General features: G+C 35.8%; 48 protein-coding genes and 2 tRNA genes (1 of these 50 only partly in view). 32 read left to right on the top strand and 18 right to left on the bottom strand.

The window, feature by feature from the left end; all coding sequences use genetic code 11:
• Positions 1-89 precede the first annotated feature (89 nt).
• Positions 90-162 (bottom strand) — tRNA-Phe (locus Q0972_RS00980).
• A gap of 136 nt (positions 163-298) precedes the next feature.
• Here Q0972_RS00980 and Q0972_RS00975 point away from each other — a divergent pair.
• The 7 genes from Q0972_RS00975 to Q0972_RS00945 all read left to right on the top strand — a co-directional run bounded on the left by Q0972_RS00975 (position 299) and on the right by Q0972_RS00945 (position 8,049).
• On the top strand, positions 299-1,027 hold the full coding sequence (locus tag Q0972_RS00975) for a type III pantothenate kinase (RefSeq protein WP_299361436.1): 729 nt from the start codon (positions 299-301) through the stop codon (positions 1,025-1,027).
• Complete coding sequence (locus tag Q0972_RS00970; RefSeq protein ID WP_299361434.1) at positions 1,027-2,343, top strand: hypothetical protein; 1,317 nt, start codon at positions 1,027-1,029, stop codon at positions 2,341-2,343. The genes Q0972_RS00975 and Q0972_RS00970 overlap by 1 nt, the downstream gene beginning before the upstream one ends.
• Positions 2,344-2,359: 16 nt before the next feature.
• Complete coding sequence (locus Q0972_RS00965; protein WP_299361432.1) at positions 2,360-3,724, top strand: hypothetical protein; 1,365 nt, start codon at positions 2,360-2,362, stop codon at positions 3,722-3,724.
• Positions 3,724-4,290, top strand: a complete 567-nt coding sequence (gene lptC / locus Q0972_RS00960) for an LPS export ABC transporter periplasmic protein LptC (RefSeq protein ID WP_299361430.1) — start codon at positions 3,724-3,726, stop codon at positions 4,288-4,290. The genes Q0972_RS00965 and lptC overlap by 1 nt, the downstream gene beginning before the upstream one ends.
• Positions 4,291-4,327: 37 nt before the next feature.
• Positions 4,328-4,519 carry a hypothetical protein gene (locus tag Q0972_RS00955; protein ID WP_299361428.1) on the top strand — a complete coding sequence of 64 codons (192 nt, stop codon included), beginning with the start codon at positions 4,328-4,330 and terminating at the stop codon, positions 4,517-4,519.
• A 3-nt stretch (positions 4,520-4,522) separates the two neighbouring features.
• On the top strand, positions 4,523-5,812 hold the full coding sequence (locus tag Q0972_RS00950; protein ID WP_299361426.1) for a hemolysin family protein: 1,290 nt from the start codon (positions 4,523-4,525) through the stop codon (positions 5,810-5,812).
• A 92-nt stretch (positions 5,813-5,904) separates the two neighbouring features.
• Positions 5,905-8,049: a SurA N-terminal domain-containing protein gene (locus Q0972_RS00945; protein ID WP_299361423.1), complete on the top strand. Its 2,145-nt coding sequence runs from the start codon at positions 5,905-5,907 to the stop codon at positions 8,047-8,049.
• 60 nt (positions 8,050-8,109) lie between these two features.
• On the opposite strand, the gene Q0972_RS00940 is transcribed toward Q0972_RS00945, so the two are convergent.
• Together Q0972_RS00940 and Q0972_RS00935 are read right to left on the bottom strand one after the other, a co-directional pair.
• A complete protein-coding gene (locus tag Q0972_RS00940; RefSeq protein ID WP_299361421.1) occupies positions 8,110-9,099 on the bottom strand; it encodes a GYDIA family GHMP kinase in 990 nt (329 codons plus the stop codon).
• 41 nt (positions 9,100-9,140) lie between these two features.
• Positions 9,141-10,445 (bottom strand): hydroxymethylglutaryl-CoA reductase, degradative, encoded by a 1,305-nt coding sequence (locus Q0972_RS00935; protein ID WP_299361418.1) that lies wholly within the window; start codon positions 10,443-10,445, stop codon positions 9,141-9,143.
• A 155-nt stretch (positions 10,446-10,600) separates the two neighbouring features.
• Between Q0972_RS00935 and Q0972_RS00930 the strand changes: the two genes are divergently transcribed.
• The 3 genes from Q0972_RS00930 to Q0972_RS00920 all read left to right on the top strand — a co-directional run bounded on the left by Q0972_RS00930 (position 10,601) and on the right by Q0972_RS00920 (position 15,044).
• A complete protein-coding gene (locus tag Q0972_RS00930; protein WP_299361657.1) occupies positions 10,601-12,826 on the top strand; it encodes a S9 family peptidase in 2,226 nt (741 codons plus the stop codon).
• 39 nt (positions 12,827-12,865) lie between these two features.
• Positions 12,866-14,356 carry a peptide MFS transporter gene (locus tag Q0972_RS00925; RefSeq protein WP_299361415.1) on the top strand — a complete coding sequence of 497 codons (1,491 nt, stop codon included), beginning with the start codon at positions 12,866-12,868 and terminating at the stop codon, positions 14,354-14,356.
• Positions 14,357-14,474: 118 nt separating this feature from the next.
• On the top strand, positions 14,475-15,044 hold the full coding sequence (locus tag Q0972_RS00920) for a thioredoxin fold domain-containing protein (protein ID WP_299361413.1): 570 nt from the start codon (positions 14,475-14,477) through the stop codon (positions 15,042-15,044).
• Positions 15,045-15,049: 5 nt separating this feature from the next.
• On the opposite strand, the gene Q0972_RS00915 is transcribed toward Q0972_RS00920, so the two are convergent.
• From Q0972_RS00915 to surE, 5 genes are all read right to left on the bottom strand, one after another.
• Positions 15,050-17,080 carry a ComEC/Rec2 family competence protein gene (locus tag Q0972_RS00915; protein WP_299361410.1) on the bottom strand — a complete coding sequence of 677 codons (2,031 nt, stop codon included), beginning with the start codon at positions 17,078-17,080 and terminating at the stop codon, positions 15,050-15,052.
• A gap of 49 nt (positions 17,081-17,129) precedes the next feature.
• Complete coding sequence (locus Q0972_RS00910) at positions 17,130-17,639, bottom strand: C40 family peptidase (protein WP_299361408.1); 510 nt, start codon at positions 17,637-17,639, stop codon at positions 17,130-17,132.
• Positions 17,640-17,659: 20 nt separating this feature from the next.
• The gene (gene lpxB, locus Q0972_RS00905; protein WP_299361406.1) at positions 17,660-18,781 is read right to left on the bottom strand and encodes a lipid-A-disaccharide synthase; all 1,122 of its coding nucleotides are present in this window, start codon (positions 18,779-18,781) and stop codon (positions 17,660-17,662) included.
• Between the two features lie 92 nt (positions 18,782-18,873).
• A complete protein-coding gene (locus tag Q0972_RS00900) occupies positions 18,874-19,173 on the bottom strand; it encodes a hypothetical protein (RefSeq protein ID WP_299361404.1) in 300 nt (99 codons plus the stop codon).
• A 10-nt stretch (positions 19,174-19,183) separates the two neighbouring features.
• Complete coding sequence (surE, locus tag Q0972_RS00895; RefSeq protein ID WP_299361403.1) at positions 19,184-19,954, bottom strand: 5'/3'-nucleotidase SurE; 771 nt, start codon at positions 19,952-19,954, stop codon at positions 19,184-19,186.
• 255 nt (positions 19,955-20,209) lie between these two features.
• On the opposite strand from surE, the gene Q0972_RS00890 reads away from it, so the two are divergent.
• Positions 20,210-22,384 (top strand): carboxy terminal-processing peptidase, encoded by a 2,175-nt coding sequence (locus Q0972_RS00890; RefSeq protein WP_299361401.1) that lies wholly within the window; start codon positions 20,210-20,212, stop codon positions 22,382-22,384.
• A 56-nt stretch (positions 22,385-22,440) separates the two neighbouring features.
• Positions 22,441-23,532: an ABC transporter permease gene (locus Q0972_RS00885; protein WP_299361398.1), complete on the top strand. Its 1,092-nt coding sequence runs from the start codon at positions 22,441-22,443 to the stop codon at positions 23,530-23,532.
• 12 nt (positions 23,533-23,544) lie between these two features.
• Here Q0972_RS00885 and Q0972_RS00880 read toward each other — a convergent pair whose 3' ends face one another.
• A complete protein-coding gene (locus Q0972_RS00880) occupies positions 23,545-23,808 on the bottom strand; it encodes a helix-turn-helix transcriptional regulator (RefSeq protein WP_299361395.1) in 264 nt (87 codons plus the stop codon).
• Between the two features lie 165 nt (positions 23,809-23,973).
• Between Q0972_RS00880 and Q0972_RS00875 the strand changes: the two genes are divergently transcribed.
• Positions 23,974-24,189, top strand: coding sequence for a hypothetical protein (locus tag Q0972_RS00875; protein WP_299361392.1), 216 nt, complete (start codon positions 23,974-23,976; stop codon positions 24,187-24,189).
• A gap of 124 nt (positions 24,190-24,313) precedes the next feature.
• Positions 24,314-24,673, top strand: coding sequence for a hypothetical protein (locus Q0972_RS00870; protein ID WP_299361390.1), 360 nt, complete (start codon positions 24,314-24,316; stop codon positions 24,671-24,673).
• A 202-nt stretch (positions 24,674-24,875) separates the two neighbouring features.
• On the opposite strand, the gene yihA is transcribed toward Q0972_RS00870, so the two are convergent.
• The gene (yihA, locus tag Q0972_RS00865) at positions 24,876-25,490 is read right to left on the bottom strand and encodes a ribosome biogenesis GTP-binding protein YihA/YsxC (protein WP_299361388.1); all 615 of its coding nucleotides are present in this window, start codon (positions 25,488-25,490) and stop codon (positions 24,876-24,878) included.
• A 44-nt stretch (positions 25,491-25,534) separates the two neighbouring features.
• The gene (locus tag Q0972_RS00860; protein ID WP_299361386.1) at positions 25,535-26,299 is read right to left on the bottom strand and encodes an alpha/beta hydrolase; all 765 of its coding nucleotides are present in this window, start codon (positions 26,297-26,299) and stop codon (positions 25,535-25,537) included.
• Positions 26,300-26,581: 282 nt separating this feature from the next.
• Here Q0972_RS00860 and mraZ point away from each other — a divergent pair, with 282 nt between their 5' ends.
• The 18 genes from mraZ to Q0972_RS00770 all read left to right on the top strand — a co-directional run bounded on the left by mraZ (position 26,582) and on the right by Q0972_RS00770 (position 45,436).
• A complete protein-coding gene (gene mraZ / locus Q0972_RS00855) occupies positions 26,582-27,052 on the top strand; it encodes a division/cell wall cluster transcriptional repressor MraZ (RefSeq protein ID WP_299361383.1) in 471 nt (156 codons plus the stop codon).
• Entirely contained in the window at positions 27,039-27,935 is an 897-nt protein-coding gene (gene rsmH, locus Q0972_RS00850; protein WP_299361377.1) for a 16S rRNA (cytosine(1402)-N(4))-methyltransferase RsmH, read from the top strand. The genes mraZ and rsmH overlap by 14 nt, the downstream gene beginning before the upstream one ends.
• A complete protein-coding gene (locus Q0972_RS00845) occupies positions 27,932-28,252 on the top strand; it encodes an FtsL-like putative cell division protein (protein ID WP_299361375.1) in 321 nt (106 codons plus the stop codon). The genes rsmH and Q0972_RS00845 overlap by 4 nt, the downstream gene beginning before the upstream one ends.
• Before the next feature lie 143 nt (positions 28,253-28,395).
• Positions 28,396-30,357 carry a penicillin-binding protein gene (locus tag Q0972_RS00840; RefSeq protein ID WP_299361655.1) on the top strand — a complete coding sequence of 654 codons (1,962 nt, stop codon included), beginning with the start codon at positions 28,396-28,398 and terminating at the stop codon, positions 30,355-30,357.
• Entirely contained in the window at positions 30,354-31,817 is a 1,464-nt protein-coding gene (locus Q0972_RS00835; protein WP_299361373.1) for a UDP-N-acetylmuramoyl-L-alanyl-D-glutamate--2,6-diaminopimelate ligase, read from the top strand. The genes Q0972_RS00840 and Q0972_RS00835 overlap by 4 nt, the downstream gene beginning before the upstream one ends.
• Entirely contained in the window at positions 31,818-33,059 is a 1,242-nt protein-coding gene (gene mraY / locus Q0972_RS00830; RefSeq protein ID WP_299361372.1) for a phospho-N-acetylmuramoyl-pentapeptide-transferase, read from the top strand.
• Positions 33,060-33,099: 40 nt separating this feature from the next.
• Positions 33,100-33,459, top strand: coding sequence for a four helix bundle protein (locus tag Q0972_RS00825; protein ID WP_299361370.1), 360 nt, complete (start codon positions 33,100-33,102; stop codon positions 33,457-33,459).
• Positions 33,460-33,473: 14 nt separating this feature from the next.
• Positions 33,474-34,805 (top strand): UDP-N-acetylmuramoyl-L-alanine--D-glutamate ligase, encoded by a 1,332-nt coding sequence (gene murD, locus Q0972_RS00820; RefSeq protein WP_299361368.1) that lies wholly within the window; start codon positions 33,474-33,476, stop codon positions 34,803-34,805.
• A 36-nt stretch (positions 34,806-34,841) separates the two neighbouring features.
• Positions 34,842-36,041, top strand: coding sequence for an FtsW/RodA/SpoVE family cell cycle protein (locus Q0972_RS00815; RefSeq protein WP_299361366.1), 1,200 nt, complete (start codon positions 34,842-34,844; stop codon positions 36,039-36,041).
• 146 nt (positions 36,042-36,187) lie between these two features.
• Positions 36,188-37,291 carry an undecaprenyldiphospho-muramoylpentapeptide beta-N-acetylglucosaminyltransferase gene (murG, locus tag Q0972_RS00810; RefSeq protein ID WP_299361364.1) on the top strand — a complete coding sequence of 368 codons (1,104 nt, stop codon included), beginning with the start codon at positions 36,188-36,190 and terminating at the stop codon, positions 37,289-37,291.
• Positions 37,292-38,644 carry a UDP-N-acetylmuramate--L-alanine ligase gene (gene murC / locus Q0972_RS00805; RefSeq protein WP_299361362.1) on the top strand — a complete coding sequence of 451 codons (1,353 nt, stop codon included), beginning with the start codon at positions 37,292-37,294 and terminating at the stop codon, positions 38,642-38,644.
• The gene (locus Q0972_RS00800; protein ID WP_299361360.1) at positions 38,634-39,353 is read left to right on the top strand and encodes a cell division protein FtsQ/DivIB; all 720 of its coding nucleotides are present in this window, start codon (positions 38,634-38,636) and stop codon (positions 39,351-39,353) included. The genes murC and Q0972_RS00800 overlap by 11 nt, the downstream gene beginning before the upstream one ends.
• Positions 39,354-39,356: 3 nt before the next feature.
• Entirely contained in the window at positions 39,357-40,688 is a 1,332-nt protein-coding gene (gene ftsA, locus Q0972_RS00795; protein ID WP_299361358.1) for a cell division protein FtsA, read from the top strand.
• Between the two features lie 121 nt (positions 40,689-40,809).
• Entirely contained in the window at positions 40,810-42,738 is a 1,929-nt protein-coding gene (gene ftsZ, locus Q0972_RS00790) for a cell division protein FtsZ (protein ID WP_299361356.1), read from the top strand.
• A gap of 151 nt (positions 42,739-42,889) precedes the next feature.
• A complete protein-coding gene (locus Q0972_RS00785; RefSeq protein WP_299361352.1) occupies positions 42,890-43,342 on the top strand; it encodes a GatB/YqeY domain-containing protein in 453 nt (150 codons plus the stop codon).
• Between the two features lie 11 nt (positions 43,343-43,353).
• Positions 43,354-43,427, top strand: a tRNA-Arg gene (locus Q0972_RS00780).
• Positions 43,428-43,583: 156 nt separating this feature from the next.
• Positions 43,584-44,444: a zinc-dependent peptidase gene (locus Q0972_RS00775; RefSeq protein ID WP_299361349.1), complete on the top strand. Its 861-nt coding sequence runs from the start codon at positions 43,584-43,586 to the stop codon at positions 44,442-44,444.
• A gap of 47 nt (positions 44,445-44,491) precedes the next feature.
• The gene (locus Q0972_RS00770; protein ID WP_299361348.1) at positions 44,492-45,436 is read left to right on the top strand and encodes a UDP-glucuronic acid decarboxylase family protein; all 945 of its coding nucleotides are present in this window, start codon (positions 44,492-44,494) and stop codon (positions 45,434-45,436) included.
• A 73-nt stretch (positions 45,437-45,509) separates the two neighbouring features.
• On the opposite strand, the gene Q0972_RS00765 is transcribed toward Q0972_RS00770, so the two are convergent.
• The 7 genes from Q0972_RS00765 to Q0972_RS00735 form a co-directional block, all read right to left on the bottom strand.
• Positions 45,510-46,082 (bottom strand): hypothetical protein, encoded by a 573-nt coding sequence (locus Q0972_RS00765; RefSeq protein WP_299361346.1) that lies wholly within the window; start codon positions 46,080-46,082, stop codon positions 45,510-45,512.
• A gap of 92 nt (positions 46,083-46,174) precedes the next feature.
• Positions 46,175-47,233, bottom strand: a complete 1,059-nt coding sequence (locus Q0972_RS00760) for a nucleotidyltransferase family protein (RefSeq protein ID WP_299361344.1) — start codon at positions 47,231-47,233, stop codon at positions 46,175-46,177.
• A gap of 40 nt (positions 47,234-47,273) precedes the next feature.
• Positions 47,274-48,404: a hypothetical protein gene (locus Q0972_RS00755; RefSeq protein WP_299361342.1), complete on the bottom strand. Its 1,131-nt coding sequence runs from the start codon at positions 48,402-48,404 to the stop codon at positions 47,274-47,276.
• Between the two features lie 13 nt (positions 48,405-48,417).
• Entirely contained in the window at positions 48,418-48,579 is a 162-nt protein-coding gene (locus Q0972_RS00750) for a hypothetical protein (protein WP_299361340.1), read from the bottom strand.
• Between the two features lie 178 nt (positions 48,580-48,757).
• Positions 48,758-50,986, bottom strand: coding sequence for a T9SS type A sorting domain-containing protein (locus Q0972_RS00745; protein WP_299361337.1), 2,229 nt, complete (start codon positions 50,984-50,986; stop codon positions 48,758-48,760).
• Between the two features lie 192 nt (positions 50,987-51,178).
• A complete protein-coding gene (locus tag Q0972_RS00740; protein ID WP_299361334.1) occupies positions 51,179-55,369 on the bottom strand; it encodes a Calx-beta domain-containing protein in 4,191 nt (1,396 codons plus the stop codon).
• Between the two features lie 220 nt (positions 55,370-55,589).
• Positions 55,590-57,671, bottom strand: the 3' portion of a protein-coding gene (locus tag Q0972_RS00735; RefSeq protein WP_299361332.1) for a choice-of-anchor J domain-containing protein. Its footprint extends 1,377 nt past the window's final position; the window shows 2,082 of its 3,459 coding nt (coding positions 1,378-3,459); its start codon lies beyond the right edge, outside the window; it ends in the stop codon at positions 55,590-55,592.

Raw genomic sequence — 57,671 nt, 5'->3', positions numbered from 1 at the left:
CTTGAAACTATGGCTTGTTGATGTTGTCCCTTATTGTACCTTTAAAAACTAAAAAACCTTGTAAATCTAATGTCTACAAGGTTTTAAAGTGGTGCCTCCAGGAATCGAACCAGGGACACAAGGATTTTCAGTCCTTTGCTCTACCAACTGAGCTAAGGCACCAGCTGCTTAATTAAGCAAATTTTCTGCCAACAGCAATACTATTGCAAAGGCGGATGCAAATATAAATTCATTTTTAGTATTACCAAAAAGAAATTTGTAAAATTTGATTTTATAAATTTGCCCAATAGAACAACTTATGAACCTTATTGTAGACGTTGGAAATACCTTTGTAAAGTTTGCTGTTTTTAAGGATAATGAACTTATACATAAAGCCAGTTTTGAACTCAAGGCGTTTAAAAAGCATTACAAAATACTACGACGGGATTTTCCAAAATTAAAGGCCTCGATTATCTCTTCGGTTGGGTATTTGTCTGAGAAGCAAATTGAACTTATTGATGATGATCTAGAAGTACTAGAACTAAATCATAATACAAAGCTCCCATTTAAAAATCTATATAAAACACCAGAGACTTTAGGGGTTGACCGTATGGCGCTTGCCAGTGCTTCGGTGAGTCAATTCCCAGATAACAATGTATTGATTATAGATGCTGGTACTTGTGTTACATACGACTTTGTAACATATAAAAATGAGTATCTAGGAGGTGCTATTTCACCAGGAATACGATTAAGATATGAAGCGCTCCATAATTTAACGGCAAACCTTCCGTTATTAGAGAAAGACCAGCCAAAGACAATTATTGGTGACTCTACAGAATCGTCCATCCATTCTGGTGTCGTTATAGGAGTTGTTAAAGAAATTGATGGCGTTATTGACCATTATAAACAGAAACACCAAGATTTAACAGTTATTTTAACAGGTGGTGATGCCAATTTTTTGTCAAACCAATTAAAAAATAGCATATTTGCGAACTCAAATTTTCTATTAGAAGGTTTGAATTTCATTCTAGATTTTAATTCAAAATAATGATAAAGAGACTCATTGTAGTTTTTATTGCAATAATAAGTTCTAACGTTTTTGCACAACAAGGTACAGCTTCACCATATTCTTTTTATGGAATAGGGAGTCTTAAATTTAGAGGCACCGTAGAAAACCGTAGTATGGGAGGCATGGGTGTTTATCTAGACAGTATACATATCAATTTAAGAAATCCGGCAGCTTATGTTGGTAAAAATATTGAGGCCATGCCATTTGATAATGAGAGTAGGCCAGTTAAGTTTGCCGTAGCAGGCACTATGTCTAATGCCACACTTAACGGAAATTCTGGTGAAGCCGAAACCAATAGTACAACATTCGATTATATTGCCTTATCGGTTCCAGTTGGTAAATTTGGTTTTGGTTTTGGCTTGCTGCCATATACTTCTGTAGGCTACAGATTAGACGATATTAATGACGATCAGGATATTATTAACCGTTTTAGAGGTGAGGGAGGTGTAAACAGAGTGTTTGCAGGTTTCGGATATCAGATTACTGATAGGCTTAGTGCTGGTGTAGATATTAATTATAACTTTGGAAATATACAGAATTCTGCCATTGCGTTTCAATATAATGAAGGCGAACTCGTAGAATTTCAAACGAGGGAAGATAATCGATCAGACCTAAGTGGCTTAAGTTTAAATTTTGGTCTAGCCTATAAAATGATGATTTCCGAAAGTTTAGAGCTCTCGGCAACTGCAACGTATGCACCAGAAAGTGAATTGTCTTCAGATAATATACGCTCGTTTTCTACAATAGTGATTAATACTATAACTGATGTTGAGGCGACGGTAAATACATTCGATGCTGACCTTGAGGGTCAAAATTTAAAAAATACCAAATTAACATTGCCATCGCGATTTTCGTTTGGTGCTGGAGTAGGAAAACCCATGTCTTGGTTTGTCGGAGCTGAATATACTTTGCAAAACACAAGCAATTTTTCTAATCCACTTTATACAAATGCAGTTACAACATATGAAAATTCGTCCCAGTTTTCTTTAGGAGGGTTTTATATCCCTAGTTATAATGCCTTTTCTGGTTATTTTAAACGAGTGGTTTATAGAGCAGGATTTAACTTTTCAAACACAGGTTTGGTAATAAAAGATGAGCCTATTAATGAGTTTGGCATATCTTTTGGATTAGGTTTACCAGTTGGGAATCGAAGCTTATTTTCAAACGCCAATATAGGAATAGAATATGGGCAACGAGGAACAACTAACGAAAACTTAATTAAAGAGAGTTTTATAAACCTTAACTTAAGCTTATCTTTGAGCTCTAGATGGTTTAGACAAAAGAAGTACAACTAACAATAATTATAACAAAATGAAGACGAAAATAACAATATTTTTAGCAGCTCTTTTTGTAGGATTCAACATTAGTTTTGCACAGCAAGATGAAGAATGTATGAATAATCTATCAATTTTTGATAGTTACGTAAAGAGTAAAAAATATGATGATGCATACGAGCCATGGAAAATTGTGCGCAACAAATGCCCAAGGTTTAATAGAGCTATTTATGCCCATGGAGAAAAAATACTAACACATAAGATCGAGAATTCTACCGGTGCAGAACAAGTAGCACATATTAATGACCTAATGTTGCTGCATGATCAAAGTAGAGAAAATTTCAAATCTAAATATGATCTTGGTGAGGTATTAGAAGATAAAGCCAACTTGGCCTACAAATACAAAAAGGAATTAGGAAAAGATGATCAACAGCTTTATAGTATGTTTGACGAAGCATATACTAAGGATGCTAAAAACTTTACAAACCCAAAAGCACTTTACACGTATTTTTCGTTAGCTGTAGATTTATTTGATGGAGGTAAGATGCCAGCACAACAGATGTTCGATAAGTACGATGACGTTATTGAAATTATCGAAGGGATTATTGAGAGCAATACTGTAAAGCTTAACAAATATGCCGCAAAAGAAGAAGCTGGGGGAACTTTAAGCAAAAAAGATGCTAAGCGTAAAAGCAGTTATGAGTCTTACATTGATGCTTTTGAAACTAAGATTATTCCAAGTATGGATAAAAAATTAGGAGATAGAGCTACCTGTGAAGTTTTAGTGCCATTATATCAAAAGAGTTTTGAGGATAAGAAAAATGATGGTATTTGGTTACAGAGAGCAATGAACCGTATGTACGCTAAAGGATGTAAGGAAGATCCATTATTCTTGAAGTTAGTAGAGCAAAAAAATAATATAGAACCAACGGCAGATACATCTTATTATTTATACCTATTAACAGGAGAGCAAAAATATTTCGATCAATCTTTAGAATTGCAACCAGATCCTTTAAAGAAGGCCAAGTTATACAAAAAATTGGCTCAGGATTTAAAAAGCAAGGGAAGTTATGGTAAAGCCAGACAATATTATATGGAGTCTGTAAAGCTGAATCCTTCGGATGGGTCACCATATTTATCGATTGCAGCTATGTATAAGAGTAGTGCAAATAACTGCGGTAAAGATAACTTTGACAAAAGAGCTGTATTTTGGTTAGCAGCTAGTACAGCAGAAAAGGCAGGTAGAGTAGATGGTCGCTTAAGATCTATAGCAAATAAAACTGCAGCTAGCTACAGAGCTAGTGCGCCATCTAAATCAGATATTTTTACAAAAGGAAATGCAGGGCAGTCACTTAAAATTGGGTGCTGGATACAACGCACTATTACAGTGCCAAATATTTAATGGTAATTAAACATTTGCATATAACAAGGAACATAGTCACAGCATTTGCTGTGACTATGTTTTTTTCATGTGAAAACAATTTTAGTGATGTTCAAAAAATAGGCGTTCTACAAAATCAACCTATAGGTGAAGCAGAGCAAATAGATTTAAGATACACGGAGCTTATTGAGGATTCGGTTCATTTAAAAGCTAATCTCATTAGTCCCAAAATGCTAGACTATTCTAACAGGGATTTTTCTTTTTCAGAATTTCCAAAAGGTATACTACTAAAAGTGTACGATGAAGAAGGTAAAATGACGACTATTACATCGCGCTATGCCATATTTTATAGAGATACAGATATAATAGATTTAAGAGATAAGGTAACCATAACAACGCATAGTGGAGAGGTTTTATCGACAAGTCAGTTGTATTATAATGAAAAGTTAGAATGGGTATTTACTAACCAACCTTGGGTATTTAAAAGAGCGGCAGGGCCACTCCACGGTGTTGGTTTTGATTCTGATAAGGACTTCAAGAATTTCCAGATGTTGGAAATGGGTGGGGACTTCGAACTCGATAATTAACTATCTTTGTACCATTAATACATTCATTAACTAACGGATGAAAATCTTAAAATTCTTTCAGTACGCATATATCGTCTTCGCGGTTTTATTTCTTTGGGATGCTATATCCAATTGGTCTGTAGACAGAAGCAGATCCTACATGTCTTTATTCTTTGTAGCACTTGCCTTATTTATGTTCTTTTTTAGAAAGCGATTCGCCAAAAAATTTCAGGACAGAAATAAAGAATAGTCTATGGCTGTTGATATAGTCATTATTATTGTCACACTTATCCTTTCAGCTTTTTTTTCAGGGATGGAAATCGCCTATGTGTCTTCTAACAAGATTCATATAGAACTAGAAAAAAAGCAAGAAGGCTTTTTGGGTAGAATACTGACAAAGTTAACGGCAAAGCCCTCCAAATATATAGCCACTATGCTTATTGGCAATAATATTGCCTTAGTCATTTATGGGCTTAAAATGGGTGATGTTCTGGTAACGTGGTTTCAGTCTATGTTGCCTTCTGATAATGCAACATTAACCTATTTGCTTACGGATTTTCAATTGTTGACTAAAACAGTCATTTCTACGTTGGTGATACTTATTACAGCCGAGTTTTTGCCTAAGGTATTTTTTCAAATTTATGCCAATACCTTGCTCAAAATATTAGCACTGCCTACTTACATATTTTATCTGGTATTCACTTGGATTTCGGATTTTGTACTTTGGATTTCGGATACGGTTTTAAAATACGTCTTTAAAGCTAAAGGTGAAGATGTGGCGCTAGCCATGACAAAGGTTGAACTTGGTAATTATATCAGTGAGCAAATGGAGTCTTTTGAAGATCATGAGGAAGTGGATAGTGAAATTCAAATATTTCAGAATGCACTTGAATTTTCCGACGTTAAGGCAAGGGAAGTTATGGTGCCTAGAACCGAAATTACCGCTGTAGATATCTCAGAGTCCATAGAAAATCTAAGGCAATTGTTTATCGAAACCGGACGAACCAAAATTCTGGTCTATAAGGATACTATCGATGATATTTTGGGTTATGTACATTCATTCGAACTTTTTAAAAAACCAAAAAATATCAAGTCGGTAATAATTCCTGTGAGTTTTGTCCCAGAGACGATACTCATTAAGGATGTGCTTAATATCCTGACCAAAAAACGCCAAAGTATTGCTGTAGTTATAGATGAATATGGTGGTACCTCAGGGATTATGTCTGTTGAAGATATTATAGAAGAACTCTTTGGTGAAATTGAGGATGAGCACGACACGCTAGAAATGACAGAAGAACAAATAGACGAAAACACCTATAGATTCTCTGCAAGATTAGAAGTAGATTATATTAATGAGACTTATAAATTAAACCTTCCGGAAAGTGAAACCTATGAAACTTTAGGCGGTTTAATTGTAAACAAAACCGAAGGAATTCCTGAAGAAAATGAAGCTATTCTTATAGAAAATTTTAAGTTCACGGTAGAAGAAGTATCATCTACAAAAATAGATATTGTACAACTAAAAATACTAGAGCTGGATTAATACCCAAATAGCTTGTAAAAACTAGATTTCCGCTTTTATAATTTAGTAGAAAACACTATTTTCGCGAACTTATTTACATCAAATGATAGACTATGGCAATTTTAAATAAGATTAGACAACGTTCACTCATCCTAATATTGGTTATTGCATTGGCATTATTTGCTTTTGTAATTCAAGGTGTAATTGATAATCCCAATGCGTTTTCAGATACTCAGGGTGTAGTCGCTACTGTTAATGGAAAGGACATTGAAAGAAATGATTTTCAACAAAAAGTAAAAAATTATCAAGATAGAGCAGGAGGGAGAATTTCATCTACTCAGGCCATGAATGCGATCTACAACCAAGAGCTTCGTAAAATAATCATGGAAGATGAATACAAAACTTTAGGGCTATCCGTTGAGAAAGACGAAATGCGCGACCTCCTTAAAAATAGCTTTCAGTCGTATCCAGAGTTCCAAGATGAAAATGGCAACTTTGATGTAAACCGTCTAAATGCATTTATAGCTAACTTAAAAGATCTCGACGGCGAGGCAGCACCTCTTGGAAATTTCTTGGTTAATTATGATAGTTGGGCCAATAACGAGCAAACTATTGCTTCTAATGCCATTCAACAATCCTATTACAACTTAATAAAAGCAGGTGTTGGTACTACAATAGCCGAGGCAAAAAATGAGTACTATTCAGACGCTAAAAATGTAGATATTCGTTTTGTACAGATACCTTATACCACTATCGCAGATAGTATAATAGAAGTAACTAAGTCTGATGTTAAGGCCTACATGAAAGATCATGAAGATAAGTTTAAGGCTGATGCTAACAGAGAAGTGGTTTACGTAGAGTTTAAAGAAGAAGCTTCAGTTGCGGATGAAGATGCTATAAAAGCAGAGCTTTTAGATTTAAAAAGTGACAGGGCTGAATACAATGATAGTAGTGGAAATACTGATACTATTCCTGGTTTTGATTCGGTTAAGGATATTGAAGAGTTTATAAACTCAAATTCAGATATCAAATACGACGATTCATTTTTAAGAATGGCCCAACTACCAGCTGCTGCCAAGGATAGCTTAACAAAGTTAAAAGTTGGTGAGTATTATGGTCCTTACAAGGATGGCGAGTATTATAAACTCTCAAAAATGATAGCTGTAGAGCAGATGCCAGATACTGTTAATGTAAGACACATTCTAATACCATATGCAGGGGGGCAGAGAGCAGATGCCTCTGTAACAAAAACACCAGAAGAAGCTAAGACGACAGCGGATAGTATTTTAGCTAAAATAAAGAGCGGTACAAAATTCATGGATTTATTAGACTTATCCTCGGATAAGGTAAGTAACGAAAACGATGGTGAACTAGAGTTTGCATATAACGCAGGGATGGCTCCAGAATTTAAAGCTTTTTCTTTCGAAAATAAAGTTGGTGATGTTGATGTGGTAGGTACCTCTTTTGGTTACCATGTTATTGAAATTTTAGAGCAAAAAAGTACTAATGATGCATACAAAATAGGAACATTAGCGAGAAAGATAGAGCCATCAGAACAGACATTACAGGATGTGTTTAATAAAATGTCTAAGTTTGAAATTGCTGCTAAAGACGGAGATTTTCAAGAATTGGCCAAAGAACGTGAACTTACCGTTAAACCCATTACATTCAAGGAACTAGACGAAAACATTCCTGGTTTAGGAAGTCAGAGACAAGTGGTGCGTTGGGCTTTTGAAGGAGGTACCGATGTCGGTGATTACAAAAATTTCCCAATTTCTGGTTTTGGATTCATAGTAGCTAAATTAGTAGAAAAAAATGAAGAGGGATTAATGAGTGTTGAGGATGCTTCCATTACTGCATTACCAGAAATTAGAAAGGAAAAGAAAGCCAAAATGATTCGCGAAAAGATTACGGCAACTACTATAGAAGATATTGCCAAAAATCAAGGTCAAAGCCCCAGAACCGCAGCCGCCCTAACTTTAAAAAATACAACACTTGCTGGTGCTGGTACAGAACCAAAGGTTATTGGAGCGGCATTTGGCCTAGCCCAAGGTAAAGTTTCAGAACCAATAGATGGTGAAAAAGGTGTCTATGTTATAGAAGTGACTAAGGTTACGGATGCAACGGAGTTAGATAATTACACGTCTATCGTCAATAGGTTGAATAATACGCTTAGAAATTCTGTACAGAGTAAAGTGTACAAAGCTTTAGAGGATGCAGCAGATATTGAAGATAACAGAGCTAAGACCGTTTACTAAGAATTGACTTAACCCCATAAGTTTACTATATTAAGGCTTTGCAGAAATGCAGAGCCTTATTTAGTTTAATGCCATTTCTGCATAAGGGATAATGGTTTCAAAACCTTTCGATTTAAAATAGGTGGTAGGGTCAGTACATGAAGTAACCAAAACAAAATCGCCTCCCCAAGCGCCTAAGCTTTTAATGGCTCCATTAAAATCACTAAACAGTTTAGATTTTATAGGGCGTTGTTGAATTAAATTGGAAATTAAGCTTTCGTGTTCAATGATAAGATCTTCAAAGTCTGCAAGTGAAGAGGAAGCCATAATTGATGCTGTTAGTTGATTGATTTTATTTATTGTTGAAGCATCAAGTTTTCCAAGTGCTTTGTAAGTCTTAATTCCATCTCTACTGTTTTGTTTTTGGTTGAGGTAAACAAAATACAAATGCGATTTAAAAACAGGATTAAAGGAAACTTCTTTAATAATTCGTTTTTGTGGATTGATACGTTGATACGTTATAGGTGAATTATTCTGAGCACAGGCAATATCATAACCACTTCCACCAAAAGTTTTAGCCAAAAGCCTATAGGCATCAACTTTGGCCCAATTCGCTACGTTATTGATTAGAGTAGATGAGGTCCCCAACCCCCATTTTCTGTTAAAGTCCAGATGCGTTGTAACCGTATAACCTTGGGTTGAGTTTAAAAACTCTGGATTCAATTCCTTTGCGGCTTTAAGAATTTGGATTAACCGATCTGTAATTGAACTGTCATTCTGAACTTTTGTACTGAGCGTGCCACACTGAGCTTGTCGAAGTGTAGTTGATGTGTGTTTCTGAATCCCACCATCCTCAATAATTAGAGCATCATCAAACCAAATCTCGCCATTTTTATCAAAGCTTTTCCAAATAATGGTATCAGAATCGTTTTCTTCAACAGTTAAGCTTTGTCCATATTTAGTGGGAATTGCCAACGCCAAGGCACCATCTAATACTGCATATTCGCCAGTGATTAACAGTTTGCCGTTGCTTCTGTATACTTTTGGAGAATTCTTAGTTATAGAGTGCATTTGTTAGTTATGGGTTGATTTTATACTCAGCACCAAAAAAATTAGTTGTTTCTTAAATTTTCAATCGCTTCAACAACAGCATTATGCGTCACTATATTGGTCTTAAACTGTTCCATCAACATTGATTTTTCTTCGGGAGTAGCTTCAAATTGATTAAGGATATTCATAAGGTGCATTTTCATATGACCTTCTTGAATCCCTGTTGTGGTTAATGATTTTACAGCTGCAAAATTTTGAGCTAGACCAGCCACGGCTACAATTTGCATCAGATCTCTGGCTGAAGGGTTTTCCAACATTTCAAGAGAAAATTTAACCAATGGATGTAAACTTGTGAGACCACCTACAGTGCCCAAGGCCAAAGGAATTTCAATCCAGAATTTAAAAAGACCATCTTCAATCGAACAATGGGTTAAGCTTGAATACTTTCCATGTCTCGAGGCATAGGCATGTACCCCTGCTTCAACAGCTCTAAAATCATTTCCAGTAGCTAAGACTACGGCATCAATGCCGTTCATTATACCTTTGTTGTGTGTTACAGCTCTGTAAGGTTCAACCTCAGCAATAGTAATGGCTTGCTTAAATTTTTTGGCGAAGAGTTCTGGATTGGAAATATCCTTACTTTTTAATTCAGGAATTGGGCAAGAGACTTCAGCCTTTACCAAACAATTAGGGACATAGTTAGATAAAATACTCATCACAATTTCTAAATCGCCACTTAATCTGTCTTTAGCTTCATTTTTGAGGGTTTTTGCAAATTCCTCTAAGCATGAGTTGATAAAATTCGCACCCATAGCGTCAAGTGTTTCAAAGGTAGCGTGCAGTTGATAGTAATGGTTTAAGTCTTGTGATTTATCCCTTAATTCAATATCTAAAATGCCACCACCTCTGCGCTCCATATTTTTGGTAATACCCGAAGTGGCCAAGACTAATTTAGGTTTTACGATTTCAAAAAAAGATTGAAGTTCTTCAAAATTCCCATCGTAGATAAAATGAACTTGACCAATCTTTTCAGTTGAAATAACCTCAGTCTTAAAACCACCACGATCTAACCAAAACTTTGCAGCTTTACTAGCTGCAGCAACTACCGAACTTTCTTCAATGGCCATGGGCACCGTAAAGAGTTTATTATTTATCAAAAAATTTGGTGCTACACCTAATGGTAAATAATAATTGGTAATTGTGTTTTCTATAAACTCATCATGTAACTTCTGAAGTTTTTCGTCCGTATTCCAGTACTGTTTTACGAGCATCCTAGCAGCTTCTTTATCAGAAAAATAAGTGTCTAGGAGCCATTCAATCTTTTCGGATTTTGAGAGTTTAGAAAAGCCAGAAATAGCGTTTGGCATAAATTAATTAGTTTTAAAAAGCAAAGATACTTAGGAAAGGCATAAAATATGTGTATAAACCGCTATTATTGCCGATTTACTGTTAATATTAGCTATTTTTTGCATAATTTTTAGTAAACTTGGCATTGCTTTATTAAACTATGAAAGACGTGAGAATGAGATTCTTCATTGCAATTATTGGTTTTTTAACCACATCTTTAATTTATTGTCAAAATAAACCAATAACGCTCGAAGAAATTTGGAGTGGCGCTTTTAGAACCGAAGGAATGCAGGCCTTACATTCCATGAAGAATGGGAAGCAGTATTCGGTTTTAAATTTTGATTCCCAAAATAGGACATCTTCGATTGATATTTACGATTATAAAACCCTAGAGAAAGTAAAAACCTTGGTATCCTCTGCAGACATTGCGGAAATTCAAGGTTTTTTTGATTATGCCTTTAGTAATGATGAATCTAAAGTGATATTAACCACAAACGAAATTCCTGTTTACAGACGCTCTAGATTGGGTGAATACTATGTGTACGATATAGAAAACAAGAAGCTAACTAAAGTTTCTGACGATTTAGTCCAAGAACCAACCTTATCACCAGATGGTGCTAAAATCGCTTATGGTTTTGAGAATAACCTCTACGTCAAGGATTTGAGTTCAGGTAAAGTGAAGCAGGTCACTTTTGATGGAGAAAAGAATAGTATTATAAACGGAATTACGGATTGGGTTTATGAAGAAGAGTTTAGTTTTGTTAGGGCATTCGATTGGAATGCTGACAGTAACTTAATTGCATTTATCCGTTTCGACGAAACCAATGTTCCTGAGTTTTCTATGGATGTTTTTGGTTCTGGTTTATACCAGACACAACAAGCATTTAAATATCCCAAAGCTGGTGAAGCGAATTCGGAAGTATCGTTGCATTTATATGATTTGAATTCGGAAAAACTTCAGGAAATTAAAGTGGATAAGGCCTATCAGGATTTTTATATTCCAAGAATACAATGGACCAATGATGCCAATATACTCAGTGCCCAATTTATGAATCGTCATCAGAATGAACTCGACCTTTGGATGATTGATGCAAAATCCATGACTTCAAATCTGGTTTTAGCTGAAAAAGATAAGGCTTATATTGATGTAACATTCGACTTAACTTTTTTAAAAGATAATAGCTTTATTTGGACTAGTGAGAAAGATGGATTTAACCACATCTACCACTATTCAAAGAATGGTGAACTCATTAATCAAGTGACCAATGGTGAATGGGAGGTGACCAATTATTATGGATTTAATGAAAAAGAAAATACCATTTACTATCAATCTGTGGAGAATGGATCAATTAATAGAGATGTGTATTCCATTAAACTGAATGGTAAGAATAAGAAAAGGCTATCAAAAATGGATGGTACAAATAGTGCTTCCTTCAGTGCAGATTTCACGTATTTTATCAATACACATTCTAGTGCCACAACACCACCCGAGTATACCTTAAATAGTGCTAAGAGCGGGAATCTCATAAAGGGGATTAAAGATAATGACCAACTTGCCCAAAAAGTGGGCAGCTATGTCACTTCTAAAAAAGAATTTAGTACTATAAATGTCAATGGTAATGATTTGAATATGTGGATGATTAAGCCAGCAGATTTTGATGGAAGTAAAGAGTATCCATTATTTATGTATCAGTATTCTGGTCCCGGATCACAATCTGTAGCCAATCGTTGGAATGGCGTAAATGATTATTGGTATCAAATGTTGGCACAGCAAGGTTATATTGTGGTTTGTGTCGATGGAAGAGGTACAGGTTATAAAGGGGCTGACTTTAAAAAAGTAACACAAAATGAATTAGGGAAGTATGAAGTAGAAGACCAAATTGCCGCGGCCAAAAAGTTAGGCGCATTATCATATATTGATGAATCCCGTATAGGAATTTGGGGTTGGAGTTATGGAGGTTTCATGAGTAGTAATGCCCTGTTTAAAGGAAATGATGTGTTTAAAATGGCAATTGCAGTAGCTCCAGTCACCAGTTGGAGGTTTTATGATACGATTTATACTGAGCGCTATATGACAACGCCACAAGAAAATCCGAGTGGTTATGATGAAAATTCACCAATAAACCATGTTGATAAATTAAAGGGAGATTTCTTGTTGATTCATGGGTCTGGTGACGACAATGTACACTTGCAAAATACCATGCGTATGGTAGAGGCACTGGTACAAGCGGATAAGCAGTTTGAATGGATGATTTATCCCGATAAGAACCATGGAATTTATGGTGGAAATACAAGGTTACATCTCTATAAAAAGATGACCAATTTCATTAATAGAACCTTAGGCGATAAGATTGAAAAATCTCAGGAAAAAAATCAGCTATCTTCAAAAGTAAAGGGCTAAAATCAATTAAAACTAACTAATAAAAATAAATATTCTATTATGACTGAAAAGAAAACACTCAAAGGACATCCTCAAGGGCTCATGACGCTATTTTTCTCAGAAATGTGGGAACGTTTCTGTTATTATGGTATGCGTGTGCTATTAACTTTATATTTAGTAAAGTCGCTTATGAAAGGCGATGCTGATGCAGCCCTTATTTACGGTGCGTACACAGGACTTGTTTATGCTGCACCGATATTAGGTGGAAAATTGGCCGACAAATACCTTGGGTATCGTAATGCTGTTCTTCTAGGTGCAGTTTTAATGGCGATAGGTGAGTTTTTAATTCTTGGAGGCACCGAACAGTTCTTGTTAATCGGTATGGGAACTTTAATCATAGGGAATGGTTACTTTAAAGCTAACATCTCTACCATTGTTGGGAAATTATATGAAGATGGAGATCCAAGACGAGATTCAGGTTTTACAATATTCTACATAGGCATTAATATCGGAGCCCTCTTAGCAACAACTGTTGTGGCATATGTTGGGGAAACTTACGGATTTAAGTACGGTTTTGGCTTGGCAGGTATAGGTATGATACTAGGATTATTAATTTTTTGGTTTGGAAGACATAATTATGCGGCAGCACCTGGATTGGGAATCACTGAGGAAGGTAGACAGAAAGTGTTTGCTGGAATGAATAAAGCGACGTTGGTAACTCTACTGTCATTATTTTTAATCCCAATAGCCTATTTTCTGATTATGCAGAATACTTGGATGGATTACATTCTTCTTGGTCTATTTGTATTCATTTCTTTTGTACTTATTAAAGCAGGGATGGATGCAGATAAAGCTGATAATGTGAAAGTTTGGAGAGATAGAATGATTGCCTTATTGATTTTTATGGTAATCAATATCTCTTTTTGGGCATGTTTTGAGCAGGCAGGCACATCACTAACGCTGTTTGCCGATAGAAATGTAGATAGAGATATACTAGGTTGGACTATGCCAGCTTCTATGACACAGTTTTTTAATCCCTTCTTTATCATTGTATTTGGTTCAATCTTTTCTGTAATGTGGGTTAAGTTGTCCGAAAGAGGCAAAAACCCAAGTATTCCAATGAAATTTGCTTTAGGGATTTTTCAGTTAGCGCTAGGATTCTTAGTCACTTTAGTGGGATTACAATTCGTTAATGACTCTTACCAAGTACCGTTATTAACTTTATTCTTCTTGTATTTATTACATACTACAGGTGAGCTGTTCTTATCTCCGATCGGATTATCAATGGTAACCAAGTTGTCTCCAAAGCATATTGCAGGAACAGCGATGGGTGCATGGTTTTTAAGCTTCGCTATTGCCAATTATGTAGGTGGTAAAATTGCGTCACTCACAGGAGGTCATGGGGATTCTGGAGAAGCACTAACCGTTGCTGAAGGATTAGATAAGTATACATCAGTGTTTTCAACGATAGGTTTTGTTCTTATAGGAATAGCTGTGTTAATTACACTCTTTAACAAACCGCTTAAGAAATTAATGCACGGTGTAGAATAGCAGTAAAAAAGTCATTAACTTTGAGAAAATAACGACTTAGGCGTTAAAAATAACTGAAAATGCTCTGTAATAGGAGCATTTTTTGTAAGTTCGGTGTACCATTTGCAACAAATCAGACATGAAAAAAATAAAAATACTAGTCGCTTTTTTAGCTTTTGGAACGCTAATATCGTTTCAAAAACCTATAGAAGTATCCGAAAAGAAAATTAATTGGGTAACGCTAGAGGAAGCAATTGAACTTCAAAAAAAAGAACCCAAAAAGATCATCATGGATGTGTATACCAATTGGTGTGGCCCTTGTAAAATGCTCGATAAGCATACATTCCATAACGAAGATGTCGTAGACTATGTCAATGAGCACTACTATGCAGTTAAATTCAATGCCGAAGGTAACGATTCCTTAACCTATAAGGATAAAACGTTCAGCAATCCAGATTATGACCCAGCAAAAGCCAAAAGACGCAATAGCGCTCATGAATTTACAAGATTCCTTAAGGTAAGAGCCTATCCGACCATGGTGTTTTTTGATGAGGAAGCCAACTATATCACTCCAATATCTGGCTATCTAAAACCACAGCAAATCGAATTGTACTTAAAGCTCTTTAAAACTAATAAGTATAAGGATATGGATACACAAGAGAAGTTTAATGAATATTACAAATCCTTTAAACCAACATTTAAGGAATAAAAGTGTCAACGCAAAATAAAGGCTCCCTTTTCATTAGTGTAATGGAAAGGGATTTTTTTATGCTTACAAGCAACTCTCCAACGCTTAACATAAGTTTTATAGTTACTGGCATCAGCTATAATCTCTTTTGGGTTAAGACTGTCAATAAGACGGTTGAGATTTATCCTTGGTGAATTGCGGAGTAGAATGAAATCTGGTTTAAAACTCAAGACCCGGTATAGGCCTAAGCTATCAACAACTAATATGGTCTTATTATTGAATCGATAAACATGTTGTATACTATCGACTACTACTGTATCTATCATTTTGCCAACTTTGTAATTTCTAATAATATTATCAACTTCCAATTTTTGAGCGTTTAGATTTTGATGTATGATCAGTTTATCTTTTTGCTTCAGACCAATCATAGAGTAACGACTTTTATTGAAGACAATAAAAGCGTCGTTTTGATTATTGATATCGTTGTAAATAAAAGTACATTGAAAGCCAATGATACCAATTAAGAATAGTGCTATCCATTTAAAGGTTTTTGCTTTATAAGCTTGGAGGAAAGCAAGAGCTATAGAGTACGAAAAAATAACTTGAATCGTGGTGAAAGGAATATCGCGAAACAGGAAATCCTCAAATTGGGCTATCCAAGCGATGAAATGATTCAAGCTCTCAATTATAAAGCTATAAGTAGTCACAAGAAATTCAGGAAGTAAATCAAATATGGCGAGAATAATAACTAGCAGTCCAAAACCAATAATCAAGCCCAAAAAGGGAATGACTACTAAATTCGATATAAAAAACAATCCAGGAAATTGATGAAAGTAGAATAAGCTAATTGGCGCTACACCTATTTGAGCCGCTAAGGTTACCGTAAAGATTTGCCAAGGTTGATCTAAAATCCAATATCTCGGTTTAAAAAGGGCATAACATATGGGTTGGAAACTAACAATGCCCAAAACAGCTAAATAGCTCATCTGAAAACCAACCTCGAATAAATATGTAGGTTTAATGAGGAGTATTAGAAATGCTGAAATCGCCAGTGTATTGTAAATATTAGTTGGACGTTTTAAATGCATAGCAATGCTTATAATACTAAACATAGTGACTGCTCTGGTAACTGAAGGTGATAAACCAGCTATAACTGCAAATAACCAAAGGAGAATGACTATAACTAAAGGCCTTAAAACATTTCCATGTTTGAAATAAAGGAGCGGACGTAAAAGAAAATTAAGGATTAGCAATAGAATGCCAACATGTAATCCAGAAACGGCAAGAATATGAATAGTTCCAGAGTTTACATAGTTGTTGTATAGGTGCTTATCTATGGTTTGGCGTTGCCCTAAAAGCAAAGCGTTAATAATACTTAACACGTTATGGTCAAAACCAACGTTTATAAGTTTTTCATTTATAGTTGCTCTTAGTTGATCTGCAAATCCATAGACCGATGTGACTTTATCTGATAAGATCAGTATTTGATTTTGGCTTATGTATAATTGATGGTAGACCTGCTTCAATTCAAGATATTTACTATAATCAAATTGATAGGGATTTAAAGGAGTTTGAATGTTTTGCAATTCAGTAGACGTAAAAAGTATGGCATCAACAGGAAGTGTCCTATCTGTTGAATCGCGTTTAATTTTAACAAGCAGCTTTCCTGATACTTTTCTTTGGTTTAGTGATATTATAGAAACAATATACTTGTCATTATAAATATCTGGTTTTAAACGTTCTTTTATTTTAAAGGTTATGGAGTTAGGTGATTTACTGAAATTAGTATTCGTGTAGTGTAGAGGGCTTAATTTTTCATCATGTATATTGTAAGTGTTAATTCCTATGGCAGCCATAGAAGCATAAACCAGTAAGGAGAAGTAAGGTGTACGATTTATCTTTCGCTGAAGAGTTAACCAGTATGTGCTTGTTATTATGACTAATCCAATGGTAATATAGCATACAATTCTATCATTGAGCTCAAGATAATGAGCGATTATAATACCAATGACGAGGCAGAGGGTTAACCTTATGATAACAAAATTTAGTAGCTTCATGGATTTGGGCCACTAAATATAGTAAAAAAATATAATTATAAGAAAAAGATTACAAAATTCGTCTCGCCTGCACAAAAGCAAAATACCAGTACCTTTCAGCTAAAGAGGAGATGATAACGCCTTTACTGGTAGAGGCATGTATAAATTCGATATTACCGGTTCGTATACTAGTAACAATACCAACATGGTTGACCTTTCGGCTATTTTTTTTGGTGGCAAAGAAGACTAAATCACCAACATTTACTTCTTTAATGTCTATCCAATTGCCATAACTAGATAGGTCTTTTGTGGTTCTTGGGACTGAAATATTATTATCCCCAAACGACGTATACACCAAACCAGAACAATCCATACCGCGTTTTGTAGTGCCGCCATATTTATAGCGTGTACCGTTAAATTTTTTTGCAGTTTTAACAATAGACTCGGCTTCTTTTGTGGGTTTGGCCGTTGTGTTAACCTTTACAGTGTGGGTTTCCTTTTTTTTAGAAGAATAGTTTTTTTTGGATTTACAACTACAGGCAATTAAAACTAAAAAGAGGAAAGGTAATAATCGTTTCATTTAGAGTATCGGCTAATAATTTAGTTGTTTGAATTTTTTAATGAGTCATAAATCAATTTTGCCGTCTTTTCACTAGCACCCTTACCACCTAATTTCTCTTCTAATTCATAATAGTCCAAAAAAAGTTGCTCACGTTTATCAGTGTCAAGAATTGACATGAGCTCTTTTTTCAGCTGCTTTTTATTAAGGTCACCTTGTATAAGTTCAGTAACCACTTCACGATCCATGATGAGGTTGACCAAGGAAATGAACTTTAAAGTAATAATCCGTTTGGCAATGTGGTAAGAAATAGCATTAGCTTTATAACAGACCACTTGAGGTACTTTGTATAAGGCGGTCTCTAAAGTTGCAGTACCAGAAGTCACCAAGGCAGCATTAGAAATACTTAGCAAATCGTAAGTTTTGTTAGAAATAAAACTCACATTATTCTGCCTTATAAAGGGTTTGTAAAAATCATAATCCTGACTTGGGGCACCAGCAATAACAAATTGATAATCTTCAAAATCATCGACCAAACTAAGCATAACACCAAGCATCTTGGAGATTTCCTGTTTACGACTGCCAGGCAATAAAGCAATAATGGGTTTTGCTCCAAGCTTATAGGTTTGTCTAAATTCGTTCTCGTCGATTTGTGTGCGATCTGCAATGGCATCGATTAAAGGGTGACCAACAAAATGTACATCGTAACCGTATTTCTTATAAAAGGCTTTTTCAAAAGGAAGAATACAATACATGGCATCAATATCGCGCTTTATTTTTTCAACACGACTTGCTCTAGAAGCCCAAACCTGTGGAGAAATGTAGTAATGGGTTTTAAAATGATACGCCTTTGCCCATTTGGCTATTCTCAGGTTAAAACCAGAATTGTCGATAAAAATGATAACATCAGGCTGAAATGCTTCTATATCCTTTTTACAGAATTTTATATGACCAGAAATTTTTCTGAGGTTAAAAATGACTTCTATAAACCCCATAAATTGTCGCTCTTTGTAATGCATTACCAAGTCTCCTCCAGCAGCCTGCATTAAATCACCTCCCCAAAATCTAACATTGGCCTCACCATCAAGTTTAATTAAGGCTTTAATTAAATTTGAACCATGCAAATCACCAGAAGCTTCACCAGCAATGATATAGTATTTCATTTGTCTTTGTTTTCTTAACGAACTTTTTTGAAAGCTCTAATTTTTGGTTGGCGCTTTTATTTCATACTTAAATGCCCATTATGGGCCTTCATTTAGTTGAAAAATTTAATTATCATGGTAGAAATAAAGACCAATAATGTCGCTATTAGCACACCTTTAGCTCGGTTGTCTTGATTCTTTTTTAGAAATAGAAAAAATGCACCAAGATTTAATAAGGCACCAATACTCATAAGCTTAGTTAAAAAACCTTCATTTATTGCCTGTCGTATCACCTCTCCCCAATCATCAGATTTACCAAAAATTTGAATAGCAAATACCAAACCAAAAACTGTAGCAATTAAGCCTACCATAAAACCAATTAAAATCTCCTTTTTTCCAGTTGTGTTTCGCATAAGCGATTTTTTAATTTAATTTCCAGGTATTTAGCTTCTGAATGGTGTGATGAGCCGTTAAATCGAACTGAACAGGTACGATAGAGACATAGCCATTAGCTAAAGCCCATTCGTCAGTGTCTTCGCCGTTGTCCATATTCACAAACTTGCCAGTCAACCAATAATAATCACGGCCCATTGGGTTAGTTCGCTTGTCAAATTCTTCGACCCAATTAGCACGAGCCTGACGACAAACCTTTATACCTTTAATATCTCTTTTGTCTAGATTAGGTAAATTAACATTTAACACAACTCCATCAGGTAAACCGTGTTCTAAAACTTGTCTGGTAATAGTCTCGACAAAAGATTTACAATGTTCAAAATTGGCGTTCCAGTTGTAATCTAATAGCGAAAAGCCTATGGCAGGTATTCCTTCTATCCCAGCTTCTAAAGCGGCACTCATAGTGCCAGAATAGATAACATTGATAGACGAGTTAGAACCATGATTTATACCAGAAACACATATATCTGGTTTTTTATGTAGTATTTCTCTAACGGCAAGTTTTACACAGTCGGCTGGTGTGCCAGAACAACTGTACTCGGGTTGTTTGCCATCAATATTTACATTTTCTAAATAAAGGGTAGAATTTACCGTGATAGCATGTCCCATAGCACTTTGTGGACTATCGGGTGCTACAACTACAACATCACCTATGGAGTGCATCACACTAATTAGGGTTCTTATTCCAGGGGCAGTGATGCCATCATCGTTAGTAACTAAAATCAAAGGGCGTTTAGCCATATTATTGTCAAATTTTGAATAGCGTAAAAATACTAAAAAGCGCAATAACTATAAGTATTTGTACCTTTAACAAAAAATTAGTGTCGTGATTTTTTATGGCATGGTTTTTTCTTCTATTTTAGTAAATTATAGAAACCTACTTATAGAAAATTCAAAAAAATTGAAAGAATGAAATGAGCCGAATTGAACATTTCAATTAATAGTCTTAGATTAACGGCAAATTACATTTTACCACTAAAAACAAAATTGATAATAATGAAAGGGAATTATAAGTTTTTACTTTTAGCATTACTGATTGCATTTGCATCGTGTAGTTTTACAAACAAAACATTTGACGATCCTGATAAAGATAAGTTGTTAATTCAATTGATCACTTATGTGTTGGATAATGGGCATTTTGATCCACAAGATATAGATGATGATTTTTCTGAACATGTATTTGAAGATTATTTAAATCAGTTAGATCCATTTAAGCGCTATTTTTATGCTTCTGATATTGAGGAATTCGGAGCCTTTAAGAATGAGTTAGATGATCAGATCAAGGCTTATAATTTGTCGTTTTTCAACTTAACACATGAGCGTTTGCTACAGCGTATTGAAGAATCGAAAAAAATCTATGCCGAAATTTTAGATAAACCATTTGACTTTACTAGACAAGAGACCTATTCTGCAGACTACGAAAAACTAGAGTATGTAAAGAGCAAGCGCGAAATGAAGGAGCGTTGGAGACAACAGCTTAAATTTTCGACTATAGCTAACTATGATGATGCCGTTTCCCAACGAGATTCTGATTTAAGTAATGGAGTACTTCCAGAAGGTGTACTCTCCGCCCAGAACGAAAAACCAAAAAGCAATGGAGACAAATCACTAGCTGAATTGGAAAAAGAAGCAAGGGATGTTACCAAGCGTTCACTTGATGAACTCTATGATTTTATAGACGACAGACAGCGCAAGGACTGGTTTGCCGTTTATGTTAATGCCATAGTAGAAGAATTCGATCCGCATACGTTTTACTTTGCCCCAGAGGATAAAGACCGTTTCGATGTGGCTATGTCTGGTAATTTTGAAGGTATTGGTGCAAGATTACAAAAGCGAATGGACGCAATTATGGTTAATGAAATCATTAGTGGAGGTCCAGCTTGGAGAGCAAATGAGCTCGAAGTAGGTGATCAGATACTAAAAGTAAGACAAGAAAAAGAGGAAGAAGCTACTAATGTTGTTGGTATGCGTCTGGATGATGCCATTAAGCTTATTAAAGGACCAAAAGGTACTACTGTGGTTTTAACCTTGAAAAAAGTTGATGGTACCATTGAGGATATTTCAATTACAAGAGATATCGTTGAATTGGAAGAGACCTATGCAAAATCTTCGACTGTTATTAAAGATGATAAGACATTTGGAGTGATCAACCTTCCTAAGTTTTATGTAGACTTCGAAAACTATAACAAACGCAATGCCGCTTCAGACATAAAGCAAGAGATTATTCGTCTCAAACAAGAAGGAATTGAGGGGCTGGTATTAGACCTTAGGAATAACGGTGGTGGTTCTTTACAAACCGTTGTGGATATTGCGGGATTGTTTATAGAAGACGGTCCAATAGTACAGGTTAGAGAAACAGGGCAGCCTAAAGAAGTATTAAAAGATAAAGACAAGTCTATTGTTTGGGATGGTCCACTAGTAATCATGGTTAATGAGCTTTCAGCTTCTGCGTCTGAAATCCTAGCAGCAGCAATGCAAGATTATAAACGTGCTATTGTTATAGGCAGTAAACAAACATATGGAAAAGGAACTGTTCAAAATGTCTTAGACTTAAACCGATTAGTACGTAATAACTCTAATGGCGACTTGGGTGCACTTAAATTTACAACCCAAAAATTCTATAGGGTCAATGGTGGCTCAACACAGCTAGAAGGTGTAAAGAGCGATGTTATAGTGCCAGACCGTTACAGCTATATTGATATCGGAGAAAAGGATCAAGAGAACCCATTACCGTGGGATAAAATCGATGCTGTGGATTATGAACTTTGGGGAAATTATTTTGATTACGATACCACTATCCAGCGAAGTAAGGCACGTATGGCTGCCAATGAACAATTAAAGTTGATTGATGACAATGCCAGATGGGTAAAGAAAATTAGGGACCGTGAGATGTACTCTTTAAATTATGATGAGTACAAGAAGCAAATGGAGCTTAATGAAGAAGAAGCTAAACGTTTTGAAAAGCTTTCTGAATATAAAACGAATCTAACATTTAATTCTTTACCTTACGAGATAGAATTAATGGCACAAGATTCCGTATTAAAAGAAAAACGCGATCGTTGGCATCAAAGTTTGGCTAAAGATGTATATGTAGAAGAAGCCTTAAACGTGCTCAACGATTTAAAAATGACCTATGCTATCAAGAATAAGGTAGCAAATGTGAAGAATTAATTTGGGTATTCTAAATGTCATGCTGAGCTTGTCGTAGCATCTCCATATAACTAGAATTGAATAATAAAAACTCATTATCAAGTTTAGCGCTTCAAAAGTTTAAGAAAAACTTTTGGGGCGCTTTTAGTTTAGGACTAATCATTTGTATAGGTCTGGTTTCGATTTTTGCCTATTTTTTTGCTCCGGACGCCTCAAAAAATGCCAATCAGATGCATTTGTCTATCCATTCTAAATCACCAGGATTTGAAGTACAGATGCTAACCATTCCATCTGGTATAGCATCTGATCAAAACTTCCTTTTAAAACTTTTTTTTGGAAAAGAGAATACAGATACCGAAATTCCTATTCAGTCTTATGAAGTTATAGCAGATCGACTTCACTATGTTGAGTATACTTCCGATGGTTTAAAGGGTATGGAGAAACAGATAGATTTAAAACGGTTTCCAAACTCAGATTATAAAAGTTTTATAGACAATCGGAGTTTTATTTTTGGAACGGATAAATATGGCAGGGATTATCTTAGCCGAATTCTAATAGGTTCTCGTATCTCGTTTTTTATTGGTTTTATTGCTGTGTTCATTTCTCTAATCGTTGGGTTACTTATGGGAAGTATAGCAGGGTATTACGGTGGTAAAATCGATGCCTTCATTATGTGGATTATTAACATTACATGGTCCATCCCCACATTGCTATTGGTTATTGCCATAACATTAGCTTTAGGAAAAGGATTTTGGCAGGTCTTTATTGCGGTAGGTTTAACTATGTGGGTAGAAGTGGCTAGAGTTGTTAGAGGACAAATTATTAGTGCCAAGGAAATGCAATACGTTACTGCAGCAAGAGCTTTAGGTTATAGGGATTATAGAATCATTACCAAACACATTTTACCTAATATTTTTGGCCCACTCATCGTTATTTCGGCAGCTAACTTTGCAGCAGCGATATTAATTGAAAGTGGATTGAGCTTTTTAGGAATAGGTGCACAGCCACCAATGGCGAGTTGGGGCGCCATGATCAAAGATCACTATAATTATATCATCCTTGGAAAACCTTACCTGGCTTTAATTCCAGGTATTTGTATAATGTTGTTGGTAATGGCCTTTATGTTGGTTGGTAATGCCCTAAGAGATGCATTGGATGTGAAGGCTTAGAAAATCAATTTATTATTTATCGTTGTAATGCTCTAAAAATTGACTGAATTCAACGTCGTCAAAAAAACTCGAAATGGGTTCCTCAAGGGCAAAGGCAATTTTGTAGATATTTATAAGAGAGACATTGCGCAAACCTAGTTCTATACTATTGTAATTGCTTTTATAAAAACCACAACGGCGAGCCACCTCATTTTGTTTTAGGCCTTTATCCAGTCGTATTTTTTTTATGCATTTGCCCAAAGATTTTTGTAGGGCTTTACGTATTTCAGTGTCCACTTAACTTGATTAATAGCTATATAAAAATAAAGCTAACACAATTGGCTAGGTGTAGAATAACCACAAACAGTTAAAATTACCGCTTAACGGTAAAGTAATGATAAGTTATAACTTTTAGTAATGATTTATTATTACTTTTTTTAGGTTTGAGTTGTCAAAATCGTTTTGGCAGCCACCCAAGTGATTATTAAAAATTTAAAATATTTTTTTATGAAATCATTATATTTAAATCAAATGGAAAAAATCAATGGAGCAAATGCATGCTCATGGGGATTGTGGGGCGTTGGTGCCTTTTGGGGTCTTGCGATTGGAGTAGGTACAGCTGGTGCTGGTATTCTTGTTTCAGCAGGTTTTAAACTTCTTGCTGACGAAATTTGCTAGTCATAGATAGACTTTCTTTTAGTAGTTTGTAATCACTACATTACTTCAGATATTGTCTCTATTTAATAGCAGTTGTAAGTAGTAATATAGTGTTAAACACTTCTGTAATAAAACTATTTTAATTATGAAAAAGACCACAAAAATTTATTTGATATACTTATTTGTTCTTCTGTTAGTAATTCTCATAGCATCGATAAATGGTTATGAAACATTACAGTCTTGGGCATTTTATGCATCGGGGCCTGCTGTTGGATTAGTTATTGGTGCTTTTATATTGGAGAGAAAACGAGTGGTTAACCTCAAAAAATTTAGAACGGACTTAATTGTCCTTTTATCTTGTGCCTTAATTGGTTCATTTTTGATAGCCATCATGCTTAATGAAGATCGTCTCAAGGTTACATATGTCATTTCTTTAAATATAGTGTTAAGTATTATATTTCTATTAAGAAATGCTAGAAATTTTGAGACTAAAAAAAGGATTTGATATATCCTTTTAAATGAGAAGTAATTACAAAGATTAAACAGATTAAAACGCTAATGCTGTGGATTCTTCCTATTTACTTTTGTAATTGACAGCGCTTCAATTTTATTTTAGAATAATGACAAATCTAAAAAAAGTAATCAATACATATTACTTTTAAATTTCTACCTGTTTTTATTGGATATCTATCTAAAGAACTTTTGATTTATTCTCTTCTCAACTGTTCAATTTCTTTATTAGTCGCTTCAATAAAACTTAAGACCTCTTCTTGCCCCATTTTCTTAGTTGAAGATGTAATGAAGTAAGGTGGTAATTCTTCCCAGGTCTCCAGCAACTCTTTGCAATACTCATTGACATGACGGTCAATGGCATTAGGTTTTAGTTTATCAGCTTTTGTAAAAATGATGCCAAAAGGGATGCCGCTTTCGCCCAAATATTGCATAAAATCTAAATCGATGCGTTGTGGTTGGTGTCTAATATCCACCAAAACAAAGGCAGAAACCAGTTGTTGACGCTGTTCAAAATAATTAGTGATAAACTTTTGAAACGTCTTTTTAGAAGATTTAGAAACCCTGGCATAGCCATAACCTGGCAAATCCACCAAGTACCAGCTATTATTGATGATAAAATGATTAATAAGCTGAGTTTTACCCGGACGACCAGAAGTTTTTGCTAAACTTTTTCGGTTGGTAAGCATATTAATCAATGAAGATTTCCCAACGTTACTTCTACCAATAAAAGCATACTCTGGAATAGGATTCTTTGGGCACTTGGCCACATCAGAATTGCTCATTACAAATTCAGCAGATGTTATCTTCATGGTATTTCCTTGAGAATTGAAATCTTAATATAGAAAAATCTAATCTAGAATCCTTTAGATTCAAACCATTTATTAAGGATGATATTAAATTCATCGGGATGCTCCATCATGGCAGCATGGCCACATTTATCGATCCAAAACAAATCAGAATTTGGTAAAAGATCATGAAACTCCTCAGCGACTTCAGGTGGTGTAACGGTATCGTTTTTTCCCCAAATAATACAAGTAGGTGTATGCATTTTTGGCAAGTCGTTGGCCATATTGTGCCGTATGGCACTTTTAGCAATAGCTAATGTTTTAACGAGTTTGTTTCTGTCGTTGACGGTTTCGTAAACTTCATCAACAATTTCTTTTGTGGCAACGGCAGGATCGTAAAATACATCTTGCGCTTTCTTCTTTATCACTTCATAATCACTACGCTTGGTGTATCCACCACCCATAGCACTTTCATAAAGCCCTGAGCTACCCGTTATAATAAGGGCTTTTACTTTTTCCGGGTACAACTTAGTGTGGTATAAGCCAATATGTCCACCAAGAGAATTACCTAATAATATAACATTATCAAAGCCCTTAAAATCAATAAAATCCTTGAGGTAGTTGGCAAAACTTTTAACATTGGTTTTTATAAGTGACATGGTGTAGATAGGTAATTCGGGAATAATAACTTTATAGCCATTATTGCCAAAGTAATTGGTAACTGAATCAAAATTACTCAGTCCGCCCATTAAACCATGGAGCACTATGATTGGTGTGCCTTCTCCTACTTCAATATACCTATAATCCTTTTCTTTTTTTAAAAGGTGTGCCATCTATAAAGTTAGTGCTTTGTGTTAAAACAAATATAACTAAATCCTTTTTAAAACAAATAGAATAATTGGCTTTCAATGCTTGTGGTTGAATAATGATGGAGTTCTTTCTGTTAATAGTTTTCACCGACATATTTCTCTCAAGTAAAGCGATTTTATTGAATTAACAGTGAGTCACCATGTTAAAAATCAAAACTTATCAACAAAAGTGGGAAAGAGTGGTAAAATGTGGTAAATTTTTCAATATATTTGAAACTAAATCGTTAAAGTGGGAAATCGGGAACGTTGAATTCTTTTATAGGAACATACGAGTGTAAAGCTGATGCCAAAGGAAGGTTAATGATTCCGGCTGTCTTAAAAAAGCAATTGTCTGCTGCTTTGCAAGATGGTTTTGTTATTAAGCGTGCTGTCTTTCAGCCATGTTTGGAGTTGTATCCAATGGCAGAGTGGAATGCTTTAATGGCCAAAGTGAATAAGCTGAATCGTTTCAAGAAAAAGAACAATGATTTTATTAGACGTTTTACAGCAGGAGTAAAAGTGGTTGAGGTAGATAATGCAGGGCGATTGTTGATTCCAAAGGATTTGATTGGTTTTTCTGGTATCACAAAGGAAGTGGTTTTAGCGTCTGCAGTAAATATTATCGAAATCTGGGATAAAGAAAAATACGAACAGGCTATTGATGATGCAGCTTCAGATTTTGCGGATTTAGCAGAAGAGGTAATGGGACAAGATGATGATGACCATGGCATATCATAATGCAGTTCTTCTTAAGGAAACGGTAGATGGGTTGAACATAAAACCAGATGGGATTTATGTCGATGTCACTTTTGGAGGTGGAGGTCACAGTAGAGCGATTTTATCACAATTAGGTTCAAAAGGAAAGCTATTTGCTTTTGATCAAGATAGTGATGCATTGGCTAACACACTAGAAGACGATCGGTTTGTTCTCATTAATGAGAATTTCAGATACATAAAAAGGTTCTTAAGGTTTTATGGTATAAAAGAAGTTGATGGCGTTTTAGCTGATTTTGGAGTCTCATCACATCAATTTGATGTAGCGGATCGCGGCTTTTCAACGCGTTACGAGGCAAAGCTAGATATGCGAATGAATCAGGATAGTAAATTGTCTGCATATGAGGTTATTAATCAATATGAAGAAGAACAACTAAGAGCTGTTTTGTTGCAATATGGCGAGTTGAGGCAGGCGCCTGTAATGGCAAGAGTTATTGTGTCGGAGCGAAAAATAGCGCCCATAGAAACCACGCAGCAATTAAAACTGGTTTTAAAACCATTTCTCAATCATAGGAAAGAGAATAAAGTACTGGCTCAGATCTATCAAGCCATAAGAATAGAGGTGAATCAAGAGATTGAAGCGCTGAAGGAGTTGTTGTTGCAGATGCCAGAAGTCTTGAAGGTAGGCGGAAGATTGAGTTTTATTTCCTATCACTCCTTAGAAGATAGGCTGGTGAAACGCTTTATAAGAAATGGATTGTTTGAAGGAGAGCCAGAGCGGGATGTTTTCGGGAATTTTGAAGTGCCATTAAAAAAAGTAGGTGGGTTAATAGTCCCATCAGAATCAGAAATAAAAATGAATAGTAGAGCACGAAGCGCAAAGCTCCGAATTGCTGAAAAAATATGAAGAAAAGCATCTACGGCATATTACGAGGGAAATTTCTAATCAGTGATGATTCGTTTAAAAATTGGCGCATCATCATTTTTATTTCATCCTTGGCAATCATCATGATTGCGAGTTCCCATAGTGCCGATAAAAAAGTGCATGAGATTGCAAAATTGACCAATGAGGTTAAGGAATTGAGATCGGCTTTTGTAGATGGGCGTTCAAAATTAATGCGATTAAAAATGGAATCATCCATTATCGATAAAGTGGCGAAAAAGAACATTCAGATTTCTGAAATCCCACCAACAAAAATTAGGGTGTTTAGCTCAGAGGAATGAATAAAATTTTGCGCAATACTATAGGGTTAGGGAAAAACAAAATCATGATTAATCTCGATTATCGAGTAAAATCATAACAACAATAAACTTTGGCAGTAACAGAAAATAACATATTAAACAGATTGTACTTTGTAGCGGGCTGCATGTTTGTCTTTGCCCTTGCCGTGGTTTTTAAGTTGTGTACCATTCAGTTTATTCAAGGGGATGAATACCGAGAATTAGCCGAAAAGAGAACGGTTAAGGATTTTGATATTGAACCTAATCGCGGTAATGTATATTCGGCAGACGGCAGTCTTTTGGCCACTTCTATTCCAAAATACGACATTAGAATTGATGCTATTCAGGCTAAAGATGCTGTATTCGATGAGCATATTGATGCATTAGCGGACTCGCTATCGGTTTACAAAGGAAAATCAGCTTCCTATTACAAAGATATAATCAGAAAAGCGCGCCGAAACAAAAACCGGTATTTTCTTCTGGCAAGAAACATTAGCTATTCAGATTATATCCGCATGCGCAATTTTCCCTTATTAAATCTTGGTGCGATTAAAGGCGGGTTAATTGTAGAGCAGACTACGAGACGCGAACATCCCATGGGTGAAATTGCAGCGAGATCTATTGGTTACGAACGAATAGATGAAAATAATTATGCAACCAGAGTTGGTATTGATGGTGCCTTTGGTGAAAAATACTTACGAGGTGTTAAGGGGAAGCGCTTAAAGCAGAAGATAGGGAATGGACAATGGAAGCCTATTGCGGATTTTGACCAAGTGGAACCACAGGACGGTTATGATGTATATACAACCATAGATGTCAATATTCAGGATATAGCACATCATTCGCTTTTGGGGCAGCTCGAAAAGTATGAAGCTGAACACGGTAGTGTAGTGGTTATGGATGTTAAGACCGGAGAAATTAGAGCTATCTCTAATTTAGCCAAAACATCACATGGTACTTACTATGAACGTCTTAATTATGCCGTGGGTGAAAGCCATGAGCCTGGTTCTACTTTTAAGACTATGGCCATGATGGCGGCTTTAGAAGATAAGGTCATAGATACTTCGACCATTATCGATACAAAGAATGGTACTAAATATTTTTATGGTAGAACCATAAGTGATTCGCGAAAAGGTGGTTTTGGTAAAATTTCAGCGGCTAAAGCATTAGAGCTATCCTCTAATATTGGCTTAGCTACAATTGTTGACGAGCATTATTCAAAAAAGCCTGAAAAGTTTTTAGATAGACTTAGTAAGTGGAAACTAGATCAACCTCTCGGAGTTTCAATTATTGGTGAAGGGAAGCCAGATATTCCAAGGCCAGGAGCATCTAATTGGAGTAAGAACGCATTACCATCAATAGCTTATGGTTACAATCTAACCATGACGCCATTACAGACCTTAGCATTTTATAACGCTATAGCAAATAATGGTGAATTAATAAAACCGCGATTTATTAGGTCCGTAAAGTCTTTTGATAAAAACATTGAAGTTTTTAAAAAGCAAGTTTTGGTTGATAAAATCTGCTCAGATAAGACTTTAGCCCAAATTAAAGATATGCTTAAAAATGTTGTGATTCGCGGCACAGGAAGACGTATGTATTCAGAAACCTTTTCTATGGCAGGAAAAACAGGTACCGCCAGAACTGACTACGCCAATTATGAGGAATGGAAAAAAGATAAGAAATATATCTCTTCATTTGCTGGCTATTTTCCAGCAGATAATCCTAAGTATTCATGCATTGTGGTCATTCACAAGCCAAGCACAAAAGTAGGCTATTATGGCGCTGATGTGTCTGGGCCCGTTTTTAAGCGAATTGCCCAAAAAATATATACCGATACACCCATTATAGATCGTGTCGAGGCCTTAGATTTTGATAATAATCTGGTCAACCAAGACTTTGAAAAATTTTTCAAAAACTCACGTAAGTACAAGGAGCTGATGCCAGGTGTCGTTGGTATGCCAGCTATGGATGCCATTGCCCTACTCGAAAATCTAGAGGTCAATGTAAAAGTAAAATTGAAGGGCGCTGGAACCATTACATCGCAATCCGTAGAACGGCATCAGAAGCTAAAACCTAATCAAACAATAATTCTGGAGGCATCATGAAAGTACTAAAGGACATATTGTATAAGGTAACCATTAATGCCGTAGTTGGAAGCACAAGTATTGCTGTAAACAAAATCGAGTTCGATTCGCGCAAAATAGAATCCAATGATGTGTTTGTTGCTATCTCAGGAACAATTACAGATGGTCACAGGTTTGTAGAAAAAGCTATTGAAAGTGGAGCAAATTCGATTGTTTGTGAATCACTTCCCGAAATTCTAGAGGACGGAATCACTTACATAGAAGTGGCTAATTCCAATCAAGCTTTGGCATACATGGCTGCCAATTATTATGAGCACCCTTCAGAAAATTTAAAACTAGTAGGTGTTACAGGAACTAATGGAAAAACAACTGTAACAAGTCTGTTGTATCAGCTTTTTAAAAAGGCAGGCTATAAGGTTGGATTGCTGTCTACAGTAAAAATAATGGTAGACAATACACTTTTTAAGGCTACGCACACCACGCCAGATTCCTTAACCATTAATAAGTACCTCAAGCTTATGAATGATGAAGGCGTAGAGTTTTGTTTTATGGAGGCAAGTTCTCATGGTATCCATCAAAGCAGAACGGAAGGACTTAAGTTTGCAGGCGGAATTTTTACGAACCTCTCTCACGATCATTTAGATTATCACAACACATTTGCTGAGTATAGAGATGTAAAAAAGTCATTCTTTGATCACTTACCCAAAGATGCTTTTGCCCTATCCAATATGGACGATAAGAATGGACTGGTGATGTTGCAAAACACACAAGCTAAAAAATTCACTTATGCCCTGAAAAACTATGCAGACTACAGAGCACAGATTTTAGAAAATGAATTTGGGGGGTTGCTACTAAAAGTTAATGATAATGAATTATGGACGCGTTTAATAGGAGGTTTTAACGCTTACAACATTCTCGCTATTTACGGGGCGGCTGATTTATTAGGGCTGGATAAAGATGAAATCCTAAGGCTTATAAGTGAGCTTGATAATGTTTCTGGGCGTTTTCAATATTTCGTCTCGGATGATAAGATTACGGCTATAGTAGACTATGCACATACACCAGATGCCTTGAAGAATGTTTTAGAGACTATTAATAGCATTCGTACAAAGAACGAAGAGTTAATCACTGTAGTGGGCTGTGGTGGTGATAGAGATAAGACAAAGCGACCAAAAATGGCACATATTGCATCAGCACTAAGCACTAAGGTCATTTTTACAAGCGATAACCCGCGCAGTGAAGAGCCTGAAGCCATTATAAAAGATATGGAGAAAGGCGTAGAACCCCAAAATTTCAAAAAAACGTTGTCTATAACGGATAGAAGGCAAGCTATTAAGACCGCTTGTCAAATGGCAGATTCTAAAGACATTATTCTTATTGCCGGGAAAGGGCATGAAACCTATCAGGAAATTAAGGGCGAACGCTTTGATTTTGATGATTATAAAACCGTACAAGATTTTTTAAAACAATTACAAAAGTAGATGCTGTATTACCTATTTGAATATCTCGAGAAACAATTCCAATTTCCTGGAGCATCACTATTTGGGTTCTTAACTTTTAGGGCTGCAATGGCTATTATTTTGTCATTGTTGATTTCAACTATTTACGGTAAGCGTATCATCAACTATTTACGGAAAAAGCAAGTAGGCGAAACAATAAGAGATCTTGGTCTTGAAGGTCAGGTTGAAAAAGCTGGTACGCCTACTATGGGAGGAGTCATCATTATTTTAGCGACTCTACTTCCTGTTTTGTTATTGGCAAAGCTCGAAAATATCTATATCATTTTATTGATCATTACCACTTTGTGGATGGGAACGATTGGTTTCATTGATGATTACATTAAAAAGTTCAAGAATGACAAACAAGGCTTAAAAGGAAAGTTTAAAGTGCTTGGGCAAGTAGGCTTGGGGCTTATTGTAGGGCTGACACTTTATTTCCATAATGATGTTACCATAAAAGAGGAATTGCCTATCCAAGAGCAACGTGCTTTATTATCGGAGAATCCAAACTTACCCGAAGCCCAGTTATTCGATGACGCCATAAAATCAACTAAAACGACTATTCCTTTTGTAAAGAATAATGAATTTGATTATTCGGATTTAATTACGTGGATAAGTCCAGATTTAGAAAATTATGCTTGGATCATATTTGTTTTAGTGAGTATTATTATTGTTACTGCAGTTTCCAATGGCGCAAATTTAACCGACGGTATTGATGGTCTTGCAGCAGGAACTTCAGCCATAGTGGTACTGACTTTAGGAATTTTTGCTTGGGTATCTGGTAATATCATCTTTTCAAAGTATCTGAATATTATGTATATCCCTCAAGTTGAGGAGATAACAATTTATATAGCCGCATTTGTAGGTGCACTAGTTGGTTTTCTGTGGTACAATGCTTATCCGGCTCAAGTATTTATGGGTGATACAGGAAGCTTAACCATTGGAGGAATCATTGCTGTCATTGCAATTGCAGTTAGAAAAGAGTGGCTAATTCCATTGTTGTGTGGCATTTTTTTAGCAGAAAATTTATCGGTTATGATGCAGGTAAGCTATTTCAAATATACCAGAAAGAAGTATGGTGAAGGCAGACGAATTTTCAAAATGTCGCCGTTGCATCATCATTATCAAAAATCTGGATATCACGAAAGTAAGATTGTAACACGATTTTGGATCGTTGGCATTTTATTGGCCATCATTTCAATAGTGACTTTGAAGATTAGATAAAGAAATTTAAGATATACGATTTAAGAATTACGAATAAAAGTTGAAACAACAATTAAAAGATAGAACTCAAAAGTATGCTACAGATTGCTGGCACTTGTGCACAAAATTTCCAGTTTCTAGGGAGTTTAATGCCTTTTGTAATCAGCTGATAAGATGCTCTAGTTCGGTCGGTGCAAATTACAGAGCGGCCTGCAGAGCTAAGTCTGATGCTGATTTTATCAATAAGCTAAAAATTGTTGAAGAAGAAGCTGATGAGAGTATGTATTTCTTGGAGTTACTACTTGAAGTAAGTGATAAAGAGCATGAAGAAATTAAAAGATTACGTGCAGAGGGAAATGAGCTATTATCAATCATAGTTGCTTCTATTAAAACAATGAGGAGTAAGAATCGTAAATCGTAAATCAAAAATCGTAGATGAGGAGATTAGTCATACTTGGTGGAGGTGAAAGTGGCGTAGGTACTGCACTTTTAGGAAAGGCAAAAGGGTATGAAGTTTTCGTGTCCGACAACGGAAAAATTAAGAAGACATATAGAGACGTTCTTTTAAATAATGAGATTGAATTTGAAGATGGACAGCATACGGAATCAAAAATTCTGAGTGCTGATATCGTAATGAAAAGCCCTGGGATTCCCGATAAGGTGACTCTAGTTGAAAAAGTTCGTGAAACTGGGATTAAAGTCGTTTCAGAGATTGAGTTTGCTTCAAACTATACTGATGCCACTTTAGTAGCCATAACAGGAAGCAATGGTAAGACAACCACAGCTACCTTGACGCATCATTTGCTTAAACAGGAATTAGATACAGGTTTAGCAGGAAACATTGGTGATAGTTTCGCTAAGCAGATTCTTGAGAAAAATCATCAAAACTACGTACTAGAAGTTAGTAGCTTTCAGCTTGACGATATCCACAGATTTAAACCAAAGGTTGCGATTTTAACCAATATTACACCAGACCATTTAGATCGTTATGACTATAAGTTTGAGAGCTATATCGCATCCAAATTCAGAATTGTAGAAAACCAAAACAAAGATGACTATTTCATTTACGATGCAGATGACGAGGTCATTTCAATCTGGTTAGAAACAAATCAAATTCAATCCAAAAAGCTTCCATTTTCATTGACGAAAGTTGTTGAAGAAGGTGCCTATTTAGACGATAAAAAAATAATAATAACAATAGATAACAATAAAATAATTATGCCAACAGAGAACATTACATTAGAAGGTAAACACAACATTAAAAATGCAATGGCAGCCTCTACTGTGGCACACTTACTTAAAATTAGAAAACAGACCATACGTGAGAGTTTGGAAAATTTCCAAGGAGTAGAACACAGATTAGAGCATGTGCTAAGAATTAATAAGGTACAATATATCAACGACTCTAAAGCGACCAATGTTAATGCAACTTACTTTGCGTTAGAAAGTATGGATGCACCAACGGTTTGGATTGTTGGTGGTGTGGATAAAGGGAATGATTATAACGAACTTTTTCCGTTTGTAAACGAAAAAGTAAAAGCGATTATCTGCTTAGGAGTTGATAATAAGAAGCTATTTGAAGCCTTTGGTAATATGGTAGATATCATTGTTGAAACGCAGTATATGAGTGAAGCGGTTAAGATCGCATACAAAGTAGCTAATGCTGGTGATAATGTGTTGTTATCTCCAGCATGCGCAAGTTTCGACTTATTTGAAAATTATGAGGATAGGGGGCGTCAATTTAAAAACGCCGTACGTAATTTATAAAAAATGAATTCTGCTTTTGTAGGAATAACATAAGGAATGCAAAACATATTTTCACAGATAAAAGGAGATAGAGCTATTTGGGCAATAGCAACGCTATTGGCGATTTTTTCCTTTTTACCTGTGTATAGTGCGGCTAGTAATTTGGCAGATTATGGCGAGAGCGGTAACACCTTTTCATTTTTTGTAAAGCACTTTGTGCACTTGTCGCTCGGATTTGCCATTATGTTCGCTGTTCATAAAGTTCCGTATAGATATTTTAAGGGGCTTTCAATGATATTTATTCCTGTAGTGCTGGTATTGCTCCTAATCACCATTTTACAAGGCTCTACTAATGCAGAAGGCACCAATACCAGCAGATGGATTAACATACCTGTGGTCAATATGTCGTTCCAAACGTCAACATTAGCAGCAGTAGTCTTAATGGTGTATGTGGCTAGGTATCTATCAAAAATAAGGGGAAAATCGATTTCTTTCAATGAAACTATTATACCGCTTTGGGCACCTGTGTTTCTAGTTCTGATCTTGATTTTACCAGCCAACTTTTCAACAACGGCCATCATTTTTACAATGGTATTGATGCTAACATTTATTGGTGGTTATCCTATAAAATATCTGATGATAATCATAGGGACTGGCGTGTTATCTCTGGTATTGTTTGTTTTGGTAGCAAAGGCCTTTCCCGAGGCTATGCCCAATAGAGTCGATACTTGGATGAGCAGAATCGAAAATTTTGCTAATGATGAAGATACGGAAGCAGACTACCAAATAGAAAGATCTAAAACTGCTATTGCCTCAGGAGGTATTTTTGGGCTTGGGCCTGGAAAAAGCCCAACAAAATATTTATTGCCGCAGTCGTCGTCAGACTTCATTTTTGCCATTATTATTGAAGAGTATGGTTTGGTAGGAGGCCTATTGCTATTGGTATTATATTCTTGGCTTTTATTTAGGATAGTAATCGTATCTCAAAAATCAGATACTGTTTTTGGTAGGTTATTGGTGCTTGGTGTCGGTTTGCCAATTGTTTTTCAGGCTTTAATTAATATGGCAGTTGCTGTTGAATTGTTTCCAGTTACCGGGCAAACATTACCATTAATTAGTAGTGGAGGAACATCAATTTGGATGACCTGTTTGGCCATTGGCATCATATTAAGTGTAAGTGCAAAACGGCAAGAGATTAAGGATCAAGAAATGTCTGAAGAAGTGAATCCGTTAGATATTTTGAGCGAAACGATATAGTTTTAGGAGTTAGGAATTGGAATTTACATTGGACTGTATGGAGCTAAGTTTGTCTAAGTACAGTCAAAATTGAAAAAATAAAGTGATAAAACACTCTCAAATAAGATAAGCTAGAATTTGGGATTAAAGAATTAGAATTTTAAAATTTGAACAATAAAAAGCCATATCGATTTATCCTATCAGGTGGTGGAACAGGAGGACATATTTATCCTGCCATAGCCATAGCCGATGAACTGAAGTCACGTTATCCCGAAGCTGAATTTTTGTTTGTTGGTGCTTCAGACAGGATGGAGATGGATAAGGTGCCTCAAGCAGGTTATAAAATAGAAGGCTTGTGGATTTCTGGAATTCAAAGAAAACTAAGTTTGAAGAATCTGGTTTTTCCTTTTAAACTCATAGCAAGTCTTTTAAGGTCTAAAAAGATAATCAACTCGTTTAAACCAGACGCTGTCATAGGAACAGGGGGGTTCGCAAGTGGACCTTTATTGCATATCGCTACTTCTAAAAAGATACCGAGTTTGATTCAAGAACAGAACTCCTATCCAGGAATTACCAATAAACTACTGGGTAAAAAAGTAAGTACCATATGTGTGGCTTATGAAGGTTTGGAGAAATTCTTTCCAAAAGAAAAAATAAGGCTTACAGGCAATCCTATAAGAAAGGATTTATTGGAGGTAAAGGGCAAGCATATTGAAGGTAAGGATGCTTTTACATTGATACACAGTAAGCACACATTATTGGTTCTTGGAGGAAGCCTAGGGGCGAGAAGAATTAATGAATTAATAGAATATAATCTTGATTTTTTTGAAGAAAATAATGTCCAACTCATATGGCAATGTGGTAAGTTGTACTACGATCAATACAAACGCCATAATGAGCTAAAGTATGTTCAGGTACATGCGTTTTTGAATAATATGGATATGGCTTATGCAGCAGCAGATATTATTATTTCGAGAGCAGGTGCTATTTCGGTTTCGGAATTGTGCATCGTTGGTAAGCCAACAATTTTTATTCCATCTCCAAATGTTGCTGAAGATCATCAAACCAAAAATGCCAGGGCAGTTGCAGATAAAAATGCAGCTATTATGATTCGGGAAAAAGATTTAGAGTTTGAATTTCAAAACCAGTTTTCGGAGTTGATAACCAATAATGAAAAAAGAAAAGAACTAAGCCAAAATATAGAAACTTTAGCACTAGCTAATGCAACCAATGCTATTGTTGATGAAGTTGAAAAATTACTGAAAAATTAAGTGGATATAAAAGCTGTACATAACGTTTATTTTATTGGTATTGGAGGTATCGGTATGAGTGCTCTGGCGCGTTATTTTGTAGCTAAAGGAAAACAAGTGGCAGGTTATGACAAAACACCTTCGGATATTACAAAAGGCTTGCAGGAATTAGGTATTTATATTCATTTTAATGATGATATTATTGAAGTTGATCCAAAGTATCTAGATAAGGCTAACACATTAATCGTTTATACGCCAGCAATCCCAAAAGCCCATTCAGAGCTAAACTACTTTAGGGTTAATAATTTTGAAGTTTATAAACGTTCTGAAATTCTCGGTGAAATCACAAAACAAACGACTTGTTTGGCTGTTGCTGGAACCCATGGAAAAACAACAACGACCAGTATTTTAGGGCATTTATTGTATGAATGTGATATTCCCGTTACGACCTTCTTAGGCGGAGTTAGCGAAAATTATGACTCAAATTTAATACTGAATGGAACCGAAGTTACTGTGGTTGAAGCTGATGAATTTGATCGTTCTTTTTTAACCTTATCGCCAGACTTGGCATGTATTACCTCTATGGATGCGGACCATTTGGATATTTATGGTGATGCCTCTGAGCTGATAAAAACATTCAGGGAATTTTCAGAATGTATAAAACCCGAGGGAAAACTATTTGTAAAAAATGGATTGCCTCTTAAAGGTGTAAGCTATGGTATCGACGATGATTCTGACTATAGCGCAAAAAACATTAGAATAGAAAATGGGAGTTATGTATTTGATGTACAGACACCTAGCGAATTATATAAAGATTTTCAATTTAACCTACCTGGTAGACACAATTTGTCGAATGCTATAATCGCCTTGGCGATGGCTGTTGACTATGGTTGCCCTTACAACCAGCTCGCCAAGGCTTTAGCATCATATAAAGGTGTTAAACGCAGATTTACCTACCAAATTAAAACGAGTGATTTGGTATTTGTAGATGATTATGCCCACCATCCCGAAGAAATAAATGCTGTTTATCAAGCAGTAAGGGAAATGTATCCGGAGAAAAAAGTATTAGCCATTTTTCAGCCACATTTGTATAGCCGAACGAGAGATTTTATTGATGAATTTGCGGCGAGCCTGTCAAAATTTGATGAAGTATTGTTGCTCGATATTTATCCAGCAAGAGAATTACCGATTGAAGGGGTAACATCTCAATGGTTATTGGAAAAGATTGAAAATCCGCATAAAAAATTGGTTTCAAAATCGGAATTAATTGACGACATCAAGACATCGGATGCTCAAGTGATATTGACGCTCGGAGCTGGAGATATTGGAGAAGAAGTAAAACATATAAAAGAAGCTTTAAGTTTTGCGAATTAATTATAACTATATAAAAGTCATAGGATTACTGATTTTAGTGGGTGGGTTATTCGCATTTTCAAAGTATAGAAATGACCATAGAAAAGTACCAGAACCTAATATTGAATTCTTTGGGGAAAACAAATTATTTATCACCGAAGCGACTGTTAGTAAATTGTTAATACAAAATCAACAGACTGTTACGGGACAATCCAAAGAAATTATAGATTTGAACGAGTTAGAAATCGCCCTAAATTCTAATCCAATGATAAAGAAAGCAGAAGTGTTTATGTCCGTAAACGGTGAGCTTTCAGCAGCAATTGAACAAAAACGACCTATTGCAAGAGTTCATACAAATGCGTCATATTATATCGATGATGAGGGTTCATATATGCCTTTGTCATCTAATTATGCAGCAAGGGTTCCACTAGTTACTGGTAATATTAAGAAAAATAATCTCAAAATAGTATTTCAATTTGCTAAAGCTGTTGATGAGGATGAATTCTTAAGAAAGCATGTCATTGAAATTCGTCAGAATGACGATAATACCATTGATTTTAAAATTCGGAAAAGTGATTTTATAGTTCATTTAGGAACTTTAAAAAAACTCGAAAAGAAGATAAATAATTTTAAGGCTTTTTATCAAAAGGCTCTAAAAGATAATGTTTTAAACAAGTACAAGTTAGTTAATCTTAAATTCGATAAACAAGTTATTTGCACCAAAACATAAACTATGGACAAGCATAACATTTCGGTAGGTTTAGATATAGGAACCACAAAGATTGTGGCCATGATTGGTCGCAAGAATGAATATGGCAAGTTAGAAATTCTGGGTGTTGGCAAGTCTAAAAGTCTTGGTGTACACCGTGGCGTGGTCAATAACATTACGCAGACTATTCAGTCAATTCAACAAGCTGTGCAAGAGGCTGAGGCAGCAGCTTCAGAAAAAATTGAAGATGTTACAGTAGGTATAGCAGGTCAGCATATACGCAGTTTGCAACATAGTGATTATATCACTAGAGCAAATTCTGAATGGGTTATTGATGAAAACGATATAGACCGATTAATCAATCAAGTTCACAAATTGGTAATGCTTCCAGGTGAAGAAATTATTCATGTCCTGCCTCAAGAATTTAAGGTAGATGGTCAGGCGGAGATTAAAGAGCCAGTCGGTATGTATGGTGGACGATTAGAGGCAAATTTTCATGTCGTTGTTGGTCAGGTATCGTCCATCAGAAATATTGGGAGATGCGTTAAGAGTGCTGGCCTAGAATTAGAAGGGATTACTTTAGAACCTTTGGCATCGGCCAATGCCGTTTTAAGCCAAGAGGAAAAAGAAGCAGGTGTTGCGCTTATCGATATAGGTGGTGGTACAACAGATCTGGCCGTCTTTAAAGATGGGATTATTCGTCATACGGCTGTGATTCCTTTTGGGGGAAATGTCATAACAGAAGATATAAAAGAAGGCTGTTCTATTATAGAAAAGCAAGCTGAACTCTTAAAAATAAAGTTTGGATCTGCTTGGCCAGGAGAAAATAAGGATAACGAAATCGTCTCTATTCCAGGATTGCGAGGAAGAGAACCCAAAGAGATTACACTAAAAAACTTGTCTAAAATAATACATGCCCGAGTGGTAGAAATTATTGAGCAAGTTTATGTAGAAATAAAGAATTACGGCCACGAAGAACAAAAGAAAAAACTAATTGCTGGTATTGTCTTAACTGGAGGTGGAAGCCAATTAAAGCATTTAAAGCAACTGGTAGAATATATTACTGGTATGGATACTAGAATAGGTTATCCTAATGAGCATTTGGCAGGTGATAGTGATGAGGATATAGCCAGTCCGCTGTATGCTACCGCTGTAGGTTTGGTAATGGATGGTCTTAAACGTCAAGAACGCAAAAAGGCTGAAGAAGTAGAAGAAGCACTTCATAATGCAGCCGATGAGCAGCAATCAGAAGAGAACGAACAAGATGAGGTCGTTGAAGAACCAAAGAAAGAACGACGTTCATTCTTGGATAAGTTGACCGAACGTGTTAAAGAATTTTTAGATAACGCAGAATAGGGCAGAGTGTAAAGAAATTGTCCGGTGGACAATTTTAACGAAGAGCCAGCGCAGAGGCGAGGGCATTAAAAAATAAGATAAATTAATAAAGAACTATAAAATCCCATAATCTCAAAAAAATATGAGTAGTAGCAACGAATTTGGAAACATTTCATTTGATTTGCCCAAGCATCAATCTAATGTCATTAAAGTTATTGGTGTCGGCGGAGGTGGTAGTAATGCCATTAATCACATGTTTCAGCAAGGTATTAAGGGCGTTGATTTTGTCATTTGCAATACCGATGCCCAAGCACTTCAAAATAGCGGTGTACCAAACAAAATTCAACTAGGCGTTAATTTAACCGAAGGTTTAGGTGCAGGCGCCAATCCAGATGTTGGTGAACAAGCCGCTGTAGAAAGTTTAGAAGATATCCGAAGAATGCTGGATACCAATACTAAAATGATATTCATCACTGCTGGAATGGGCGGTGGAACAGGTACAGGTGCGGCACCTATTATTGCAAAAATGGCAAAAGAACTAGATATTCTTACAGTAGGGATCGTAACTATGCCATTTCAGTTTGAAGGAAAAATGCGTAACGAACAGGCACAGCGTGGTATTGAAAACCTAAGACAGCATGTAGACTCATTAATAGTCATTAATAACAACAAACTAAGAGAAGTTTACGGAAATCTAGGTTTTAAAGCTGGTTTCTCAAAAGCAGACGAAGTATTATCTACGGCTTCGAGAGGTATTGCAGAGGTAATCACACATCATTATACACAAAATATTGACTTAAGAGATGCCAAAACAGTATTAAGTAATAGTGGCACTGCGATTATGGGATCGGCCACGGCTTCAGGGCAAACCAGAGCACAAGAAGCAATTATGAAGGCTTTAGATTCGCCATTGCTCAATGATAACAAAATTACTGGTGCCAAAAACGTATTGTTGCTTATCGTTTCTGGTTCACAGGAAATTACTATTGATGAGATTGGAGAAATCAATGATCATATTCAGAATGAAGCAGGTCACGGTGCCAATATAATTATGGGTGTTGGTGAGGATGAGTCTTTACAAGAGGCTATAGCCGTAACCATAATAGCTACGGGTTTTAATATCGATCAACAAAATGAAATATCTAATACCGAAACCAAAAAAGTCATTCACGCTTTGGAAGAGGACCCTATTGAAGAAGTAAGTACTCAAGAAAAAGAACCTGCCATTATTACTCCAGATATTGTGTTGGAAGAAAAGAAGGAAGACCCGATTGTACGCCATACCTTATTAGACGAAGAGGACTTGGAGTCTGAAGTTGTAACTGGTATGGATTTAATACCAACTACGGATTTGCTCAGAAATATGAACGTGGTTTATGATGAAGTTTTAGATACAGCACCTAAAACAACAATGGCAGATACAGAAGAGTTCATTATTACCCCTATTGAAAATAAGGCTGAGGCCATTGAAATAGAACCAGAGGAACAAATTACATTAACTTTTGATTTGCCCTTGTCAAATAAAGAACCAGAGGAAATAGAGGAACCAGAGTCAGCAGAAGAAAAGATGTTTTTTAGCTTAGATGATGAGGTAAGGGATATGAGAGTTAATGAGCCTGTTGAGATTATTTCCGTGACCGAAGTTAATGAAGAAGGTGAAAAACGTTATGCTTTGGACGATTTTGAAACTTACGAATCATCCATGAATACGAGTACGAAAGAGGCAGAAGTTAAAGAGGAGATCGTATTTGAAAAGAAAATACTTCCTGCTGAAGAAAAAGAGGAGGCTGTTGAGGATGAAATTGATCCGATGAATAGCCCAATTTCTGAACTCATAAAGGCACGTGCCAATGAGCGAAGAAAACATATGAAAGATTTTAACTATAAGTTCAATACAGCAAAGATTGACGAAATAGAAAAAGAGCCTGCTTACAAAAGACAAGGTGTTAATTTAGAAGATGCACAGCATTCTTCTGAAACCAACGCTTCTAGATTATCTGTTGGCACAGATGATAATGACGACATTCAGTTGAGAAGTAACAATTCATTTTTACACGATAACGTAGATTAATAGCAAGTTTAAGTTAAGTGTTTATACACACCCTTGTCAAGCCCAAAAGGTCCCTCCAACTTTTTGGGCTTTTTGTTATGGTTAGTCGTTTTTAATTAAAAGACACTTAACTTTTTTAGTATCTTCGCAATTCAATTTAATTAAGACAAAGATGAGTCTACAAACGGAGATTATGGCTGCTATGAAAACAGCTATGAAAGAAAAAGATCAAGTTGCCTTGGAAGCCTTGAGAGCTATTAAATCGGCAATTTTATTGGCAAAAACAGCTGCTGGCGGAAGTGAAGAACTTACGGAAGAAGAAGAACTAAAAATACTCCAAAAATTGGTGAAGCAACGGAAGGATAGTGCAGCAATTTATTTGGAACAAGACAGAAAAGACCTTGCACAACCAGAAATTGACCAAGCAGAAGTTATTAGTCAATTTTTACCTGAGGCCTTAAGTGAGGAAGACATTGAAAAAGTGGTGGTAATGACTATTGATGACATTGGTGCTGAGGGAATGAAAGATATGGGTAAAGTTATGGGTATTGTCAATAAAGAACTAGCAGGTAGAGCAGACGGGAAGACCATATCGACAATTGTAAAAGCGAAGTTAATGCCATAAGATTATATAAAGGCTGCGTAGTTCAACTGGATAGAATATCAGATTTCGGCTCTGAGGGTTGGGGGTTCGAATCCCTCCGCGGTCACAAATAGCTAAAAAAACGCCAAGCTTTGTTTGAGCGTTTTTTTGATGGCCTTAGTTTCAAAGTGGAATACTTTAGTGAGCCAGATTCCCTCTGTGGCCACTTATATAAAAATCATACAATTAAAGTGTGATTTTTTATTTTGTACTATATTTAGACATGATCTACTTACAGGAAACCCAAATACCTGAAATGATACCTGCTTTGGAGATGGCACTCCCTGCTGTCTATTATGTGGTTTTTTCCACATTCTTAGTTTATAGGGTCTATATATGGTCTGAAAAACTTTATGCTAGAAAATACAGAAGGCCCTTTTTTCTTAATACAGTTTTATTTAAGAATGAACTTTCGGAAAAACAACTAGCTATTCTTAAAAATGATTTTGGTTTTTACAAAGATCTTCAAGAAAAAGAGCGCATAATTTTTAGACATCGCTTAGCAAGGTTTATAAAAGCCAAAAAATTTATAGGAAGGAATGGGCTTACTATTGATGATGAGATGACAACCTTAATTTCAGCAACAGCAATAATGTTAACTTTTGGTTTTAAAGAATATCTTATTGATCTCATAGACAAAATAATCATTTATCCAGAATCCTATTATTCAAAGTTAAACGACTCTTATCATAAAGGGGAAACAAACCCACAATTAAAGGCTATTGTTTTTTCATGGAAGGATTTTAAAGCTGGTTATCATATAGGTGATGATAATCTAAATCTTGGCATACACGAGTTTGGGCATGCTATTCATTTAAATGCTTTTAGCAACAATGATGTTAGTAGTTTAATTTTCAGAAAAGGATTTAATGGGCTTACTAATTTTTTGCAACATCATAAAGCGGTTAGACAGGATTTAATCTCATCAAAATATTTTAGAGCTTATGCATACACCAACCATTTTGAGTTTTTTGCGGTGATATTGGAAAATTTTATAGAAACCCCGACTGAGTTTAAATCGAGATTTCCAGAACTTTATAAGTATATTCAGCAAATGCTTAATTTTAAATTTGCAGGATACTGAAGTGTAAGAAATAAGCATTACTTTTGGTTAATTAATCAGTTGAATCAATGAAAAAAATATTGATAACCGGAGGTGCTGGTTTTGTAGGTTCGCATCTTTGCGAACGATTACTTAATGAAGGCAATGAAGTTATCTGCTTAGATAATTATTTTACGGGTTCTAAGCGTAATATCGAACACTTAATGGATCATCATTATTTTGAATTGGTGCGTCACGATATTACAAACCCATATATGGTCGAGGTTGATGAGATTTACAATTTGGCCTGTCCGGCTTCCCCTGTACATTATCAATATAATCCAATAAAAACCATAAAAACTTCTGTTATGGGTGCCATTAATATGTTGGGTTTGGCCAAACGTGTTAAGGCTAAGATATTACAAGCTTCAACTAGCGAGGTATATGGCGACCCAACGGTACATCCACAACCAGAGAGTTATTGGGGAAATGTTAACCCAATTGGTCTGCGATCTTGTTATGATGAAGGAAAGCGTTGTGCAGAGACTTTGTTTATGGACTATCACAATCAAAATAATGTTAAAATAAAAATCATTCGAATTTTTAATACTTACGGACCTAGAATGCATCCACAGGACGGGAGAGTTGTGTCTAATTTTATTGTTCAGGCCTTAAAAGGCGACGATATAACGATTTTTGGAGATGGTACTCAAACAAGAAGTTTTCAGTATGTTGACGACTTAATTGAGGGTACTATTCGTATGATGAACTCTAGAGATGGTTTTATTGGTCCTGTAAATATTGGTAATCCATCTGAGTTTACGATGCTACAGTTGGCCGATGAAGTTATTAAACTCACAGGTTCAACATCAAAGATTACTTATTTGCCATTACCGCAAGACGATCCATTACAACGTCAACCAGATATTAGCTTGGCAAAACGAGAGCTAGATGGTTGGGAGCCAAAAGTACCTCTTAGAGAAGGCTTAAAGAGTACGATAAATTATTTTGATAAATTATTAAGTGGAGTATAGATAGGGATTAATATTTTGTGCCTATACTTTATAAAAAATAAGGGCCCTTATTTTTTAGAGCCCTTAGGATTGATTACAATGCAAATATAGCTTGTATATGTGTTTGGTAGTGATTGTTATCTATACCACTATCAGAATGATCTAAAGCAAATTTTCCAATCACTTGAGCTCTGATACCAATAGTTTGTCTTCTATTTAACCAAAAGAGAACGCCCCCACCTAGGTTTAAAGAGATATTAGTTTCATCAATATTAAAAAAACCAACACCAGCATTTCCGTAAAAATCTATCCATTCAGCCGATGGAAAAATGTGCTTTCCAAAATAATATTTGGCATGAGTATCAAACGAAAAATAAGTGTAATCTTCTTGAAGTACTCTACCATCTATATCATCTCCCTCAGCAAATGAATTAATTGTAAACGCCTGCTCAATTGATAAACCAGATGTCCAACCTACTTCAACGGCTAAGGAAATTGGGATATTAATGGCCCAATCAGTTATCCCTCCAGCAGGAGATTGTGTGCCTTGACTATTGATAGCGTTTAGTCCGACACTTGCAAACCACTCTCTGTCATTTTTGCTAGCTTGTCCTGAAGAATTAAGAAAGAAGGCTAAAAAACCTGTTAGTAAAAGTAATTTTCTCATGAAGATTTATTTTAATGAGCCAAAGTTAAACTTTATGATTTATAAAACAAATATAAGGGATAAGATATTAGTAAAGGTAATAAAAAAACTAATCAGTTTTTAAAAACTGATTTAAGAATGCTAAATATACGTTTCCTGTCATCATATATCGCTTTTCTATATCTTTTATTAGTAATGAAATATGGAATACGACTTATAGAAGTCCATATAAGATTGCGTATTTTTAAATGTTTATTCCAAATCTTATAAAAATTAGTATGCTTTAATTTAAATAGGTAAAACCGCTTAGAAAAACTATTCTTTGTGTATACCGGAAGAACATCTTTAAAAAAGATACCAATAATATTAAAATAATTTCTTAATCGCTTATTAGTGTGAGTATCTATGTTAAAACTTACTTTTTTCATCATCACAATAGTATCATAGGCAGATCTAAAATTAATACTGTTGTAAAAATACCCTTGGTCATCGATTTGATAGTTTAAGATATTATGACGTATGAGGTCATCATTGCTAGGAATTAAAACTTCACTTACTTTTTGCTTGTCAAGTAGAATTTTTTTACTTGTCAAATCGTTTCTTCGTTCAGAAACAAATAGCCTTCTGTGTAGCTCTACACAGCATATATGTTTGTCAGTCTTTAATCGAGGTAAGTGTTTATGTTCAAAGAACTTATCGCTTAGGGTTTGTTCTATGGCATAATAGTTTTCACTCTTAAGCAAATTGTAAGCTAAATCTAGTTGCTTTTCATCCACAAGTATATCTATATCACCTATCATACGTTCAGCTGAATCGTTAAAGAATCCTGCTGTAATAATTGCCGATCCTTTTAAAAACACATGATTGATCCTGTGTTCGTTAAAGAGCTTTGATAAGGTATTGATTTGTTCAATAATCGATGTATTCCTATTCCTATTTATTGAAGTAATCTTTTTTAGGTAAGAGTTTAAATCATCAGGTAAGACGTGTATTAGTCCTTTTGATTTTAGACAACAGTAGATGGCAGGTAATACCAAATGTCTACTGCCCTCAACGACTATATCATCCCAATTAAAGGCAGGATCATTTAATTTTTTGCTCAATTCTGATTTTGATGTTTCAAAACTAAGAATATCAGCAATATGCTGGTATGTTTCAGCTAGGTTACCCATGCCATAAGGTATTAATTGATATCTCTAATATAGTCAAATATTAATCCTTTTTTAGCTGTTCAAAAAGCGCATTTATGTTCTCGGTAACACTTTTGGTATTGCTATAGGTTAATTGATAAAAATCAACATTTTTTAGCCAAGTTAGTAATTGTATGGCATGTGATGAATTGGGTGATAGCCACGACTCTGGAATTAGTATTTCTAAAAGCGCTTTGATAGAGATTGCTTTTAATAGGGTTTCAGATCCTTCACAATAATCAACGATTACAATGGATTTGCAAGGGTAGCTTTCTTTTGTTGGCATAGAACAAGGAACATACTTAAGTTGCCCTTTGGTTTTATTAAAAATTGTTGTTGGTATAGTGTCAAAATGACTAATTAATGGCCGAAGTATATCAAAGGCGCCTTGTTTTATGGATAGTGCTAAAGGATTATGGTAAATATGCTTACTATTGGATACTAAAGGCGAGACATCATCGGCAACTAACTCAAAACCATGTGCAGTAAGTAGTGCGCTTAGAGTGCTTTTTCCTTTTCCGGATTGGCCTACGAATAGGATGGCATTATCGCCGTCTGATATTGTTGATCCATGAAAAGTTGCCAGCCAATCAGACTCATCCTTGTCATGAATAATGGTCAGTAAACGCATTACAAATTTTCCCTGTAGGCGGTGATATTCTCTTTTTGGGATAGCAATAATTAATTGCTCATTTTCGAATAAGCACAAAGTTTCACCGTCTAAATAAATATCGAATTTGGTTTGGGGCTTGCTTTCGGGAATTTCTAAATAAGCAATAGCAGGATGAACAGTTTTTTTAACTAAGTCCGAATCAAAATTAATTTGAAAGATTTTATCTTTAAATCGATAATATTTCTCAATATGACGTTTTGAGTCATTAAATTTAAGACTTAGCTGGTTAGATTGTGTTTTTTCAACATTGCAACGTTCTAAGTATAATTGAAGATTTTTGGCAATTTCAGTTGGATTAGATAGATCATCTATCGCGGTTACTTTAGAAGTAAAACTCTCTAAAGATTCAGACGAAAGATAATGGTCTAAGAGTGTTTTAAACTCAGTTTCTACAACGCTATAGTTATTGGATTTAGAATACCACAATACACTATACTCACCAAATGATTGTTGGTATGTTGGTGCTAAGTTGTTGTACAAAATTTGTTAAGTACTAGTCAAAAGGATTTCCACCTGGATCTGGGGGTGAACCTGTTTGGGCTTTGAGAGGATTTAAAATCACAAAAGTTCCTACGGCAGTTAGTGCTGCATATTTACCCATCTTTTTGATGGCATCTTTACGAGTGATTTTGTCAGTATTGTTTTTTTCTTTCATGGCTAAGCCTAGATTTGGTTCAAAAATAATAAAATAATTTATTTAACAATATAAATATACTAAGGTTTATTAAAAATAAATTGTTTATAAATCCTTAAGTAAGTTTTTGCTTAATTCTGTCGAAATAATTAAAAGCATAAAACTTACTCAAGAATTTGATTTACAATGTATTAAAGAACTACTTCAAAATAACTTTCTCAACCTTATTCTGATTGCCGTTAGTTAACTCAACAAGATATATCCCGGTACCAAAAGTTTGTACATCGATACTCTGCAATCTAAGGCTAGGGTCTAATTCTTTGCTGGTAACTAAGCGTCCTTGAATATCATAGATATGAGCTACAGTACGATCTGTAAGTTGACCAGCAATATTTACGGCACGACTATTCTGGTTTGCATAAATTGATAAGTTATCAAATGTATTCTCTAATGTAGACAGTGAAGTATTCATAAATCTAAGGTAGAAGCGTCCAGTTCCATTTAGACTTGTGCTAGGTGTGACAACATAATTAGCAGAGTTCAACAGAGTAGACGTACTGGCAACGGTATCATCTAAATACACATTTACTGTGGATGGTATACTGCTTTCAACTATACTGAATGTCAATTGCTCACCAAGGTTTGCATTAACACCTAAAGGAATAGTGACGTCATTATAATCTGTTTCTCCTAAGGCCTGTATTGCAAATGGCAAGCCCATATCATCTTGGACTAAATGCGTAAATAAAGAGAATGGAGGCGCTACACCACCAAGTAAACTTGCGTCATAACCAGGGTCTAAACCAAGACTAGAAAATTCAGTAAAAAAGATATCGGTTAAAAAATTATCTGAAGCGTTACTTAAATCTAATTTTACATTTGTTGTGGATGAAGATCGTCCTGTAATAAAATCATCTTGTGTTGAGGTAATTCTCATATCTGGAGTGCTCGCTGTAAATTGAATATTACCACCTGTGCTATTTGAAGCTACAAAGAAACCTTGTCCAGGAGCGATATTTAATGTGTTGTTTACTAGGGCGCTAATAATTGTGTAGTCACCGGCAGAAGTCCCGTCAGTACTATCATTATACCCGTAAATGACTTGGGCACTTGGATCCAATAAAGAAGAATTTTCGGATAAAAATAGCTGAGCGTCTAAATACGAAGGAAAGGGATTACCTATTAAGTTTAAGATACTTGCTGTTCCTTGAGCTATAGGAACCTGAACTAAACTTGTATTAACTGTACCCTCAAACGATACCATGTCTGAAGGAGCAAGAGGATCGATACCAGTACGATAACCAACACCAGCAGTCAAAGGGGTTGTGTCGCCTTCATCCCAAAGCTCAAATGGAGCAGATGCATTATCGTTATCAAAACCACCAAATAATACATTTGTACCAGTTGGGTTGGCTAAGATATTGGTATTATTTCCAATAAAAATATCAAAAGCCTGTCCTGAAACAGGTGCACTTATTAGGTCATTACCATTCACAGCTCCGTTATCGTTAACGTGACGACTATATATAACATTACCAGTAGCTGCTCCATTGACAATTAAGCTAGAATAGGTTGTGCTCGTTGAATTTGCTGTTACGGTTCCAGAATTATCTAAATTGTTAGTAATCGTTAAACTTTCTCCTGCATTGATTGTCACATTACCACCAGCATTTACCGTTAAAGACTTCACAGTAACATCATCGTCAATTTCTAAAGTAGCGCCACTACTTACAGTGATATCACTGTCGGCTAAGTCTCCACGTAATATTAAAGTCCCAGCTTCTACAAAGGTGCTTCCAGTATAAGTATTATCTCCAGATAATATAAGTATGCTATTTTGCTTAAGTGCCAATCCTCCACTTCCAGAAACAACATTCGAGATGGTAAGTGTGTTTCCATTATCACCAAAAACATCAATGAAATTTCCATCATTATTAATAGTCCCGGTAAGCAATAAATCTCCATTGACTGGGTTAATTTCTCCGGTGCTAAAATTAACGACTAAGTTAGAATTAATGGTATGTAAGACGCTAGATAAATTTTCTATTTTAGGAGTATTAGTATTGGTATTAGCTATGGTAACAGTGCTACTTGAAATCGTTCTTGACACTGTAGCGGTAGCAGCAAAGATTAATCTACAAACAGAAACATCTGAGTTTACAGTCATAGTCGTTTCCTGATCATTGTCAAAATTAAGGAAATGTCTTGTAGTAGAACCGTCAGAACAATCTGGCCGATCTCTAGCAGGGTTTCCCCCAAATCCAGGGTAGAACCACTGAGATTGACTTGACCCTATTTCATTGCAGGCGTTATCTCCAATCCAATCGCCGCTATCAGCTCCATCGGGATTACCTCTCCAAAAAACATTCTGCTGGGCACTTAAACCAAATACAGAAATAATAAACAATAATGTGTAAAACTGTTTCATAAGCTTATAATAGATTTGATATTATGTCAATTAATTATAGTAAATATAGGCTACTTTTTGCTAACACTAAAACAAAATTACCTTAGTGTTAAAAAATTGTTATATTTTTCAAAGGTAAGTGATTTGATATAAAATAAAAAAACGCACTCATCTAAGAGTGCGTTTTTTTGCAAAAAGTATGTGTTACTTTGGTTATTTCAAAATCACCTTTTGGGTTGTATTTTGATTACCATTATTTAGCTCAACGATATAAACACCAGCATTTATAGCATTGACATCAATACTTTGCAACCTCAGATTAGAAGTTAAGATTTTAGAGGTGATTAAGCGCCCTTGAATGTCATAAACATTTGCAATGGTGTTGTCGTCAACTTCACCAGCAATGTTAATTGAGCGATTTGAAGTATATATTGTCAAACTATAAAATGGGTCATCAGTTACTGAAAGTGGACTATTGGTGAAATGAAGAAAGAATCTTCCCGTTCCTGCTAAATTCGTATTTGGTGTTAAGATATAATCCGAAGTATTTAATAGTGTAAATGTATTAGTAACGTTGTCTTCCAAATACACATTTACCGAACTCGGCAAGTTATTATCTGTAATACTAAAGGTGATTTGCTCACCCTGATTAGAATTTACACCGAGAGGTATAACAACGTCATCATAGTCTGTTTCACCAAGGGATTGTATAGCCATAGGAATACCTTGATTGTCTTCAACTAAATGTGAATACAAAGAGAACCCTGAAGCATTACCGCTATAAACACCAGCATCGTAACTAGGATCTAGACTAGTAGATGCATTTGATGTAAAATAAAAATCTGTTTCATAGATTTCTTGGTCATTGGATAAGGTTAAACCTAAATGTGTAATGACATTTGTATTTCTGCCCAATATAAAATCATCCGTACCCACAGTAGTTCGCATTGCAGGTGTGAAACTTAGCTGTCCAGTTCCATTAGAAGCTACAAAAAAGCCTTGACCTGGTGCAATATTTCTTGTGTTGTTTTGCACACTATTGATGATGGTCCATCTACTAGCGCCATCCGTATTATCATTATAAGCATAAATGGCATTGAAATTAGGATCTAAAACAGTTTCGTCTATGACACCACCATTAGTAGTTAGAAAAGCTTGAGCATCTAAATAACTAGGATATGGGTTACCCACTAAATTCCATATCTCAATATCTGGAGCATCGAATCCATAGTCGTTAAAATCAGAAGTACTGACACTACCAGAATTTATACCACCTCTAAAGGCCAGTGTTGTTCCACCAAAAGTACCTGCTCTATAGCCCTTGACAGGATCAATGGTTTCAGATGCATCGTCACCATCACCAACTGGCGCCCCACCATTTAATGGGTCGTTAATAAAATAGGTAACATAGTCGCCTGCTAATTCATTATCAAAAGGCCCAAACAAGTACTCTAAAATACTTGTAGAACCATTGTCAGGACTTCCAAACAAGTTAAATTCGTTTTCTGGGTCTTGTACAAAATCAACGAAAGACACTCCTGTTACTGGTGACGTAATCAAATCATTTCCTCCAGTGGTACCACTACCAGCACCATTAATATATCTTCTGTAAGTGACATTACCTGCAGTACCACCAGCTAAAGTACCATCTAAAATCAATGAGGCAAACTCATCTGAGGTTGAATCTAAATCCAAGGTGCTGGCCGTTAAGGTCACACCAGAGTTAATGGTAAGGCTAGCGCCCTCTGAAACTGTAAACTGGTTACATGTTGTGTTGGTCGTTAATATTGCATCTCCCGCACTAACAATAATATTGTCAACCCCTGTAGAAACACCATTAGGGTCACTTGGGAACCATGCATTATCATAGGTGTAAGTAAAAGATGTAGGGTTAAACTTTAGAGAAATATCATCTAATGCAAATTCGTCTCTACTGCCACTTCCTGAAACATCATTAAACGTCCATCTTAAATATAGGTATTCACCATTAAGAATAGAAAGTCCTGTTATCACGGTAGATCTGAAGTTAGACTCCCAATTAGGTGTCGTATCTTCAGCTGCGTCACTGGTAAAATCTAGGGCTGGAATTGCAGTATATGAAATATCATCAGTACTATAAGAAAAGTTAAAGGATCCCGACCTAGCTTCGTTGTTAAATACATAGATTAAATAAGCGATGTCAGCTGAAGTCACCGTACTTCCTGTTTGGTTTTGTGCTCTCAAAGTAATAGTTCCAGGAGTAAAATCACCTCCAGTAGGTTGAAATCCAAATGTGCTATTACCGCTGCCAGTATCAAAGTCATACAATCCACCACCAGTTACACCACCATCGTCAGCTCCTGTGAAATCTCCACTTGTTCCCGTTCCGCCAAAAGACAATGAACCATCAGACAGTCCTGTCACGGCCCAAGCATCAGAGTCTAATTGTCCACTTGCAGGTGATGACTCAAATCCTGTACCTGCATAAGCATCCACATTAACATCCGTAACTGTGGCTTCAAAGTCAATAATGAATGCTGTGTCTAAAGTAGAAATTTGCCACCCAGCCGGAACAGCTGGTGCGTCGTTAGCTGCGATAGTTAGGTCGAATGAATTGTTAGAACCTACAACAGCGCTATTTCCACCAGCGACATTTTGAATTTCAAAGGTGAAAATTTCGTCTAATTCTTCAATGGCATCGTCTGTTATAGTGATAGTAACAATTTGGTTTGTTGAGCTACCTCCAGTAAATGTCACAAGCTGAGTTGTATAATTGTCAATATCAACTGCAGTTCCTGAAGTTAAAACAACATCGAAAGTTGTATCATTGATTGCATCTTCATTTGTGATCGTAAACTCCAAATCATAAGTTCCAGATCCTTCAGAAACAGTTGCGGAAGTCATTAAAAATTCCACTTCTGTTGGAGGGGTTCCAGAGACAATTGATACATCAGAAACTCTCCAGTCTTCAGCACCAACGCCTGTCATATCATAAACAAAGGCCAAATATGCAATTCCAGTAATTCCTGAAGCATCTACATTAGTTGCTGTGATTGCCGATAATGTAGCATTGTCTGAAGTATTTGCCGGGTCAAAAGTTAAAGGCGTCCATGTTGCCAAAGTAGGATCGCCAGATCCTGCGTAATCTGTTGAATAACGAAGCTCAAATTCACCAGCTTCGTTAACTAAGTTTCCGAAACGATTGCGTGTTTCTACCACAATGGTTTCGTTAGACTGTGCATCAAAATCAACTCTGAAATTAGAGATTAGCCAGTCAATATCATCTACAGAGCCACCAAAACCATTCATAGCGTATTCTCCCGAACCGCAGGTCCACACATCTCCATCGTCACCAGCTTGGTCAAAAGTGAACCATTCAGCTGCACCACAATCGGCAAAATCTTCATTATATGGAAGTGTTATGGGAGGTGCAAGATCATTATTGGTAATGGTTAAATCGAATGTATTTTGTACACCAATTTGGGCATTGTTGCCACCCGAAACATTTTGCAATGTAAAGGTTAGAGTTTCGTCGCTTTCAAAAACCATATCATCAGTGATGGTGATAACGACAGTTTCGTTAGCAGAGCTACTAGCAGGAAAAGTAACCGTTTGTGTAGTGTAATTGTTAATGTCAGCAGCATCACCAGTAGTTAAAGCAACCTCAACTTGAGTTGGATTGGTATCTTCATTTGTTATTGCTACTTCTAAATTATAAGTGCCGTCACCTTCTGAAACCGAAGCAGATGCAGATGCGAACTGGACTTCTGTATCAGTCGAAGCTGATGTAGCGACTACTTCAATATTATCTAAATATATGCCTTCATCATTTGCATCTAACCCTTCAAAAGACAGAGTGATGTCCAAAGTAGAGTTCCCACTCAGAGCAATTGTACTAGAAGAAAAAGTAGCAAAGACATCACTGCTTGTACTACACCCACTAGTCCCAGTAGTTAATGCAGGTAAAGTACCTGCACCACAATCCCCAATGCCATCAAAATCAGTGTCTAAAGAAGGTAGTTGGTTAAAAGTAGCACCATTGTTACGCACCCAAAGTAGGTTTTGTGAGGCACCACCATCTAATGAATAAGTTATAGAGAAAGTATCGGAATTATCCCAATCATTGAAATGATGTGCGATCATATCGATAGAGAATGTAAAATCTGAGAATCCTGTAACATCTATTTGGTCTAAGGTAATTGTTGCAGGAGTTATATTGGTGTCCTCAACAGCCCAGACATTAGTAGTGTTACCTCCAACATTAGCTACAGTTCTATTGAAAACATCTATGAATCCAGACCCTTCTGTTGCAGAAGCAGTATATCCTGTATTGAGTGTTTCAAAATCTTGGGTGTAAATTGTGGTTTGACTAAAACCAAGGCTACTTATTAAAAGTGTAAACAAAAAGGGGTAAAAATGTTTCATATGTCTATAAAATATGTTTTTTGTCGATAAAAAAATAAATTTCCCTAAGTACTTGATAGTAAAGGGGAGACAAATATAGTAAAACCATACACTTCACATACATTTAGATATTAACAAAGCGTTAATATTAATTTTAAGATTTATTTTAAAACAGGCTAATATTGAATCAAAAAAAGCGCACTACTGTGCGCTCTAATTTAAATACATACCCTTACTCTATTTAATTAAGGACGATCTTCTGTGTTTTGTTAGCATTATCACTTTGAATATCAACTATAAAAATGCCTGAAGGGAGTTGCGCTAAATCTATATCTTGGGAGTTTGCGTTTTCTTTTAATTTCAGGTTTTTTAGGAGTCGGCCTTGTAAGTCGTATAGCCTTAGTTGAGATGTACTAGCAAGCTGACCTTTGATAACGAGTGTCCTTTGCTCTTGATTAGTGAAAATTTGTAACTGGTCTAAGGTATTTTCATTAATGCTTAAAGCTTGGTTAACAAACCTTAGATAAAAACGACCTTTACCAATTACAGCATTGTCTAGTATCACATTATGATTCTCATCATTAAGTAGTGTTGCCGTTTCTAATAAGGTGTCTTCTAAATATACCTCAATACCATTTGGTAATGTGGATTCTAAAATTGAAAAGGTTACAGTTTCACTGGGGTTTGCATTAACGCCTAAAGGAACTGTAATGTTTGAAACGTCATCACTATGCAATGCCTGTAAAGCCATGGCTCTACCATTATCATTGTCTACTAAATATGAATGTACCGAAAAGTTTGCGGGAATGCTATTCCAAACAGATGCATCATAACCTTGATCCAAACCCGTACTTGCATTATCATTAAAATAAAAGTCAGTATGAAAACTACTGCTGTTGCTATTCAACTTAAGTTTAAGATAAACTAGAGGGTTAGAGTTTCTTCCTTGAATAAAATCATCAGCAGTACCAGTAGTTCTCATGGCTGGTGTAAACCTGAAAATACCTGAGGTTTCAGCATCAATGAAGAAGCCTTGTCCTGGTGCAATAATAGTAGACTCATTAGTAGTTGCTAAATTAAATATAGTCCAGCCATCAGTTGCACTTCCATCATAACCATAAATACCAACGGCATTTTCGTCAAAACGATTTCTATTGGTTGTTTCATTTAGTACAGCTTGTACATTGATATAACTCGGGTACGGGTTTCCTACAAGGTTCCAATTCGTTGCACCACCACTCGTAACATTTATTTCCACTGCGCCAGTTTCAACATTCCCATTAAATACATAACTGTCATTATCTGTAGATCCTGTGCGGTATCCAATTCCTGTCATTAAAGGATCCGTGTTATTAGCTGGCGTGTAATTAATATAAGTACTTGTGGATGGGTCAAATGGACCAAATAAAAAGGCTGGGTTTCCACCAATGGTTCCAGATAATATATTTGGGTTGGTGGCACTCAATTCACCAAATGTTTGTCCCTGTAAAGGAGCACTTATAAGGTCGTTATTTCCAGTTGTTGTACCATTACCACTGGCAGCATTAACATGTCTGTAATAATTGATGTTTCCATTTATTGTACCATCTAAAATAAGACTAGAAAATGCAATATTTGATGATTCTAAATCTAGATCGTTTGCTATATCTAACATAACGCCACTGTTTACCGTTATACTTGCCGCGGGATTAACTACTATGCTTTCACATTGTGTAGAACTAGAAAATATGGCATTACCTCTTATAACTTGTATTGGATTGGCAAGTGTAGCTACACCATTAGGGTCTGATGGCGACCAACCATCATCATAGGTATAGGTTGTCCCAGGAAGTACTGTGACGGTATAATCTTCTATTTCTCCATCTGTAGAACCATCACAAGGGCCATTTGTAGGAACAGCGAAAGAAAAGTATTGACACAATACGCGTAATCTTGTATCGCCTAAAGCCGCATCTACTGGAGCCGTAATAGTTAAAGGGCTATTGGATGTTGGGCCATCGGGCGTATTATCTGCTTCGCCAAGGTCATAAGTTTCACCTACATCGTTAAAATCACCATCTCTGTTCCAGTCGATCCATGCATAGCTGTATACTCTAAAATCGCCATCTGTGTTTAGATTTATGGTTAAATCTTCAGATTCACCTCTAGCAATATTTGTAGATTGTGATGTAAAATCATCATAACCAGAACCCTGCCCCGTAACATTATTAATAGCACCAAAGTCAACAAGTGTAATTGAGGTCTCAAAAGAAGTATCGCCTGTTACCGTGCAGTAATCTACCGTAATACTTATTGGTACGCCTGCACTCCATGTAGTTCCTTT

Source organism: Winogradskyella sp. (genome assembly GCF_028282165.1).
In the GTDB taxonomy this organism is placed as follows: Bacteria; Bacteroidota; Bacteroidia; order Flavobacteriales; family Flavobacteriaceae; genus Winogradskyella.
Note: the sequence above shows the minus strand (reverse complement) of the source record. Positions and strands in the feature narration are given on the sequence as shown.

Coding starts and splice junctions, on each gene's coding strand:
- Q0972_RS00975 (WP_299361436.1), top strand. CDS start 299: ATGAACCTTATTGTAGACGTTGGAAATACCTTTGTAAAGTTTGCTGTT.
- Q0972_RS00970 (WP_299361434.1), top strand. CDS start 1,027: ATGATAAAGAGACTCATTGTAGTTTTTATTGCAATAATAAGTTCTAAC.
- Q0972_RS00965 (WP_299361432.1), top strand. CDS start 2,360: ATGAAGACGAAAATAACAATATTTTTAGCAGCTCTTTTTGTAGGATTC.
- lptC (WP_299361430.1), top strand. CDS start 3,724: ATGGTAATTAAACATTTGCATATAACAAGGAACATAGTCACAGCATTT.
- Q0972_RS00955 (WP_299361428.1), top strand. CDS start 4,328: ATGAAAATCTTAAAATTCTTTCAGTACGCATATATCGTCTTCGCGGTT.
- Q0972_RS00950 (WP_299361426.1), top strand. CDS start 4,523: ATGGCTGTTGATATAGTCATTATTATTGTCACACTTATCCTTTCAGCT.
- Q0972_RS00945 (WP_299361423.1), top strand. CDS start 5,905: ATGGCAATTTTAAATAAGATTAGACAACGTTCACTCATCCTAATATTG.
- Q0972_RS00940 (WP_299361421.1), bottom strand. CDS start 9,099: ATGCACTCTATAACTAAGAATTCTCCAAAAGTATACAGAAGCAACGGC.
- Q0972_RS00935 (WP_299361418.1), bottom strand. CDS start 10,445: ATGCCAAACGCTATTTCTGGCTTTTCTAAACTCTCAAAATCCGAAAAG.
- Q0972_RS00930 (WP_299361657.1), top strand. CDS start 10,601: ATGAGATTCTTCATTGCAATTATTGGTTTTTTAACCACATCTTTAATT.
- Q0972_RS00925 (WP_299361415.1), top strand. CDS start 12,866: ATGACTGAAAAGAAAACACTCAAAGGACATCCTCAAGGGCTCATGACG.
- Q0972_RS00920 (WP_299361413.1), top strand. CDS start 14,475: ATGAAAAAAATAAAAATACTAGTCGCTTTTTTAGCTTTTGGAACGCTA.
- Q0972_RS00915 (WP_299361410.1), bottom strand. CDS start 17,080: ATGAAGCTACTAAATTTTGTTATCATAAGGTTAACCCTCTGCCTCGTC.
- Q0972_RS00910 (WP_299361408.1), bottom strand. CDS start 17,639: ATGAAACGATTATTACCTTTCCTCTTTTTAGTTTTAATTGCCTGTAGT.
- lpxB (WP_299361406.1), bottom strand. CDS start 18,781: ATGAAATACTATATCATTGCTGGTGAAGCTTCTGGTGATTTGCATGGT.
- Q0972_RS00900 (WP_299361404.1), bottom strand. CDS start 19,173: ATGCGAAACACAACTGGAAAAAAGGAGATTTTAATTGGTTTTATGGTA.
- surE (WP_299361403.1), bottom strand. CDS start 19,954: ATGGCTAAACGCCCTTTGATTTTAGTTACTAACGATGATGGCATCACT.
- Q0972_RS00890 (WP_299361401.1), top strand. CDS start 20,210: ATGAAAGGGAATTATAAGTTTTTACTTTTAGCATTACTGATTGCATTT.
- Q0972_RS00870 (WP_299361390.1), top strand. CDS start 24,314: ATGAAAAAGACCACAAAAATTTATTTGATATACTTATTTGTTCTTCTG.
- yihA (WP_299361388.1), bottom strand. CDS start 25,490: ATGAAGATAACATCTGCTGAATTTGTAATGAGCAATTCTGATGTGGCC.
- Q0972_RS00860 (WP_299361386.1), bottom strand. CDS start 26,299: ATGGCACACCTTTTAAAAAAAGAAAAGGATTATAGGTATATTGAAGTA.
- rsmH (WP_299361377.1), top strand. CDS start 27,039: ATGGCATATCATAATGCAGTTCTTCTTAAGGAAACGGTAGATGGGTTG.
- Q0972_RS00845 (WP_299361375.1), top strand. CDS start 27,932: ATGAAGAAAAGCATCTACGGCATATTACGAGGGAAATTTCTAATCAGT.
- Q0972_RS00840 (WP_299361655.1), top strand. CDS start 28,396: ATGTTTGTCTTTGCCCTTGCCGTGGTTTTTAAGTTGTGTACCATTCAG.
- Q0972_RS00835 (WP_299361373.1), top strand. CDS start 30,354: ATGAAAGTACTAAAGGACATATTGTATAAGGTAACCATTAATGCCGTA.
- mraY (WP_299361372.1), top strand. CDS start 31,818: ATGCTGTATTACCTATTTGAATATCTCGAGAAACAATTCCAATTTCCT.
- murD (WP_299361368.1), top strand. CDS start 33,474: ATGAGGAGATTAGTCATACTTGGTGGAGGTGAAAGTGGCGTAGGTACT.
- Q0972_RS00815 (WP_299361366.1), top strand. CDS start 34,842: ATGCAAAACATATTTTCACAGATAAAAGGAGATAGAGCTATTTGGGCA.
- ftsA (WP_299361358.1), top strand. CDS start 39,357: ATGGACAAGCATAACATTTCGGTAGGTTTAGATATAGGAACCACAAAG.
- ftsZ (WP_299361356.1), top strand. CDS start 40,810: ATGAGTAGTAGCAACGAATTTGGAAACATTTCATTTGATTTGCCCAAG.
- Q0972_RS00785 (WP_299361352.1), top strand. CDS start 42,890: ATGAGTCTACAAACGGAGATTATGGCTGCTATGAAAACAGCTATGAAA.
- Q0972_RS00775 (WP_299361349.1), top strand. CDS start 43,584: ATGATCTACTTACAGGAAACCCAAATACCTGAAATGATACCTGCTTTG.
- Q0972_RS00770 (WP_299361348.1), top strand. CDS start 44,492: ATGAAAAAAATATTGATAACCGGAGGTGCTGGTTTTGTAGGTTCGCAT.
- Q0972_RS00765 (WP_299361346.1), bottom strand. CDS start 46,082: ATGAGAAAATTACTTTTACTAACAGGTTTTTTAGCCTTCTTTCTTAAT.
- Q0972_RS00760 (WP_299361344.1), bottom strand. CDS start 47,233: ATGGGTAACCTAGCTGAAACATACCAGCATATTGCTGATATTCTTAGT.
- Q0972_RS00750 (WP_299361340.1), bottom strand. CDS start 48,579: ATGAAAGAAAAAAACAATACTGACAAAATCACTCGTAAAGATGCCATC.
- Q0972_RS00745 (WP_299361337.1), bottom strand. CDS start 50,986: ATGAAACAGTTTTACACATTATTGTTTATTATTTCTGTATTTGGTTTA.
- Q0972_RS00740 (WP_299361334.1), bottom strand. CDS start 55,369: ATGAAACATTTTTACCCCTTTTTGTTTACACTTTTAATAAGTAGCCTT.